The sequence below is a fragment of the Magnetospirillum fulvum MGU-K5 genome, from assembly GCF_000442515.1.
Taxonomy (GTDB): domain Bacteria; phylum Pseudomonadota; class Alphaproteobacteria; order Rhodospirillales; family Magnetospirillaceae; genus Phaeospirillum; species Phaeospirillum fulvum_B.
Genome location: NZ_AQPH01000001.1, coordinates 57672 through 110117 on the forward strand (window position 1 = coordinate 57672; position 52446 = coordinate 110117).

At 62.9% G+C, this 52446-nt stretch carries 71 protein-coding genes, 1 tRNA gene and 2 pseudogenes (2 of these 74 running past the window's edge); 30 read left to right on the forward strand and 44 right to left on the reverse strand.

All coding sequences use genetic code 11. The annotated features are described in order from the left end of the window. From K678_RS00205 to K678_RS19295, 17 genes are all read right to left on the reverse strand, one after another. On the reverse strand, window positions 1-162 hold the beginning of the coding sequence (locus K678_RS00205; protein WP_021130430.1) for a hypothetical protein. Its footprint begins 1932 nt before the window's first position; 162 of the gene's 2094 nt are visible here — the first part of the coding sequence; it begins with the start codon at window positions 160-162; its stop codon lies off the left edge, out of view. A gap of 3 nt (window positions 163-165) precedes the next feature. Continuing rightward, window positions 166-759, reverse strand: coding sequence for a virion core protein, T7 gp14 family (locus K678_RS00210; protein WP_021130431.1), 594 nt, complete (start codon window positions 757-759; stop codon window positions 166-168). 2 nt (window positions 760-761) lie between these two features. After that, window positions 762-1781, reverse strand: a complete 1020-nt coding sequence (locus tag K678_RS00215) for a hypothetical protein (RefSeq protein WP_021130432.1) — start codon at window positions 1779-1781, stop codon at window positions 762-764. After that, entirely contained in the window at window positions 1778-2107 is a 330-nt protein-coding gene (locus tag K678_RS00220) for a hypothetical protein (protein WP_021130433.1), read from the reverse strand. Before K678_RS00220 ends, K678_RS00215 begins: the two co-directional genes overlap by 4 nt. A gap of 131 nt (window positions 2108-2238) precedes the next feature. Beyond that, window positions 2239-4290, reverse strand: coding sequence for a phage tail protein (locus K678_RS00225; RefSeq protein ID WP_021130434.1), 2052 nt, complete (start codon window positions 4288-4290; stop codon window positions 2239-2241). A gap of 2 nt (window positions 4291-4292) precedes the next feature. Next, complete coding sequence (locus K678_RS00230) at window positions 4293-4919, reverse strand: phage connector family protein (RefSeq protein WP_021130435.1); 627 nt, start codon at window positions 4917-4919, stop codon at window positions 4293-4295. Window positions 4920-4923: 4 nt separating this feature from the next. After that, window positions 4924-5112: a hypothetical protein gene (locus K678_RS00235; RefSeq protein WP_021130436.1), complete on the reverse strand. Its 189-nt coding sequence runs from the start codon at window positions 5110-5112 to the stop codon at window positions 4924-4926. A gap of 2 nt (window positions 5113-5114) precedes the next feature. Further along, complete coding sequence (locus tag K678_RS00240) at window positions 5115-5534, reverse strand: hypothetical protein (protein ID WP_021130437.1); 420 nt, start codon at window positions 5532-5534, stop codon at window positions 5115-5117. 14 nt (window positions 5535-5548) lie between these two features. Then, a complete protein-coding gene (locus K678_RS00245; RefSeq protein WP_021130438.1) occupies window positions 5549-6490 on the reverse strand; it encodes a major capsid protein in 942 nt (313 codons plus the stop codon). A 27-nt stretch (window positions 6491-6517) separates the two neighbouring features. After that, window positions 6518-7252, reverse strand: coding sequence for an endoprotease (locus tag K678_RS17470; protein ID WP_021130439.1), 735 nt, complete (start codon window positions 7250-7252; stop codon window positions 6518-6520). 10 nt (window positions 7253-7262) lie between these two features. Continuing rightward, window positions 7263-7859 (reverse strand): DUF2829 domain-containing protein, encoded by a 597-nt coding sequence (locus tag K678_RS17475; RefSeq protein ID WP_021130440.1) that lies wholly within the window; start codon window positions 7857-7859, stop codon window positions 7263-7265. Between the two features lie 71 nt (window positions 7860-7930). Then, entirely contained in the window at window positions 7931-8245 is a 315-nt protein-coding gene (locus K678_RS00260) for a Bbp19 family protein (protein WP_021130441.1), read from the reverse strand. Continuing rightward, window positions 8242-8598: a hypothetical protein gene (locus K678_RS00265; protein ID WP_021130442.1), complete on the reverse strand. Its 357-nt coding sequence runs from the start codon at window positions 8596-8598 to the stop codon at window positions 8242-8244. Before K678_RS00265 ends, K678_RS00260 begins: the two co-directional genes overlap by 4 nt. Beyond that, the gene (locus K678_RS00270) at window positions 8595-10304 is read right to left on the reverse strand and encodes a portal protein (RefSeq protein WP_021130444.1); all 1710 of its coding nucleotides are present in this window, start codon (window positions 10302-10304) and stop codon (window positions 8595-8597) included. The genes K678_RS00265 and K678_RS00270 overlap by 4 nt, the downstream gene beginning before the upstream one ends. Window positions 10305-10307: 3 nt before the next feature. Continuing rightward, the gene (locus K678_RS00275; RefSeq protein ID WP_021130445.1) at window positions 10308-10526 is read right to left on the reverse strand and encodes a hypothetical protein; all 219 of its coding nucleotides are present in this window, start codon (window positions 10524-10526) and stop codon (window positions 10308-10310) included. Between the two features lie 14 nt (window positions 10527-10540). Further along, entirely contained in the window at window positions 10541-12040 is a 1500-nt protein-coding gene (locus tag K678_RS00280; RefSeq protein ID WP_021130446.1) for a phage terminase large subunit, read from the reverse strand. Further along, on the reverse strand, window positions 11964-12641 hold the full coding sequence (locus K678_RS19295; RefSeq protein ID WP_331270940.1) for an HGGxSTG domain-containing protein: 678 nt from the start codon (window positions 12639-12641) through the stop codon (window positions 11964-11966). Before K678_RS19295 ends, K678_RS00280 begins: the two co-directional genes overlap by 77 nt. Window positions 12642-12783: 142 nt before the next feature. Between K678_RS19295 and K678_RS00285 the strand changes: the two genes are divergently transcribed. Beyond that, the gene (locus K678_RS00285; RefSeq protein ID WP_021130448.1) at window positions 12784-13194 is read left to right on the forward strand and encodes a hypothetical protein; all 411 of its coding nucleotides are present in this window, start codon (window positions 12784-12786) and stop codon (window positions 13192-13194) included. Between the two features lie 241 nt (window positions 13195-13435). Continuing rightward, window positions 13436-13864: a MucR family transcriptional regulator gene (locus tag K678_RS18910; protein WP_021130450.1), complete on the forward strand. Its 429-nt coding sequence runs from the start codon at window positions 13436-13438 to the stop codon at window positions 13862-13864. Here the strand turns inward: K678_RS18910 and K678_RS00300 are convergent, their stop codons facing one another. The 10 genes and pseudogenes from K678_RS00300 to K678_RS00345 form a co-directional block, all read right to left on the reverse strand. Beyond that, window positions 13865-14407, reverse strand: coding sequence for a hypothetical protein (locus tag K678_RS00300; RefSeq protein WP_155804386.1), 543 nt, complete (start codon window positions 14405-14407; stop codon window positions 13865-13867). It lies immediately after the preceding gene. Between the two features lie 95 nt (window positions 14408-14502). Beyond that, a complete protein-coding gene (locus tag K678_RS00305; protein ID WP_021130452.1) occupies window positions 14503-15048 on the reverse strand; it encodes a hypothetical protein in 546 nt (181 codons plus the stop codon). Then, on the reverse strand, window positions 14999-15892 hold the full coding sequence (locus K678_RS17480; RefSeq protein ID WP_021130453.1) for a DUF1376 domain-containing protein: 894 nt from the start codon (window positions 15890-15892) through the stop codon (window positions 14999-15001). The genes K678_RS00305 and K678_RS17480 overlap by 50 nt, the downstream gene beginning before the upstream one ends. 56 nt (window positions 15893-15948) lie before the next feature. Beyond that, window positions 15949-16185: a hypothetical protein gene (locus K678_RS18915; RefSeq protein WP_021130454.1), complete on the reverse strand. Its 237-nt coding sequence runs from the start codon at window positions 16183-16185 to the stop codon at window positions 15949-15951. After that, complete coding sequence (locus tag K678_RS19300) at window positions 16182-17048, reverse strand: hypothetical protein (RefSeq protein WP_231376176.1); 867 nt, start codon at window positions 17046-17048, stop codon at window positions 16182-16184. Before K678_RS19300 ends, K678_RS18915 begins: the two co-directional genes overlap by 4 nt. Before the next feature lie 19 nt (window positions 17049-17067). Next, a pseudogene (locus K678_RS19890) lies at window positions 17068-17523 on the reverse strand (DNA cytosine methyltransferase); the annotation flags it as partial. A 186-nt stretch (window positions 17524-17709) separates the two neighbouring features. Continuing rightward, window positions 17710-18144 (reverse strand): RusA family crossover junction endodeoxyribonuclease, encoded by a 435-nt coding sequence (locus K678_RS00330; protein ID WP_021130456.1) that lies wholly within the window; start codon window positions 18142-18144, stop codon window positions 17710-17712. 5 nt (window positions 18145-18149) lie between these two features. After that, a complete protein-coding gene (locus K678_RS00335) occupies window positions 18150-18800 on the reverse strand; it encodes a hypothetical protein (RefSeq protein WP_021130457.1) in 651 nt (216 codons plus the stop codon). Window positions 18801-18913: 113 nt separating this feature from the next. Continuing rightward, window positions 18914-19120 carry a hypothetical protein gene (locus tag K678_RS00340; protein ID WP_021130458.1) on the reverse strand — a complete coding sequence of 69 codons (207 nt, stop codon included), beginning with the start codon at window positions 19118-19120 and terminating at the stop codon, window positions 18914-18916. Between the two features lie 9 nt (window positions 19121-19129). Further along, window positions 19130-19597: a hypothetical protein gene (locus tag K678_RS00345; RefSeq protein WP_021130459.1), complete on the reverse strand. Its 468-nt coding sequence runs from the start codon at window positions 19595-19597 to the stop codon at window positions 19130-19132. Window positions 19598-19644: 47 nt separating this feature from the next. Between K678_RS00345 and K678_RS18920 the strand changes: the two genes are divergently transcribed. After that, entirely contained in the window at window positions 19645-19791 is a 147-nt protein-coding gene (locus K678_RS18920) for a hypothetical protein (RefSeq protein WP_196802524.1), read from the forward strand. Window positions 19792-19793: 2 nt separating this feature from the next. Here the strand turns inward: K678_RS18920 and K678_RS00350 are convergent, their stop codons facing one another. Further along, window positions 19794-20072 carry a hypothetical protein gene (locus K678_RS00350; protein WP_021130460.1) on the reverse strand — a complete coding sequence of 93 codons (279 nt, stop codon included), beginning with the start codon at window positions 20070-20072 and terminating at the stop codon, window positions 19794-19796. Between the two features lie 101 nt (window positions 20073-20173). On the opposite strand from K678_RS00350, the gene K678_RS00360 reads away from it, so the two are divergent. Further along, window positions 20174-20785, forward strand: coding sequence for a helix-turn-helix domain-containing protein (locus tag K678_RS00360; protein WP_155804388.1), 612 nt, complete (start codon window positions 20174-20176; stop codon window positions 20783-20785). 319 nt (window positions 20786-21104) lie between these two features. Beyond that, window positions 21105-21647, forward strand: coding sequence for a phospholipase D family nuclease (locus K678_RS00365; RefSeq protein ID WP_039851747.1), 543 nt, complete (start codon window positions 21105-21107; stop codon window positions 21645-21647). Here K678_RS00365 and K678_RS00370 read toward each other — a convergent pair. Further along, complete coding sequence (locus K678_RS00370; protein ID WP_021130463.1) at window positions 21644-22564, reverse strand: LysR family transcriptional regulator; 921 nt, start codon at window positions 22562-22564, stop codon at window positions 21644-21646. The genes K678_RS00365 and K678_RS00370 overlap by 4 nt on opposite strands. A 135-nt stretch (window positions 22565-22699) precedes the next feature. Here K678_RS00370 and K678_RS00375 point away from each other — a divergent pair, with 135 nt between their 5' ends. Together K678_RS00375 and K678_RS00380 are read left to right on the forward strand one after the other, a co-directional pair. Further along, window positions 22700-23263, forward strand: a complete 564-nt coding sequence (locus tag K678_RS00375; RefSeq protein WP_021130464.1) for a GNAT family N-acetyltransferase — start codon at window positions 22700-22702, stop codon at window positions 23261-23263. After that, window positions 23260-23463, forward strand: coding sequence for a hypothetical protein (locus tag K678_RS00380; protein WP_021130465.1), 204 nt, complete (start codon window positions 23260-23262; stop codon window positions 23461-23463). Before K678_RS00375 ends, K678_RS00380 begins: the two co-directional genes overlap by 4 nt. Before the next feature lie 141 nt (window positions 23464-23604). On the opposite strand, the gene K678_RS00385 is transcribed toward K678_RS00380, so the two are convergent. The 3 genes from K678_RS00385 to K678_RS18445 form a co-directional block, all read right to left on the reverse strand. After that, the gene (locus K678_RS00385) at window positions 23605-23898 is read right to left on the reverse strand and encodes a hypothetical protein (RefSeq protein WP_021130466.1); all 294 of its coding nucleotides are present in this window, start codon (window positions 23896-23898) and stop codon (window positions 23605-23607) included. Between the two features lie 644 nt (window positions 23899-24542). Beyond that, the gene (locus K678_RS00395; protein ID WP_021130468.1) at window positions 24543-25004 is read right to left on the reverse strand and encodes a hypothetical protein; all 462 of its coding nucleotides are present in this window, start codon (window positions 25002-25004) and stop codon (window positions 24543-24545) included. A 101-nt stretch (window positions 25005-25105) separates the two neighbouring features. Further along, a complete protein-coding gene (locus tag K678_RS18445) occupies window positions 25106-25786 on the reverse strand; it encodes a hypothetical protein (protein WP_155804392.1) in 681 nt (226 codons plus the stop codon). Window positions 25787-26181: 395 nt separating this feature from the next. Between K678_RS18445 and K678_RS00400 the strand changes: the two genes are divergently transcribed. The 13 genes from K678_RS00400 (at window position 26182) to K678_RS00455 (ending at window position 33236) form a co-directional block, all read left to right on the forward strand. Further along, on the forward strand, window positions 26182-26607 hold the full coding sequence (locus K678_RS00400) for a hypothetical protein (protein WP_021130469.1): 426 nt from the start codon (window positions 26182-26184) through the stop codon (window positions 26605-26607). 2 nt (window positions 26608-26609) lie between these two features. Beyond that, complete coding sequence (locus K678_RS00405; protein WP_021130470.1) at window positions 26610-27005, forward strand: hypothetical protein; 396 nt, start codon at window positions 26610-26612, stop codon at window positions 27003-27005. A gap of 5 nt (window positions 27006-27010) precedes the next feature. Further along, window positions 27011-27232, forward strand: coding sequence for a hypothetical protein (locus K678_RS00410; protein ID WP_021130471.1), 222 nt, complete (start codon window positions 27011-27013; stop codon window positions 27230-27232). Further along, complete coding sequence (locus K678_RS00415) at window positions 27229-27462, forward strand: hypothetical protein (protein WP_021130472.1); 234 nt, start codon at window positions 27229-27231, stop codon at window positions 27460-27462. Before K678_RS00410 ends, K678_RS00415 begins: the two co-directional genes overlap by 4 nt. A 147-nt stretch (window positions 27463-27609) precedes the next feature. Further along, on the forward strand, window positions 27610-28776 hold the full coding sequence (locus K678_RS00420; protein ID WP_021130473.1) for a hypothetical protein: 1167 nt from the start codon (window positions 27610-27612) through the stop codon (window positions 28774-28776). A gap of 11 nt (window positions 28777-28787) precedes the next feature. Beyond that, window positions 28788-29492, forward strand: a complete 705-nt coding sequence (locus K678_RS00425; protein WP_021130474.1) for a lambda exonuclease family protein — start codon at window positions 28788-28790, stop codon at window positions 29490-29492. Beyond that, a complete protein-coding gene (locus K678_RS17485; RefSeq protein WP_021130475.1) occupies window positions 29489-30247 on the forward strand; it encodes a hypothetical protein in 759 nt (252 codons plus the stop codon). Before K678_RS00425 ends, K678_RS17485 begins: the two co-directional genes overlap by 4 nt. Next, window positions 30247-30546: a hypothetical protein gene (locus tag K678_RS18450; protein ID WP_021130476.1), complete on the forward strand. Its 300-nt coding sequence runs from the start codon at window positions 30247-30249 to the stop codon at window positions 30544-30546. The genes K678_RS17485 and K678_RS18450 overlap by 1 nt, the downstream gene beginning before the upstream one ends. Further along, window positions 30546-31280, forward strand: coding sequence for a hypothetical protein (locus K678_RS00435; RefSeq protein WP_021130477.1), 735 nt, complete (start codon window positions 30546-30548; stop codon window positions 31278-31280). The genes K678_RS18450 and K678_RS00435 overlap by 1 nt, the downstream gene beginning before the upstream one ends. After that, window positions 31280-31525, forward strand: a complete 246-nt coding sequence (locus K678_RS00440; RefSeq protein WP_021130478.1) for a hypothetical protein — start codon at window positions 31280-31282, stop codon at window positions 31523-31525. The genes K678_RS00435 and K678_RS00440 overlap by 1 nt, the downstream gene beginning before the upstream one ends. Then, window positions 31518-31706, forward strand: coding sequence for a hypothetical protein (locus K678_RS00445; protein WP_021130479.1), 189 nt, complete (start codon window positions 31518-31520; stop codon window positions 31704-31706). The genes K678_RS00440 and K678_RS00445 overlap by 8 nt, the downstream gene beginning before the upstream one ends. Next, the gene (locus tag K678_RS00450; protein ID WP_021130480.1) at window positions 31699-31929 is read left to right on the forward strand and encodes a hypothetical protein; all 231 of its coding nucleotides are present in this window, start codon (window positions 31699-31701) and stop codon (window positions 31927-31929) included. Before K678_RS00445 ends, K678_RS00450 begins: the two co-directional genes overlap by 8 nt. Before the next feature lie 176 nt (window positions 31930-32105). After that, the gene (locus K678_RS00455) at window positions 32106-33236 is read left to right on the forward strand and encodes a tyrosine-type recombinase/integrase (RefSeq protein ID WP_021130481.1); all 1131 of its coding nucleotides are present in this window, start codon (window positions 32106-32108) and stop codon (window positions 33234-33236) included. A gap of 146 nt (window positions 33237-33382) precedes the next feature. Here the strand turns inward: K678_RS00455 and K678_RS00460 are convergent. Then, a tRNA-Ser gene (locus tag K678_RS00460) sits at window positions 33383-33475 on the reverse strand. A gap of 492 nt (window positions 33476-33967) precedes the next feature. Between K678_RS00460 and K678_RS18455 the strand changes: the two genes are divergently transcribed. After that, entirely contained in the window at window positions 33968-34234 is a 267-nt protein-coding gene (locus K678_RS18455) for a hypothetical protein (protein WP_155804394.1), read from the forward strand. A gap of 69 nt (window positions 34235-34303) precedes the next feature. Continuing rightward, window positions 34304-34516 carry a hypothetical protein gene (locus K678_RS00465; RefSeq protein WP_021130482.1) on the forward strand — a complete coding sequence of 71 codons (213 nt, stop codon included), beginning with the start codon at window positions 34304-34306 and terminating at the stop codon, window positions 34514-34516. Window positions 34517-34561: 45 nt separating this feature from the next. Here the strand turns inward: K678_RS00465 and K678_RS00470 are convergent, their stop codons facing one another. From K678_RS00470 to frdA, 7 genes are all read right to left on the reverse strand, one after another. Then, window positions 34562-35071: a hypothetical protein gene (locus tag K678_RS00470; RefSeq protein WP_021130483.1), complete on the reverse strand. Its 510-nt coding sequence runs from the start codon at window positions 35069-35071 to the stop codon at window positions 34562-34564. Between the two features lie 91 nt (window positions 35072-35162). Continuing rightward, window positions 35163-36842: a methyl-accepting chemotaxis protein gene (locus tag K678_RS00475; protein ID WP_021130484.1), complete on the reverse strand. Its 1680-nt coding sequence runs from the start codon at window positions 36840-36842 to the stop codon at window positions 35163-35165. A gap of 96 nt (window positions 36843-36938) precedes the next feature. Beyond that, window positions 36939-37250 carry a hypothetical protein gene (locus tag K678_RS00480; RefSeq protein ID WP_021130485.1) on the reverse strand — a complete coding sequence of 104 codons (312 nt, stop codon included), beginning with the start codon at window positions 37248-37250 and terminating at the stop codon, window positions 36939-36941. Window positions 37251-37320: 70 nt separating this feature from the next. Further along, the gene (frdD, locus tag K678_RS00485) at window positions 37321-37659 is read right to left on the reverse strand and encodes a fumarate reductase subunit FrdD (RefSeq protein ID WP_021130486.1); all 339 of its coding nucleotides are present in this window, start codon (window positions 37657-37659) and stop codon (window positions 37321-37323) included. Between the two features lie 6 nt (window positions 37660-37665). Further along, complete coding sequence (locus K678_RS00490; protein ID WP_021130487.1) at window positions 37666-38055, reverse strand: fumarate reductase subunit C; 390 nt, start codon at window positions 38053-38055, stop codon at window positions 37666-37668. Beyond that, window positions 38052-38795 (reverse strand): succinate dehydrogenase/fumarate reductase iron-sulfur subunit, encoded by a 744-nt coding sequence (locus K678_RS00495; RefSeq protein ID WP_021130488.1) that lies wholly within the window; start codon window positions 38793-38795, stop codon window positions 38052-38054. Before K678_RS00495 ends, K678_RS00490 begins: the two co-directional genes overlap by 4 nt. Continuing rightward, window positions 38792-40540, reverse strand: a complete 1749-nt coding sequence (frdA, locus tag K678_RS00500) for a fumarate reductase (quinol) flavoprotein subunit (protein ID WP_021130489.1) — start codon at window positions 40538-40540, stop codon at window positions 38792-38794. Before frdA ends, K678_RS00495 begins: the two co-directional genes overlap by 4 nt. Window positions 40541-40721: 181 nt before the next feature. Between frdA and xseA the strand changes: the two genes are divergently transcribed. Continuing rightward, on the forward strand, window positions 40722-42254 hold the full coding sequence (gene xseA / locus K678_RS00505; RefSeq protein ID WP_039851754.1) for an exodeoxyribonuclease VII large subunit: 1533 nt from the start codon (window positions 40722-40724) through the stop codon (window positions 42252-42254). A gap of 157 nt (window positions 42255-42411) precedes the next feature. Here xseA and K678_RS00510 read toward each other — a convergent pair whose 3' ends face one another. Next, window positions 42412-43074: a GntR family transcriptional regulator gene (locus K678_RS00510; protein ID WP_231376178.1), complete on the reverse strand. Its 663-nt coding sequence runs from the start codon at window positions 43072-43074 to the stop codon at window positions 42412-42414. Window positions 43075-43184: 110 nt separating this feature from the next. Here K678_RS00510 and K678_RS00515 point away from each other — a divergent pair, with 110 nt between their 5' ends. The 3 genes from K678_RS00515 to K678_RS00525 are packed head-to-tail and all read left to right on the forward strand — an operon-like array spanning window position 43185 to window position 46297. Then, a complete protein-coding gene (locus K678_RS00515) occupies window positions 43185-44579 on the forward strand; it encodes an SLC13 family permease (RefSeq protein WP_021130492.1) in 1395 nt (464 codons plus the stop codon). A gap of 33 nt (window positions 44580-44612) precedes the next feature. Then, window positions 44613-44897, forward strand: a complete 285-nt coding sequence (locus K678_RS00520; protein WP_039851730.1) for an acylphosphatase — start codon at window positions 44613-44615, stop codon at window positions 44895-44897. 44 nt (window positions 44898-44941) lie between these two features. Then, on the forward strand, window positions 44942-46297 hold the full coding sequence (locus tag K678_RS00525; RefSeq protein WP_039851755.1) for a GH1 family beta-glucosidase: 1356 nt from the start codon (window positions 44942-44944) through the stop codon (window positions 46295-46297). A 68-nt stretch (window positions 46298-46365) separates the two neighbouring features. On the opposite strand, the gene K678_RS00530 is transcribed toward K678_RS00525, so the two are convergent. Further along, window positions 46366-47385 carry a polyprenyl synthetase family protein gene (locus K678_RS00530; RefSeq protein ID WP_021130495.1) on the reverse strand — a complete coding sequence of 340 codons (1020 nt, stop codon included), beginning with the start codon at window positions 47383-47385 and terminating at the stop codon, window positions 46366-46368. Window positions 47386-47500: 115 nt separating this feature from the next. Here K678_RS00530 and K678_RS00535 point away from each other — a divergent pair, with 115 nt between their 5' ends. From K678_RS00535 to smpB, 3 genes are all read left to right on the forward strand, one after another. Next, window positions 47501-48265: a tRNA1(Val) (adenine(37)-N6)-methyltransferase gene (locus K678_RS00535; protein ID WP_021130496.1), complete on the forward strand. Its 765-nt coding sequence runs from the start codon at window positions 47501-47503 to the stop codon at window positions 48263-48265. 89 nt (window positions 48266-48354) lie between these two features. After that, complete coding sequence (gene dapA, locus K678_RS00540) at window positions 48355-49227, forward strand: 4-hydroxy-tetrahydrodipicolinate synthase (RefSeq protein WP_021130497.1); 873 nt, start codon at window positions 48355-48357, stop codon at window positions 49225-49227. Window positions 49228-49235: 8 nt separating this feature from the next. Further along, window positions 49236-49703 (forward strand): SsrA-binding protein SmpB, encoded by a 468-nt coding sequence (gene smpB / locus K678_RS00545; protein ID WP_021130498.1) that lies wholly within the window; start codon window positions 49236-49238, stop codon window positions 49701-49703. Window positions 49704-49728: 25 nt separating this feature from the next. On the opposite strand, the gene K678_RS00550 is transcribed toward smpB, so the two are convergent. Together K678_RS00550 and K678_RS00555 are read right to left on the reverse strand one after the other, a co-directional pair. Beyond that, entirely contained in the window at window positions 49729-50358 is a 630-nt protein-coding gene (locus K678_RS00550; RefSeq protein WP_021130499.1) for a carbonic anhydrase, read from the reverse strand. 192 nt (window positions 50359-50550) lie between these two features. After that, a complete protein-coding gene (locus K678_RS00555) occupies window positions 50551-51084 on the reverse strand; it encodes a SixA phosphatase family protein (RefSeq protein WP_021130500.1) in 534 nt (177 codons plus the stop codon). A gap of 129 nt (window positions 51085-51213) precedes the next feature. Between K678_RS00555 and K678_RS00560 the strand changes: the two are divergent. Further along, window positions 51214-52446, forward strand: a pseudogene (locus K678_RS00560) (RNA degradosome polyphosphate kinase) (it continues 868 nt past the right edge of the window).

Here is a 52446-nt window from a genome sequence, read left to right on the forward strand (position 1 = left end):
AGCCGCCAACTGGTCGCCCATCGCCGCGAGCTTCTGTCCGCCATCGACCAAGGCGGAACCGCCGGTGTCGAACGTCCCGGCGGGGACGCTGGCCGAAAGTTGAGGCGCACCGAGCGGGCGAGTCTCGACGGTGGGTTGGGTGTAGGTAGGAACGCGAGCCATGATTTACCCCATCGCCGTCCAGAAGCCCTTGTTCGCCGATCCGGTCGGGAGCGTCTTGGAGCCCGAGTCGAAAGCCCCAGCGGCATTTAACTTCGCCCCTGTCATCGCTGCCGAGCCCAGCCCACCGATCAGCGTCGTTCCTGCGCCCCAGGCCGCATTGCTGGCGGCATTGTTTCCGGCCAGCGTCGACATTCCTGCCTGGGTGCGGGAACTATAAGCCTGGACGCGGTATTGATAGGCTTCGCGTTCGGCGTTCTGGCGGACGGTCAGGGCGTCCATTTCGCCCAGCATTGCGCTATCGGCCACCACATCGAGGGCCGATCCCGAATCGACCTGGACGCCGCCCGACGCCAAGGCCGATCGCTGAGTTCCGATCATCTGCGACGTTTTCAGCCGCTGTTGCTGCTCGGCTACCCGGCCCCGTTCTTCGGCGTCCTGGGCGGCCCGGTCGGAAATCTTGGCGTTCTGCTCTCCGACGGCGGCCTGATAGTCGGCCATCTTCTTCTGCTGTTCGCCCTGTTGCATCTGCCCATAGGCCGACATACCGGCTGAAATGACGCTGATGGCAACGGCGGCAACGGCGGCATAAACCCCCATCGCTATTCCTCCCCGATCCAGAGATTCCACATATGACCGTCAGGTTCAGCCCCGAGGCGGCGGAACAAAACGTCTTGCCGGTCACCGGCTCCGCGCACTCCAGAGCGCAGGGACAGGCGCTTGACGCCCTTTTCCTTCAACAGCCGGATCGATTCGCGGTGCAGGGCAAGACCCGTCCAACCGCGCCACGCGGGCTTCACGTAGAACGGGATTTGCGCCGCCTGCATTTCGGTCCGGGACTTCAGGCTGGGCGACAAGGTGAAGACCAGATAGCCGACTAGTTTTCCCCCGGCCCGTGCCGTGACGATCTGAAGCAGGCCGGTCTGCGCCATTACCTCGATGAGTGGGATATTCGGGTCGAACACCTCGTGTTCGTAGCTGCCGACCTCGCGGTAATGCTCCCAGATCAGCGGCAGCCCATCCGGCGCGAACGCGAACCAATCCTCTTCCTGGATGGTGACCGGCGACATCATCGCTGCGATATCGGCGGCGAAGGTGTTGACGCGGGGCAACGCCACCTCACAGGCGGCGATCCGGGCGGGCATGTCGATCTGGATGTTCTGATCGGCCAGCGTCTCCCACCATCCCCGGTCCCAGGGCAAACCGAGGCAATGCTCGAACACCGAGCGGCAGGCATCCTCGTCGCGCAGATCCTCGAACGATACCGTCAGGGTGCCGGGAAGCGCTGACACCGCGTCGAGGTGAACCGCCATCTGCTCCAGCAGACCGTCGGGATAGTGCAGGCCGACCGCCTCCATGCTGGTCCGCACGTCCTCAAGATCGCGGCGGACGACGACGAAGCGGACCTCGGGGAACAGCTTGCGGATCACCGGGGCAGCAAACGCCATCGCCGTTTCCGACAGGCCGGTGTTGGGGGCGGCCAAAAGCTTGACCAGACCCTCGATGTTCGACAGACCGAGCAGCGAATCATGACAGCAGACCCACGGCCCATAGGACAGGAACACCGACAGCCACTTGGTCCGCGAGCGCGGCAGGCCAAAGACGACGAACGGAGCGGTCAAGGCGCTCTCCTCTCAAAGCGGTGAAACGGCAAACCGTCCGTTCCCCACGGGGCCGCTGGCGCGATCTCGAACCCAAGCCACCGCAGCCAGCGGATCGACAGCCGGTTGCGGGCGTCAACGTGATTGGTCAGCAGCCGATAAGGGGCCTGCATCTGGTCGACCATTCCCCGGCAGCGCCGTAGGAATGCCATCTGATGGCGCTCCAGATCGTCGGAGGCCAGTAGCCAGGGCGAGCCGATCCGGCTCACCAGCGACAGCGGGACGACACCCCAGAGGCAGACCAGCACACCGTCGGCCAGACCGGCCCATGCGTCGCCACAGGACAAAAAGCACGGACGTCTCTAGAGCCTGGATCGGCGTGACGCGGTGCGAGGCCCAGACCTCGGCCCGATCGGCAGCGCGCAGCCGGTCGGCCAGATCGGCCGCATCTTCCAGTGTGGCGGGCCGGATCGTGACGTCAGCCACCGATTTCGATATCCGGCATGATCGCCAGCACGGTCAGCGGCACCGGGGCGTCCTGACGGATCAGCACCCGACCGTTGCTGTTCCAGGCCGGTTGCAGGATCAATTCTTTGTCGCCGCTGTAGAGGCCGACCGGAGCCGAATAGGCAGTGATGTTGATCTTGGTGGCGGTCAGCTTGTCCGCCGACGGGCCTGCCTTGAATTCGCGCGACTGCCACAGGCGCAGCGTGACGCGGGCAACCGTCTTCCGCCGGGCCTGCACTGTCCCGGTCTGGGTCATGCCGACATCGATGTCGAGCGTCTCCAGGTCGCACTGATACGGCAGGCCGACATGCACTTTCGAGTAGGGGCGGGGCAGGGTGACTTTTCCGCCGCTCACCACCTGGGGCGTCAGGGCGTCTCCGTCGGCCAGGATCGCGACCGTCTTTCCTTCAAGGTGATCAAGGCCCGATACCGTCGTCACTGGAGCGCCGGAATAGGTCAGGCCGCTATCGACGCAAAAGGCGTCCTCGATCGACTGCCAAGACCGCTCGTGCAGCCGCTCGATATAGCGCCGCGTCTGGCCGCCGATAGTCCGGCGCACCACCGCATACAGGATGTCCTCGGCCCCCTCTGACACGACGCACACCGATTCAAACGCGCCGTCGGTGTCGTGGCGGTGCCAGCCCCAGACCTCATGTTCACGCATGTAGGTCAGGCCGAGGAGAACGCCGTCATCGCGGACCGCCCAGACGATACTGTGCGGCACCTGGGCATAGGCCCAATCGACGATCTGGCGCCCCTCGAACAGGTGATTGCTCAGCACGGAGAGGTCCGAGCCGGTGAAGCCGTCCACCTCGAGCTTATAGGCCAGATCACGGACGATGCTGCCCTTGTCCTGCACATAGAGGATGGTGTTGCCGATGACGATCGGTCGGACGTGGGACGCACCACAATAGGATTGCGGCTTAACCTTGATCGACGACGGGGTGATCGGGTTGCCGCTGCCACCGCCGGACACTCGCCATTCTGCGTCACTGGTCAAGGCGATCATGTCGCCAAGCGGGATCAGGTGGCGGACCTCGTTGACCTGTCCGCCCTCAATCGTGAACGTCACCGCTTCGTCGTCGCGGGCCGGGCGGGAAACGTTGAGATTGGTGAAACTGCTGACCACGCTGCCCCAGACGGTCCGGGGGGCGGTGTCCGACGACGCCCAGTACAGGCGCTGTTCATAGAACTCGACGGTCGAGGGATAGGTGCCAGCGCCGGTAAATGGGTTGCGGCTGCCCGGTGGGGTCAGCGACACATCGGCAGTGACGTTCTTGTCGTTGAACGATGTGCTTTCGGTGACCCCGAGGAAGCCATAAATGCCGTTGTCGTTCTTGTAGACCTTGTACTGCGTGCAGCCGGTCACCGCAGTCCAGGAAATCGTGACCTTCCCGCCTGCTGGCCACCCGCTCGACGTCCAGCCATTGCAAGCCGCCACCGCCGACGGCAGACTTTCCTCGCCGGTTTCGTCGCTGATCGCGGTGACCTTGTACGAAAGCGGCTCCGATCCGCTGCCGGACGGTGTCGCGGTCACGCTGGCCGGGGCCGGTGTCGCGGGAACGAAGGCAATTGTAGACGGAGTCCACGCGGCATGGCCGGTGCGGGCCAATTTACGCGGCGCATGATTATGGTGGGCCAGAAACATCGTGTCGGCACGCCCGGCGAACGACAGGCGGGGCAGATCGGCCTCGGTATAGGGCATAGCGATCTCATAGGGGACGCCACCGCTCATCACGTGGCCGCCGTCCTTGATGACCCGCATATAGGAGGTGCCGAACTCCAGCACGTATTGCTGGTTGAGATTGAACCGGAACGGGATCAACCGAACTTTTTTGCTGCTGTCCTTGACCTCAGCCACGAACTGGAAGCCGGGCCGGGTCGATGCCCCGCCGTGGGCATGCAGGAAGAAATTGCGGCACGTCCGCAGGCCGACCGCATATTTGTTGATGTCGGTGCGGGCATAGAGGGAGGGAGCAACCTCACCTCCGGTGAAACTGGGCTGGTACGTCCGGACAGGCATGGTCAGGGCCTCCAGGGATACCGGGTGTCGCCGCCGCCGATGCCGCGCGCGACGATCCAATCCGCGTCGGCGGGGACGTCGAGCTGGCCTTCGTTGCCGTCGGCGCGCTGAGCCTGGGCGATGGCATTGAGATACATCGTCTGAGCCATCTGCATGATGTTGCGGTCCCGCGTGATCGGCATGCAGATCGAGGCCGCTAAACGCCAGGAAAGCGCCTCGACAAACATCGGGTCGAACAGCGCCGCCTCGGTCACGCGGGCGGTATAGACCAGGGTGGCGGATGCCTGATCCGTCAGCAGAATGCGTGCTGTGCCGCCGCTATTGCTCTCGACAGAGAACGGGATGCGGGTGGTCCCGGAGGTGTTGACGATCTCGCGGGCCAGCAGGCAGTCGGTCGGCAGGGCATAGAGATACGACCAGGGGGAAGGCGGTGCCTCGGACAGGGCCGCCAGCACCGCCCGCTTGGTCGCGAAGTTCCACGGGAAGTCGCGCAGTACCGCATCTCGGGCGATGTCGTAATGCAGATTGCAGGCGTTGGCCTCGGCCGATCCCTCAGTCAAGGCGTCGATGGCCCCCGCGCCCAGGTGTGACAGTGCGATGTTGCAAATCTTCACGGGCGAGGAGGCCATCGGATCAGCCCTTCTTCTTGGCCGGGTCGGTGGCGGGCTGGTCGACCTCGGCAGGGGCGTTCGGGTCCCACCCGATCGGGATTTGCCACGAGGGAGCGAAATCCTCGGGCCGGTCCAGATCGAAGGGCTTGTCCTTGGGACGGTTGACGCCGCCATAGAGGCCGTCGTCTTTGGGGCGCACGGTATAGGCCATGGTTACCTCGGCAGGTAGGAGGGGAGGATGTCGAGCTTGCCAGCCGCCGCCGCGTCGGTGGTGGTGATCACCGCCTTCAGGTCGGTCTTGACGGTACTGGGAAGCACGAAGCGGGCCAGTTCCACGCCCTTGGCGATGGACCCGGACCCGGCGGCGGCCGTCAGGCTGTAGATCGTCGCCAGATCGGCATAGGCGGCGGCACCGTCGCGGTGCTGGAGCTTTACGGTCAGAGCCTTGGTGTCGGCAATGGTGATCGCGGTATTGGCCCGCACGATCACCTCCAGCGCGCCCAGGATGCCGGAAGCCTGGATCGGTCCCTCGTTGCCGTCGGCGCTGGTGTTCTGGGGGAGGGTTTGCGCGTTGGCAAGCGACTCCCCGTAGACCCGCCCAATATGGGTCAGGCCATCGGCCTTCTTATACATGCTGGATTTCTCCCTTACGCCAGGGTGACGTTCGATTCGGTGGCGCGGTAGAGGTTGTAGGAGGTGACGAACGGAACGCCGCCCCAGCTCTCCAGGGTCCGATCGATGTTCTTGTCCGCCGGACGCATCTGAACGCGGCCATCCTTGAACGACCGGCACAGGGCGTTAACCACGTCGCGGTGGGCCAGCAGCATCGTGCGGCCCGAATCGGTGGCGCGAACGTCAGACAGCAGATCGTCGATCTGCGCGGCGGTCGGAAGCTTGTTGTTGGTGATGTCGATGTTGACGATCGCGCCGACATTGCGGTCGCCGGTAATCATGAAGCCGAGATCGGTCTTCATCCGGACGCCGTAGCCCAACTGCCCGGCCGCGTTGATCTTGTAGAGCGATCCGCCGTTGATCGCTTCGGTGTCGAACAGGACGCCGTTGCCGAAGCCGTTCGGATTGTGCAGGCCGGTGCAGACGCCTTCCTCGAACCGCACCGCGACGATCGAATAATTGGCGTTGGCCGACCCGCCCGCCGAGTAAGCGTTGCGGGGCGTGGTGGTGGCGAAGCGGTCCAGCACGTACTGACGCAAGTTATTGACGACGATGGTGCGCTCGGTGGACTGACCGGTGGCCTTCAGGACCGGGGCGGTGCGGTCGGCGAACCATTTTTCTTTGCCGCCATACTGCCGGGCTTTGTCCTCGGTCACCTCGATCAGGCCGCCCATCTTGGCCAGGTCGAACTTGATCAGGGCGGTGGTGCTGGTGACGGACGGCAGCGGCTCGTCCATCGCGACGAAGCCCATCGCGTCGGCACTGACCAGCTTTTCGGCGGCATGCCACAGATCGTGGGTGGCGGCCTGGAACGGGATCAGGTCGAGGATCGGGGCTTCTTCGGTCAGATGGTCGATCTGCTTCGGCTGTTTCTTCGACTTCTCGAGCGAAATCGCTCGCAGGGTATCAAGGGGCATGGGTGAATCTCCTTGGGGTGATGGCGGCTATTTCGCCTTGCTGAAAACGTCCCGATAGAAATCCTCGGTCGAGACAGCCGAATCGGCACCAGCGGGAGCGGTCGCCCCGACCGGCCCCGGCTCGGTGACGGTCAGACCCGCCCGATAGAAGGCGCGGACGATTTCGGGATGATTGCCCAGGCCGGTACCACCCGGGTTTTCTTCCGGGTGGTAGGGGTTGAGCAGGGCCCGCAACTCGGGGGTGCCGAACTGCGCCAGCCCCCGGCCGGCGATCGCGAGGCTCTTCGCGAAATTGGCCCCGCCGTATTCCTTGTCGGTCTTGGCGGTGTTGACCCATTCGGCGGCCATCGCCTCGCGGGCGGCGGTTTCCTGTTTGATCTGTTCAACTTGAAAGGAAACCAGCTTCTGCGCTGCTTCCTTCGACAGGCCGAGATCGGCAGCCAGAGACTTGAAAACGGTGGCCCGGGCCTGATCGACCGGAAGGCCGCCGGTGTCGAAATCGCCATAGCTCTCGGGGGTGATAGCGGGGACTTCGGTGCCGCCTTCGGTCTTTCCGTCTTTCGCCTTCGCCGGATCGCTCTCGGTCGGGGGCGGCGACGGATCGGCCGGTTTTTCGCCACCGGACGCCGGAGCAGCAGCGGCAGGCGCGGGATCGGCAGGGGTGGCGGAAGCAGCCGGTGCGACCGAGGCGGACGGGGTGGCAGGCTGGCCGCCCGAACCGCCATCTTCGGCGGCGCGGAGCAGGCGGGGAAATCGGAACATGCGCGCCTCCTCAGATCACGTAATCGGTGGGGGAGGTGGTGGCCTCGACGACCTGCCAGTCGGTGGCGAGCATGTCGGTCTGCGAGGCCAGCCAGCCCATCAGGATTTCACCGCCAGCCGTCTTCATGGTGATGGCCGGAAGGACGGTCGCCATTCCCCCATTCTTTCGAGCGAACTCGGCGTTGTGAGGAGACCAGAAATTCTCGGCGGGGACTTGACGAGACCCGTCGCAGGAGAGCGACAGCCACATCCCCTTGCCTTTCCAACCCTCGCGGACGACGCGCTGTCCGGCTTTCAGCGCCTCGATGGCAACGCCAAAATCGAACGTGCCGGTGGTGTTCCAGCGGGCGGGTTCTTGGCCGGGCAGGTGATAGCCCGCCTCGAACGCATGGGCGGGCGACAGAGCGCTGTATCCGTCCTCGTACTCGACGAGGTAATGACCCTCGACCGGCCCCTGCCAGCGGGCGAGGATGTTGGCTTTGACGTTGATCTCCTCGCCCTCGGTCGTGGTGACAAGCCGATAATCCTCGGTCTCGCCGTGGATTACCTCGGAGATGGTGGCAATTTGCGCAGCCTTGACGCGCTTGTGGCACTGATAGGTCAGCATCTTTCCTCCAGAATCAGAAAGGCCGCCCAATTGGGCGGCCCTGGTTGACGATCAAACGGCGCTGTTCTGCGCTATCTCTCCCTGCTGGCATGCATCGCCAGCAATGCCCCGGCGGCCAGTGGATCGGCGGCCATCATCTCGCGCAGCAGCCACAGGCCCGCCCAGCGGATACCTTGCTGATAGGCGGCGACACCGGCATCCGTGGGCACCGCTCCGGACGATAGAGGACCAGTCGCGTCGAGAAACCGCATCAGCACCCGATTCCCCTCGGGGCTCTCCATCAGCGTCCGCAGGTCGGCCAGATCGCGGGAGCGGATCGCCTCGGCTGTTTCCAGGCCATCGGCTACGGCGGCGGGGTCGCCCGCATCGAAGGGAGCGGCGGTCACGACGCGGCCTCGATCGGTTCGATTTCGGCCAACGCCAACTGGCGCATAGCCCACGCGGCTTGCTCCGCCGTCTCGATCTTGGTGCTTTCCCAGAACCTGACGTAGCCGCTTTCATAGACCTGGGTATCGACCAGGATTTGGTCGGGCTCCTCGCCCCGCAATTGGTTTGCACGGTCGTTTAGCCACCGGGCGTATTGTCGCAGATCGTCGGAAATACGCAGAAGCTCGTCCGCCGTCCAGGGGCGGTCGTGCCCCTCAAGGCGCATCGCATCGGAATCACCAACCAACGCAAAGGCCGGGTTCTCAGCTTCGCGCCTCCGTTGCTGCCGCATTTGGGCCAGATCGATAGTCATCCCACCGCCGCTCCCAGCATGGCGGTCAGCGCGTTCTGTCCGCCGGTGTCTGTTTCGCTCAACACCTTGGCCGCCTGCGCCCCAGTCTGAGCGGTCGTGGCGGCATTCTGCATCGCCTGCATCTGCTGCATCTTCGCCTGCATCGAGGCCCGGGCCTTGCGGATGTCGGTGACCTTGTCGTCCGATACCACCATCTTGACAGGAGCGCCGATGGCCTCGCGGTATTCGTCGACCGTTTGGTCGAAATCAACCTTGTCCAGCACTTCAGGCTTCACCGCGGCGAGGCTTCCGACGAACGACATCAGGCGCTCGATTGACCCGACCGCGACCGACTTCTGCGCTTCGGCCAGGATCGAGATGTACTCGACCCGGAGTGGCTGACCGGCCAGCGCCTCTGGTGGCGGCGGGAGCAGCGGGCCACGCACGCCCAGCGCCCAGAACGGGGCCGACTTCCTGACCATGATCCCGAAAACGCGGTCGATCAGCGGGTCGAGCAGTTCGTGGTGCAGGCGCTCGAGTACCGGCCCCAGCATCAACAGCTTTTCCTGGCGACGCGCATCGATCTCGGTGGCGGTGACGTTCGATCGCTCGATGTCGGTCACGATCATCCAGACGTCGGCATAGAACGCCTGCTGAATGCGCCGCCGGACAAAGTCCATCGCGTTCTGCATCTCGACCGTGCGCGGCTGCACCTCGTACATCGACCGGATGCCGCCGTTTCCACCCTGGCCGGTGTCGTCGACGAAATTCACCCCGCCGGGCAGGGCATTGATCGGCGCGCCGCGCAGGGTGGTCGGTGCGGTCAGCGGCGGGTTGACCATCTTGTCGATAGCCTGGGCCAGCCGCTTCTCCATCACCTGGAGCTGCATCACATCGCCCAGGGCATCCATCGCCGGGGCGCGGCCATAGATGTCGGACCCGGCCAGATGCCAGCGCGGGCACATCGCCGGAAATTCGTCGTAACCGCCCTCGCGGAGGAAGGCATCAACCCGTCCCCCTTTCTCGAACCAGACCTCGACGAACGGCTTTCCTCCCGCCTTCCGGCTCGGCTCGATGGCATGAACGACCTCGACCCATTCGTCGACACGGCCCTTCCGGTACTGATCGCGGACAGACTGGCTCACCGCGTCTTCACCGAACTCCTCGACCAACTGGCCGACGGTCATGCTGTATTCGCGGTAGAGGGTGTCGACCTGACCGGCGCTGTTCTGCGCCACCCAATATTCGCCTGCCGTCAGGGTCTGGCAGGTGATGATCGGGCCTTCCGGGTCCATGTTCTCGTAGACCAGCATCGCCGCCGTTCCGAACGCGGCCAATTCCTCGTAGACCGAGTAGAGCGCGTTGTAGAGGCTCGATCGGTTGAACACCTCGCGCATCAACCGCTCGACATCGGACAGCCACGTCTTGACCTCGTCGTCCTCGGCCAGTGCGGGATCGGGAGCGCCGAGGCGGAACCAGGGCCGGGCCGGGCTGGTGACGCCGGACATCAGACCGGACGCCAGGGTGCGATGCGCGATGGTCCCGGTGTTGTCGATGATGTCGCTGTTGCGCCGGTCGCCCTTATTGCGATCCGTGGTCAGAAAGCGGCCCCGACGCGGCAACAGGTAGGTGGAGATATCCTGCCAGTGGCTGACAAACGATGACCGCTCCGTCTTCAGTGCGTCAAGGCGGCGCAGATAGCGGGCACGGCGGTCGGTGTCGGCCATGGATCAGCCTCCCAGCAAGGTTTTCTTGGACGTCTCGGCCTGCCCGAGGACGCCCTGACCGCCGGTAAGCAGCGTTCCCCCCATCGTCGATCCGGCGGCGGCAAGCTGCTTCCGCGTGGTATCGCTGGCCTGCTGCACCTGGGTCGAGGCCAGCTTGACCGGCTCCTTCGGCGGCTCCTGCGTCGGAACCGAGGGGGTGCTTCCCCCGCCACCCATGCACATATCGAAAAACCCCTTCAGCTTTGCGCGAACGATTGGCGCGGGTCGTATTCGGAGCGGGCGAAGGTCGTTTCTTCGCGCCCCACCTTCATCGTGCGCCGGTTGGCATAGACCACCGCGTCACCCCGGTCGGGGCTGCGGCCGATCCGTTTAATCAGCTCATCCTTACCCTCGATTAGGATGCCGCTGCTGGTCAGCGTCCATCGCGGCGCAGCCATATCTGCCAGCAACTCGCGATCCGGCGGCAGGGCCAGTCCATCGCCGTGCACCGGGTCGAGTGCCTCGCGAAACTTCCACCACAATTCGGCCCGTAGGTTTGCAAACCCCAGACGTCCAGACTTGTCGCGGGCATGGGACTTCGCCGCACCATTCAGGCCGACCACCTGCACACCGGCTCCTTCCAGATGGTCGTAAACCGATGCTCCGACGCCGATCACGTCGAGTTGGATCGGCGCACCGTCCTTGACCGCGCCGACTGCCAGGCCAGCGACCAGCGGACCGTTCGGGGTGGCCGATCCGGGCCAAGCCTGCAACTCGGCGAACCACACCCCATGACGAGGAGACAGGATCGTCTTGTCCTGTCCACCCCGGGCGATGTCGAGGCCGAGCGCATCCATCGGCTTTCCCTGGCCACCGTCCGGACGCCACCGCGCTTGCGCCGCCTTGATCCAGTCGGTCGGGATCACCTGGAAGGCGTTGTCCTGCTGCATGGCGGCGAAATCTCCGTGGCGGAAGGCGCTTCTCAGGGGCTCGGGCAGCATGTCCAGCGTGGCCTCGTAATCGCTTCCAGCCAGGAAGGCGTTATCCTCGACCCGGGCGGGAACGAAGGTCCGGCTTTTCGGCCGCAGAACCTTGCCCTCGTGCTCGACCGGCTCCGGTCCCGGAACCTCGACGTCGCGTCTGTCGATCGAGACGAACCACCGCAGTTCTCCCGGCTTGGCCGGGTTCGGATGGTTCCGATCCAGCCAAGGGCCGAAATAGTCGATGATCCAAAAACCCTCGGTGTCCGTCGGCGGGTTGAACGCCAGGATCACCCGGCACCGCTGCCCCGGAACCGTGGTGCGGTTCCAGGTCATCAGCATCCGAACCTGGAGTTCCAGGAAGTTTGCCGCCTCATCGAAGCCGACCAGATCGAACGGACGCCCCTGGAATTTCTTCCAGTCACCCGGCCTGGGCACCGCACCGAACCGCACTGTCCGTGCTACCGACCTGATCTTCCGACCGCCAGGAACCCCTGCCAATCTACCCCGCAGCGTCCAGGTCCGGCGCTGGCGGGTGAACCGTCCGGCATCGCCGACAATCTCGCCCGATCGGTCTTCCAGGCCCTCAAGCTGCGGCCCTTCCCGGCGGTAAATCACCGCCCTGCGATGCATCGTCAGCGCCGCGCCCAGCAACAGGTCCGTTTTGCCGCCACCGGCAGCACCGCCATACCCCAGAACGTCAGCCGGGCTTAACAGGGCCTCGATCTGCGGCAGGCTGGCCGGTGTCCACAGCGGATGTGCCAGGAGGGTCGCCATCTCCCGGCGCTGCTCCGGCGTCGAGGATCGCAACCAATCGCGCAGTCCGCTCATCCTCGGTCACGGCCTCCGCGTCGTCGTCATCGCCTGCCACCTGATCGCCCGGCAGAGCCACGCCATCGGCGGCGGCCTGGGCGATCATCACCCGGGTGCGAGCCAGCGCCCCGGCTGTCCGGGCGTTGCGGTTGAAAGCGGCGTCGAGCGATCCGCCGCTGGTTTTGCCCTCATCATCGCCATCGTCGGGGCTGGCCTCCGGAACCGGTGCGGCCTTGTGCGCCCGAAAGGCCCGTAACTCGGCGGTGCCCTGAAGGATCGCCAGCCGCTCGCCCTGGGGCAGGGCGAGGAATTCCCGGTCCTCCTCGGTCAGGAGCCGCGACCAGACCCCGTGTTTGCGGGCGTTCTGGTTTCCCATCTGGTCGATTGGACCGGTGCTTTTCCCGCCATGCATCCGACACCTCCCGTTCCGCATGGCGGGTTGACGGCACGGTTCGCCGCTGCGGGTCTTCGCGCCGCAGAGGGGATGATCTGGAGGGACTGGCACATCACCGGGCCGGAAAAAGAAAACGCCCGGCAGGTTTCCCTCCGGGCGCTCGTGTTGCACTTCGAAAAGTCAAACATTCAGTCGGGAATTTGTCAAGGGCTGCATAATTTTAGTCTTGCGTCTCAGTCAAAAACGTCCTATTTTTAGGACATAACGGATGGGGACTGCCCCGCCGATTACCGGGCAAGGAGGCCCTGGGACAATGACCACTTATTTCCACGTAGCTCCGGAAATCGCCGCCAAAGAGATCATCGCTTACGGCCTCAAGTCGCTCCTCCAGCAGCATGGCGGAGATGCGGACGAAGCTATCGCCGCCCACATCGCCCGCTGGTCTGCCCGGACTGACCGTGACGCAGAAACTTTTGACTGCATCAGCCTCGACATTCAGAGCGTTTGCCTCTTCACCGATCTCGACATGGCGACCGCCTGGGCAGCCGAAGAAGAGGGTTTAGTCGTTCTCCGGATCGATGACGAAGACGATCTCATTGAGATCACCGACGATGCCTACGCGGCTGACGACGAGAGTGGGGCCGTCCGGGTCATCAGCTCGGCCAGCGCTGGTGACGGTTACAACATGATTAGCGCGAAATTTGTCAGCATCTCGCGCGTGTGAAAGGCTTTACCGATGTCCACTGACCCCGCCGCTCTCATCGCCGCCGTTGGTCAATCTCTTTTTGGGACCCATTGGCAAACCGATATGGCCGCCGCCCTCAGCGTCAGCGACCGTACTGTCCGCCGCTGGGCTGCTGGCACAGACGCGCCGCGGGCCGGGGTCTGGACTGACCTACATCGGCTTTGCCTGGAGCGAGCTCAGGCGCTTGACGATCTGGCCGAACAGCTCAAAGGGGCAACAGGTGCCTCATAAGGATCGCGCCGCCTATCTGGCCTATCTGGACGCCTACCGCGCCAAGCATCGTCCGTCGCCAGCCCCCGTCGAGCAAGGCGACGGGCTGCCGCCGATCGGCCAGATCGTCTACAGCGACGACGGAACCAAGGTGCAGTGTCACGTCTGTGGGCGGTGGCTTGGTGCCTTGAATACGCACATCAAGACGCACGGTCTTGATGGGGATAGCTACAAGGAGCGCTACGGCTTGGCGCGTGGGGCCTCGCTCCTGCCACCGGCGACGCAAGAGCGATACAGAGAGGTCGCTGCCGCCCGGAATCTCGGCGAGACCTCCGGCCAGTACCTGCCCCCACCCCGACCGCGTGCCAAGGGGATCGAGGTACGGCTATCGTCGCGAATCGAAGAGAGCGCTCAGCGCAAAGGTCGGCGTCGAGGGTAGTCATGCCCACGGCTCCGGATCAGCCCCGATCCCGTCCACTCTCCACCGGGTCAACGAGCGCCCATCCAGCACCAAGGCCAGCACTTCCAGCGCCAGATACCAGCGCCGATACTCGGCCCGGCACATCGCGACGTAGGCCGGGCTGGGGTGAAGTTCGACCGGGCATGCACGCACCTCGACGGTCTGCGGCCGCTTGTGTCGGTGTTGCACCTCGTCATGGCGGATCACCACGCCCAGGTCATGCCGGTAGACCCCGCTCGGGACGAAGTACGGCTCAGACCCCCAGGTCGGCGACGTACCGCGCCGGGCGTGCTCGACCACCAGCCACCGGCCCGGCCCGTCGTCCAGCATCTCGACCGCGCCGACCACCGCGATCGCGTCGGGGTGGACATCGGGGGATTGCTGCCAGCCGGTCGAGCGGATGATGCACCCAAGCTGGCCGTTCATGGCGATGGTCGCCGCGTTCGATCCGCCCCGGCTGAACGCCCCGCCGTCGTCGCCGTCCGCCCCGGCTTCAAGGCCATGCAGCCCTCGGCCGATCATCGCGTCCGCGCACTGTCGCCGGTATGCCCAGTCGAGCAGCCCGACCAGCGTGGTTGATTCGCGGCACAGCGCATGGGGTTGGTTTGGCAGGATCGTCATGCGGCCCCTCCGATGCTCTCAGCCACAATCGACGCAGCGCTCTCTCCCGCAGCCAGACGAGATCGGACCCGCGCCAGCGCGTCCTGATCCTCAGGACTGAGGTTTGAACGCCACCGTGCAATCCTTGCTCGTCTCGCGTCCTCATCAGCCCGTCCCTTGGCATCGAGGCGCGCTCGCAGTTGGGCCTGCTGGAGCCGGTGACGCCAATCGCTGAGACGGGTCATCTCCTCGCCGATCCAGCGCACCACGTCCGCGATCTTGGGCGGATCGGGCCAGCGGTGGGTGCGGGCGACCTGATCGAATGCGGCGGCCAACACGTCAGCCGGATAGGGCGACAGCAGACGCCGCCACTCGGCCAAGGTGGTCGGGTGAGGTTGGGGCACTCCAGCGTCCCACATCCGTTGCATCAGACCGGCGAGGACATGCGGCTCGACCGGAGCAAGGCGGGCCTCAACGTGGGCAAGCGCTACCGGAAGCAGTTCGGCGATACCGTCAGGGAGCGCCTCCGAAATCCCCTCCCACGAGGTCAGGGAACGCCTCAAGCGTGCGGCGTCGGCTTTCGTCAGGGTCATAGCCTGGGCGGCGCGAGTGACGAGGGCTGTGTTGGTCGGTGCCATGGGGGGTGACCTCCGGTTCAGGCAACGGCCTTAGCCGCGCCGCTTTTGCGTCGGAAATTGCTTTGTCGAAAAAGTTCAGCGATGAGGGCAGCCAAGCCGGGTTCGATCTGGACCGTCTGGCGCTATCCAGCACCCGGCGAATGGTCGGCAGGATGTCGTGATCCAGATCGGCCCCGATCTCGATCCAGGTCAAAACCCGTCCACCGTCGATCCGGCAGTTGGGATCGTCCCAAGCCCCGATCGCTTCGAGGGCTTCCCGAGACGGATCGCGCGTCGTGCGCGCTAACAACACGTCAGACTCTTCTGTCCTGTCCTGTCCAACGCGCGCGTGTATCGGCGTTTCCGCTGGAATTCCGGCGGAAGGTTCTTGTTTAAACAGATCGTTTCCGCTGGAATTGTCGGTGCTTTCCGCTGGAATTCCAGCGGAACTCCCCTTCCTTTTTCGCTCCCGATCCTTCGCCCGACGCTCGTTAAATCCCCTCTTTTCCTCCCATGCCTCGGCCACTTTCCGGCAGAGATAGGTGTGATAGAGGCGGCCATCCGAGCAAAGGACGAAGCCGTGGATGGCTGTGGACCTGATCTTTTTCCAGGTCTTGATATCCCGCCCCAGCCCGGACAGATGGCACAGGGTGGCGTCGTCGTCCGGGAGCGACCCGGCGGGGATTTGATGCCACGCCCGCAGCCACAGAGTGACTGCCGCTCTCCACGCGGTGTCATCCGGGGTGGCGTTGAAATCGCTGTTCAGAAGGGCGGCGGCATCCATCGGCATCCAGCGGTAATCCCGTAGATCGCAATCGGCTGGCACCGGCGGTTCAGGTAGGTCTGTCACTTCTTCCCCCTTCGCTTTTTCGGTGCCGCATAGACCTGGGTGGGCGCTTCGATTTCCCTGGCGACAACAGCCCTCCTGAACCGCCCATCGAGCCATTCCGCCGCACGGTCCCGGCATGCCTGGGCAACCCGCAGCCGTTCGGCGTCGGTCTCGCCATCGTGGCAAGCGCGGGTCTCGTGATATTCGGCGAGGCCGATCGAGATGGAGGCTTCGTGGGCGGGGTCGCGGGTCATTCAGCGGCCTCCGGGAACAGCAGGAACTGGCCGTCCGCCTCGATCGCCGGACGTGAGAGCAGCGCGGAGAGTTCGATACGCGAACGCTCCAGCCAGAGGTGATACCCCGTTTCCGCACAATCGCAGTCGGTCCACCCTATGGGCCATTGCATGAGCCATTCGACAAAGCGAGGGTTCAAGCGCCGGGTCGATTTCGAGGATGCGGGACCAGATGTCGGAGGATGGGCCTGGGGCGAAGAGGGGGAGCCATCCATGCCGTTGGGCGAAGGCCAGGCATGCGCCGCTTCCTGAAGGTCCGGCCCGCCCGCGTTCCGGCCGGCCCGCTGGCTGTTGGCCCCGCCCGACAGGGCCTTGGGCGTCGGCCACATCCTGCTGACCTGGGCCAGGCTGTCGTCCCGCTGCGTTCCCGCCGACATCTTGTCGCCGTCCCCGGCGCGGGGAGTCGGCCACGACTTGATGGTGTGGCAAAGCTGATTCTGCGTTTTCGCCGAACCGCGGGCCGATCTGCTCCCGCCTTTGGCATCCACCGTGTTCGGAGTTGGCCAGGTCGTTGCTTTGCTGGATAGGTCCCAGTCGTGCTCCGGGCGGCCATGGTTCACATGCCCTTGCCCTCGCGCCGTCGCCGCCGTCGGAGTCGGCCAACTCTGGCCACGCGCCGCTCCCACCAGGGTCTGGCCGCGTTTCCCGTCCGGCTCGTTCTGCCCCTGGATCGCCGCCGCCGCCGAGGGAGTGGGCCATTGCTGCGCCTTCCCCACCAGGGTGGGGCGCTCGGCTCCCTTCTTCCCCCGATCCCGCGTGTACTGGTGGCCGTGGCTGTCCGTCACCGACACGGTGGGCCAGGACGAAGAGGCGAAGGCGCTCATGGCTCGCGCCGACTTCCGCCGCCGCAAAGAGTCCCGCCGCAACCCTGTAACCCAGGTTTCCCAAGTCATCGACGACTTCACGGAATCCCAGACGAAGATGGTTGGGGACGTTTTCGAGAAAGACGGCGCCGGGCCGCACCTCCCCGACGATGCGGGCGACGTGGGGCCACAGGTGGCGGGGGTCTTCGACGCCGCGCCGCTTGCCGGCGGTGCTGAATGGCTGGCACGGATAGCCCGCAGTGAGGATATCCACGACGCCACGCCATGGGCCGCCGTCGAAGGTGGCAACGTCGTCCCAGATAGGTGCCTGATCCAGTTCCTGTGCTGCCATCCGCGCCACGAGAGAGGCCGCAGCGTGGGTTTCCCGTTCGACGTAACACACAGTTCGATAGGCTGGATCGGCGATGTGGACGGCAAGCTCAAGCCCGCCGGCACCGGCGCAGAGGGCAAGGCCGTTGAGGGGATATGAAGCCATGTCACTTCCACCCCCCGGCCCGGTAGCCGGGGCGCTTTGCAGCCTGGATCGGATCAAGCTCCGTCGGTTCTTGCGCTTCGGGCGTGTTTGCTTTCGGCGCTGTCGGCAGTTTCCGATCCAGCGGGGCCTGCGATGCCTCGGCGTACCGAAGCATCGAGGCCGGGATGCGTGGCTTTGACGGGGGCTTCATGGTGCCCTCGCGATTTCCCGCACCGTAACGACGGTGACGGGATTCACCCCGTACCGCTTATCAGCCGTCAGCCGCACAATCTGCTTATCGTCCGAATAGACGATGCTGTTGAGGCCGTCCCAGATCAGCTTTGCAATGTTGTCGAGATCTGGCTTTGTCGTCGGCCTTTCCTCCCCAGACAGAGCCGCCGCCTGCCGTTTTTTCGGCCAAGACTTCGGGATCGGAAGGACGGCGCTCAAAACCATTTCCACTGGACCCGAAAACGGATCGCGCGAACCCATCGCATCCATAGCCAGAGACGCCACGACACCCTCGCGGGTCTTGGTCGGCTTCGGAGTGAACGCGATAGCTTGACCTGATCTTGTCTTCCCAATGCGCGGCCGACCTTTCCCCATCGCCGCCCCAGGGATCGTGATCGTAACGGAGTCCATCGCCGTTACTCCGCCGCCAGATCGGACCGGTCAAATACCGGGCCGTCGTCCGGCTCGACACCCGCGCCATCGAAATCAAGCTCCGGCTGATTGCTGGACGGAGCATCCGGCTCGGGCTGGCTCCCCTCGAAGCAATCGCCCGCGTCGGCCACGACGATCAGGACATCAAGGCCCTGGGCGTCAAACAGAGCGTGGCGGTGTTCGCTGTCCTTGCGCATGGTCAAGGTGGCCTCGATCGCCTTGTCCTTGTTCGCGACGGTCTTGACCTCGGCCAGGATGACCTGACGGCCGCCCGCGGCGATCAGGCGCACAATGCCCCGCACAAGAGCGCCGCTCCGAATCGTCAGGTTGTCGATCAAGCACTGCTGCTCGACCCGGCTCATCTGCTGCCAGGGCTTGGGCGTGTTCTTGACGATGTCGAGCATATGCCCGGTGACATCAGCGGCCAGGGTGCTCATGTCGCCCAGGATCACCCGGACGTCTTCGGCATCCAGGCCAGCGTCGAGCAATCCGGCGTCGGCGGCGGTCAAGATCACCTCAGTCGCACCGGCATCCTTGGTGCGGGCGACAAGGCCGATCACGTCAGACGTAGGTTCTCCCCGCGCATTGGCGAGGGCGGCGTCCAGGTCGGTGTGGATGATGTCGTTTTCGCTCACTGGCGTTTCCTTTCGGGGGTGATTGGCGGCCCGCTCTGCCTTGCGGGCGTCTTTGATGCGTCTCCGTTCATCTGGCGGCAGCTTCCAGAGCGGGACGGGCTTCGGCATGGCCGCTACAGCGACCCCTCGACCAGCCAGCGGGCGAGGATCAGCCCACCAACGGCGAGAGCGATGACGGCCAGCAAGACCAGCGGCATACGCGGATCAGTCTCGACCGGCTCGAACAGCACCGGCCCTTCGGTGCGAGCGACATCCTCGATGGTCCACACCGAGCGGTTACGGTTGCGAAGGCGATCGGCAGGGCGGAAGGGAAGGGACATGGCGGCCTCCTAAAGGCGCGACATGATCTGCACCGCCCGCTGAAACACGGCGCGCTCTGCGGCGCTCAGGTCTCCGGGCTGGCGATGGCCGATCAGGTCGAGCAGGGTGTCGGTGATGGTGGGATAGACGCGGGCCATCCGGCAGAAGTCGTTCAGCCGGGGCAGGCCGTCACCTTCAGCGTGTCCTTTGAGCGTCCTTGGTGCGATGTCCACTCGCTGGGCAACGCCTTTGAGGCCGTTCGGGTCGGCCTTGATGACGTCACGGATTGCCCCAGACACCGCCTGCACGGTTTTCAGATACTCGTCTTCCGCAGCCGTATTTTTGCGGCGCGGCATCGGGCACCCTGTGACGGTCGAAATCCGGCCCTGCCCCAGTGCCGGGGCGGCAGAGAGATTGCGGAGGTGCCCGAAGAAGATGTTGAGTGCAGGCGAACTCAGCGGGTTGATGGTGGCGGCCGACTCGACGCCAGCCGCCACCGGCTCTATCGTGGTAGTTGCGACACCACCCACGATGGAGTTTTCCAATGGGCAAGAACGAGACGACAGGGAAGAAGGCCGCTTCGAATGCGTCAAAGGTTCTGCGCGATCCGAAGGCTTCTCCCGCCGCAAAGAGTGCAGCTGGTTCAGCCCTGACGCAGGTGAAGGACAAGCCGAAGAAAGGCGGGAAGTAGGTTTACGCATCGGACGTCTCCACCGTCTCGGTCTGCGACAGCATGACCGCCACATGGCGGTTCAGTGCATCGCCGACATAGGTTGGGGCGAGGGCCATGCTCACCGGCCCCTCGTGCGTCCACAGTGCCGTTCGGCATCCGCCGCGCCGATCCCAGACGATCAGCGCGTAACCGGCGATGTCGTCCCCATGCAGATCGCAGCAGGCGCCAACCTGGGTGTTCAGGTCGGACCGGCAAGCATCGGCATAGGCCGATCTGGGATCGACGGTGCGGAGGGTCATGCTGCCCTCTCGGTGTTGGGGGTGGGGATTGGTGGCTGCCAGTCGGGGGGGATGGCTGCTTCGAGCTTTCGCAACGTGTCGGCGGTGGGGGACCAGCAATCATGATCCATATCGCGCAGTGCGTTACGGTGCAGGCCGGCCAGGGCCGAATACCTGCTCTTGGACATGCCGGGGGATCTGGCGAACGCCCTTACCCGGCGGATGGATGCCTCGATAATCATGCGCCCACGATACCACAGAATTCTGTGCATACAAGGCGTATCACAGATTTCTGTGCTGATGCTGACCCTGGCGGATCGGGCATGATCCGGGGCATGTCGAAACGAGAACCGAAAATCGAGGAAGGGTCGTCAGACCAAGCAAAGAAGGTCCATGCCTTTTTGCTGTCGCGCGGGCTATCTATGCGCGGCTGGGCGATGAAAGCCGGGGTCTCCGCCAGCCTCCTGTCCGAACTGTTTTCCGGGAGGACCCGGAGTTTGACCTATTCTCGCCTTCTCAAGTTGGCGAAGGCTGCTGGGGTTCGCCCAGCGGATATAGTTGGGGCTGACTCCCTATCAACCCTCGAAGACGATAGGCAATTCACGGTTCGAGACGTGTATGACGCGGTAACGCTTTGGGCGTCTCTCGACAAGTTTGACGATCCGATGGCTGTCGCTACGGCAATCATCGAGATTATGTTGGAGACGCCTGAAGAGCCCTGCAATACCGCATAACAGCCTCTTCACGCTCCAATCCCGAGGCGTCTGCCGCATCTTGACATGCTCTCAAGATCTTCACCTGATTATCATCGAGATGGTATCCGAGCGTTGATGCTGTTTTGAGAAGACGCCGAAACCTAAATCCCTCCGCCCGCTTCATCCCGCCCTCCCTGCTCACCCTGTAATGAGAACACAGTGGCAACATTTCGTCAATAAGGGCCTCCCCTGTTGCGCGATGCGGGCGGTTGCGTTTGTCGCTATGAGAAATTCGCCACCCCACTCCACGGATCGGATGCTGCGATGCATGATTCCCCTTCATCATTCGGAGAATCAGATGCGCGCTGCCCTTGTTGCCCTTGCCCTGCTTATCCCAATCCCGGCGCTGGCCGGGCAGCCCGTCAGCCTTGAGGCGCTATGCTTTACGCCCGGCGGCGACTGTACCGGGGTGATCGTCGATCAGATCGGCAAGGCCCAGCGCCAGGTGCTTGTGCAGGCGTACAACTTCACGGACGCAGCCATCGTCAAGGCGCTGATCGATGCCAAGCGGCGAGGTGTGGATGTGCAGGTGGTGATCGACCGGGTCAACGTCTGCGCTGAGGACAAGCCGGTTTGCCGGGCATCGGGTGCGGTTGCTGCGGGTCTGATCACTCGGGCCGGTATCCCGCTGTCGATCGACCGTAAGGAGAAGATCGCCCACAACAAGGTGATGGTGATCGACGGGCACCGCGTCATCACCGGGTCGTTCAATTTCTCGCAGTCGGCCCAGAAGGCCAACGCCGAAAACCTGCTGGTGATCGAGGATGAAGCAACGGCCCGGCGCTATGCCGAGAACTGGCGGGCGCACCAGGGGCACAGCCAGGAATATCAAGATCGCTAAGGATGCATCCAGTCGGCAGACGAGAAAATCCGCCACAGCCCATCCATGCACCGCTTAACCAGCGGATCCTTTGCGGTGTCCTGCCCACACACCATCCAGAGTGATGCAATCATCGAGGGGGAGGTGATTTCCGTCACCCTCAACCCATCCGCATAAAGCGGGGAATAGGTCGGCAGGACACCTATTCCGGCGCCGCGCAATGTCAGATGACCAACAGAGCATGACCATGCTGTGGATATTGCTGGCATATCTCCTTCCGAGAGCAAGTTATGCCAGTTTTCCCACCCATCCCCGCGAAAGTGCGTGTATGCATCAAGAGTAACAAGTTTATGTCGATACAAATCGTCAAACTTGGACGGAAGCTTTTCAAGCCTCATGTAATCATCCGACAAAAACGGAACAAAATGAACATCCGCTAGTTTTCTCACGCGGTCATTTGGGCGTCCCGGCGGCAGCTTTCCTCCTGACTGCCATATAATGTCAATGTCTGAATTTATAGACGGATCAAACCCAACTATTTTAATTGGAGGAAGATCAACTCCGTGCAGCATTGCGGCTTTCCCAAGCGGCCCCAATGCCTGACCAGCCATAACGGGCGTTATCAGGTATGACGCCACACCCTCCGACATCCTGACGGCAACCATTCGATTGGGCCGCGATCGCATGCTGCGAAGCGCCCTTTCGAGGTCCAAGATATCGTCTTCGATCCGGAGAGCGCGGGAGATAATTTCCTCTCCTTGAGGGGTCAAGGCCGACCCGCCAGGAAGTCGCTGGAATAGCCGCACCCCAGCCATCGCCTCCAGAGTCGCGATACGACGGCTGACGGTAGCCTTGCTGACGCCAAGGGATACTGCCGCGCCGGTGAACGAGTTCGCCCGGCCGACCTCGATCATCACCCTAATGTCGTCCCAATCCACCCCCTCCTCCTGCGCTGTTTCACCCGTGAAACGACGGTTTCTTATGGTTTCTTCTACTAAATAAAAATTTTTGAAATTATAAGCGCGCCATTGTTCAACTTAGAAAAATGGCTCTCCTTAATAGTTGAGGTTGCCATGACAGAAGTTATAGAAAAGCTTAAAGGGAAATCCTCTCCCGAAGATATTAGCGTTGAAATCGTAACATCTCACGATCAGATGCAGATGATCGTTGCTGTGCGGGCACTTGTCTTTCTCGGGAAGCCGGGGTGGCCGTATGAACACACCTTCGACGAGAACGACCATTGCGCGACTCACATCCTTGCAAAGGTGGGAGGGGAGCCTGCCGGAACAGTTCGGATACGATGGTTTTGCGAATTCGCTCGGATCGAACGCATTGCGATCCGCGATGAATTTCGCTCGCTTGCGCTGCTCAACAAGATCGCAACGACGGCTTTGCGGCTGTGCCGCAGGAAGGGATACGACAAGGTTGGCGGGCTGGCCTATCCGGGCCTGATCCGCTTCTGGGGCAGGCATGGTGCAGAGCCGATCGGCGAGCAGGTCGATAGCATTTACGGCCCCGTCATCCCGATCCTGGGGGAGCCCCGTCACTGGGAAGACATCGTCCCAATGACCTTATCCGAGGCGGGTGACCCCAACTTCGAACGCACCGCCCTTGCTTGGGAAGGGGCGGGAGTATGACCACAAGCCAAAGCGACCTCAAAGAGGTCCGCATCAATATTTTTTCTGAGAGCTTGGCCAGCTTACAGCGCGAAGCGTGCCGTCTTGGCTATCACGAAGCGGCGCATCTCCTCGCCGTCGCCAGGGAGACAGTCGAGTTCCCCAGGGAGGGGGGATCTGCTCTGATTAAGCCAACCAGCGCCAAATCCCAAGAAGGTTGATCGCCGTAAAAACGTGAAGAAGGATCAGCGGCGGATCGCGAGTGATCGCGCCCGCCGCGGTCCGACAGATCGAAGAGCAGGCAGATCCAAAGCCGGGGAGCGGAGGCACTGAAAGAAAACCCCGCCGGAGCGGGGTTAGGGTCAGCGTTTGGATGCGGGCAGTTGAGATGGAGTGGGCACGGCTTGCTGCGGTACCTGGATCACGATCGGCTGCGGGGTCGAAGGCGGTGAATCCGGCTTTATCCAAGACAGGCCGCCGATGATGCCACCAATCACGATGCCCATCAAAGCAAGACCAAGTCCCAGCCCGGCCAGCGTATTGGTGGTGAGGTCGCGCTTTGTCGGAAGCTGGGCCAATGTCACGCGAATCTCAGACGTCACCTGACCTAGGTGATCGAGTTTCTTATCGACGTTGGCGCGCCATGTATCGTCCATACCCCCATTATGGCCATCACCACCGTCAGTTACAATGGCTCTTCCTCGTGCGGCTTGATCCTCAATCCACCGAAGAACAAGCCTTGTTTCTATCGAGCTATTCTCTTGGGGCATCAGTTCTACTCACCAGAGCTGTTGCACTCGCCGCGTATTTCAAGGCCTCCTGAGCCGATACGGAAGGATTTTCTGAATATCCATTCATCCCCTCGCATAGCTTTCCAATGGCAGCACTGAGCTTTAGGACGGCCTCTTCCAGGACGGCTATGCGCCGGTCACGTTCGTCGGGGCTGGTCATAATTTTCTCCCTAATCCCTCTCCGGTTCCCGCCTCAACCGCCCGATCTCCGTCGTCAGCTTCGGCACCGCACTCGCCAGGATCGACACCGTCCGGTCTCGTTCACGACCCGGGCCCGATTGGGTCCTCAGCATGACACCCACAACTTGGGCTGAGTTGCCCATCGCAACAGACCACGCGGTCGCCTTGGCAACTGCACTGCCCTCCATGCCAGGAACAGCACCCCCGGCCTGCGACCTGGGGCGAGCAGTTCTCTTGAGCGATGCGGTCAGAACAGGCTGACAGGCCAGCCAGCAAGATCAGCGCGGCGGCGAGAGGACGAGCTATCATGCGGCACCTCTGAGTAAGGGTTACAAACCGTCAATTGCCTCGGCGATCTCGGCGTCATTCCGACCGAACCAGCAATCCCCGCGCCCCTTGATCCGGTGCACCTCGGCCCCTGTCTTGGTGTCGATGATCGAGATTTCATACCGCAGGGCATTGGCCCCGATCAGGCAGGGGTTCCAGGTGTGCTGCTCCACCAGGAAGGTGTATCGCGGGCTGCGCTCATTCCCGATCTTGACATCAATGTCGGGCGCGATTTTCCCCGAAACCTTCTGATCCCCCGTCGAGACGACGAGCGTCCAGCCATTGCGGGCGAGCGCCGCCTTCATCTCCCCGATGACGCCAAATGATCCGGGCGGAACGAGCGCAACCTTGTCCGACCGATCAATGGCGCTGAGGGGATGAACCTCGTGGAACGCACATCCGGAAACGATTAGGGCGCAGGTGATGGCAAGGTGAAGGATGGCTTGGCGCTGCGCTTCGCTCATCGGAGCCTCTGTCAGGGTTGGTCTGGCGGCTATCCGGCAGCTTGGTTCGTTCTCAATGGTGGTTATTAGGAGTGTAAGGACTAGATTCGACGCCGGAATTTTTATTTTGGAACCTCAATATTTCGATTCTTCATGTAAGAGAAAACTTCATACAAGACGCTTCCGCGAGCCTTTTCGTGCATATACCTAAATATTTCAATATATCTTTTTGATAGAACGGCATCGTTTTCATCGTCATAAAATGAAGATGCTAAACACATAACAGTATTATATGGAAAACCTTCGCGTGAATTTTCAAACATATCTTCTGCTGAAGAAAGTGTCGTTCCAATCCTACAATCAACAATTCCCTCTATTTCGGCTGAACTAGCTCCGTCCCCCACGAATGACTTTATTAAAAGAATTCTATGTCTCATTTTTACCAGAAGTAAAAATAATTCGTTATACGGGTATGGTGCCTCTAAAATAGAGGCGTAAATAAAAGACATTGAAACATCAATTGAAGAATCGTATTTCTCTGATTTTGTTATTTTTCCGTAAGTCTCTTTACAATAAAAACCTTTTCTCTCATTGTATTCGAAAAAGTCTTTTGCCAAATCTACAGAAACCATAAGAATATTAGATATGTAACTATCAAATATTCCGCTATTTTTTTCTCTGTCATTAATTTTTTTGTTAAAAATTCGCAGGATAGACAAGGTCATCTCACCACCCCCGTGATCCCCGATTATTCGATCCGTATCCGCCCTGGCTGTTCCCACTTTGCAGGGGGCTGCTGCCATAGCCTGAACCAGATGAGCCGTAGCCGGGGGTGATCGTCCCGGACGGCGACGGATCGCCCATGGGGTGGGAGTATCCGTCCAGTGGGGCCTGATATCCGTTGTTGCGATAGGTGTTGTAGTTCTCGGCCGAATGCCGGGCGCGCGCGTCGTTTGTCGTTTCGAGCGGGTTATAGAGCTGCGCCTCTGCCGTCCCAGCCGACGCCGCAAGAATTGCCGCCGCGATCAATGCGAGTCTCATCCCTCACCTCCGTTCGGTCACCTTTAGTATCAATTCACAACGCATGGTCGCACAGAGGTCTGTGCCCCGTTAGAACAGAATTCTGTGCATTTTCTTGTTGCGAAATGCACAGAATTCTGTGAACATCCTCCCGTCAACACCCCGATGGGAGGGAAAGATGGCCGATCCGAACACCGCCGCCGACCTTGTCATTTACCCCTTGGAAGACTTGGGCGGCCTCATTCGCACCGCCTTTCACTCGGGCGACCCCGCGCGGCCCGGACTGGAGGTCTGCGAGATCGCCCATCACCTGCCGACCGACGAGCGCCGCCGTCTGAGCGCGCTGTTCGCCACCGCGCCCGATCTGTCCGCCGAGAACGAACGCATCCGCGCCCTGTACCTGGAGGCCGAGCGTGCCCTGACCGACGCCCTTACCGAGAACGGGCGTCTGCGCGACCTGAAGGCCGATTTGGTTGAGGCGCTGGGAGGGCTGGCAGCGCTGATCCGCGAAACCGCCAGCAACGGCGGCCATATGGCGTCGGACTGGCACGTGTATCTCCAGACGGCTGACAACGCCCTCGACCTCGCTCGCGAGGAGGTCTGACCATGCTGACCAGCACCTACAATTTCACCTTTCCCCACAAGGTCATCGAGGCCGGTCTGATCCTGTTCGAGGACGCCGAGATCGAGGGCATTGCGACCTTCACCTATTCGCCCGGCCGCGCCGACAGCTTCAACACTGCCGCTGGCTGCTGGTATCCCGGCGATGAAGCCGAGATCGAGATCACCGAGATCGAGGTCTACGGGCACCGCGATACCCAGCAGGCGACCAAAGGCGAATACCGCCGCCTGCCGACCTCGTCGCCGCTGTGGCAGCCCATCGCCGATTGGCTGATGGAGCGCCAGGACGAACTGATCGACGACGCCACCACCCCTTCTGCCCGGTCTGAGCCTGCGTCGTTCGAACGCGACGACTGGCCCGACGCCGTCGCAGCGGAGTAGGGGCCATGACCGACACCATCCACATCGCTGTCACGCTGCGCCACACGACCATGCTGGGCCAGACCATCACCCGCGATGCAGCCCGCCGCCGCCTTGGCGAGATCGCCGCCCAGATCGAGGCCGTGTCCCGAGCCGAGATGCTGGCCTACGCGGTCGATGTCGAAATCGTCGATCCCGAGGTCGAGCGCAAGGCCCTCGCGGCCGACCAGGAAAGGGAAGCGTCATGATCGCTATCGACACCCCCGTCATTGTCGCCACGCCCGACTATTCCGGCCCGGCGGTCGTGCGCGGCAAAACCACCGCCGCCAACGGTCGCACGGCCCTGTCCTATGGGGTCGAGCGCCCCGACGGCGAGCGGATGCAGGTCTATCCGCCTGAGATCGTCACCAGCCCGAGCGTCGTCGCCCTGCGCCGGCCGGTGGCCTACCAGCCCGAGGATTTGCCGCCATGCGCCTGATCGCTCTCGCCGCTGTCGAGTGGACAGCGCTGCTCGCGCTGATCGGGTGGACGCCATGATCCCCACCTTTATCCGCCGCTTCCTGCCCTGGGGCCGCAAGTCGCGCCGCGCCTGGGTGATTCGAAACCTCCGCAGATGGAGCAAGTCATGAACGAGATCACCACCATCGACCAGACCGGCACCGAGTCCTCGACCGGCACCGCCCTTGTCATTTTCGACCAGCCCATGACGCCCGCCGCCCTGTTTGCGCCCGGTGCAACCGACCCCCTGATCGCCCGAATCAAGGCTGAAGTCGCCAAGGAAGTTGTCGACCCCACCACCGAGAAGGGGCGTAAGGCGATCATCAGCCTCGCGATGAAGGTGACTAAGACCAAGACGGCGATCGATGCTGCCCGCAAGGATCTGGTTTCCGACGAGAAGAAGCGCCTTGCCGCGATCGATGCTGAAGGACGGCGCATCTGGGATGAGCTGGAGACGCTGGCGAAGGATGTCCGTCGCCCCGTCACGGAATATGAGGAGCGCGAAAAGAACCGCATCGCCGCGCACGAAGCGGCTGTGGCGGCGATCCGCGCCCTGGCCGATCTGCCGCCGGACCCGACCATAGGCCAGATCGCCGAGCGCCTTGCCGATGCCGAAGCCGTCAGCACCGAGGGCCGGGAAGAATTCACCGCACTTGCCGCCCAGGCCAAGGCCAGCGTCGTCGAGACGCTGACTGCCAAGCTCAAGGCCACCAAAAAGGCCGACGAGGACCGGGCCGAACTGGAGCGCCTGCGCCGTGAAGCCGCCGAACGTGAGCGGCGGGAACGGGAAGAGGCGGCTGCCCGCAAGGCCAAGGAAGAGGCCGAAGCCGAAGCGGCTCGTCTCGCTGCTGAAGCCGCTCGTGCTGCCGAAGCAGAGCGTCAGCGTATCCAGCGCGAGGCCGAGGAACGTGAAGCCGCGATCAAGGCCGAAGCTGAGCGCAAGGAGCGAGAGGCTGCTGAAGCTTTGGCCCGGGCCGAGCGGGAAAAGGCTGAAGCCAAAGCCGCCGCCGAAGCTGCGGCGCGGAAGGCGGAGGAAGACCGCATCCGGGCAGAAGAGGATGCCAAGCGCCGCGAGCAGGAAGCCGCCGACCGCGAACGCCAGCGGATCGCCGCCGAGAAGGCCGCCGAAGAGGAAGCCACCCGCAAGCGTGAGGCCGACAAGGTGCATCGGGCGCGGATCAACAACGAGGCGCCGGCCGGTTTGGTTGCGACTGGCCTGGACGAGGACACGGCCAAGAAGGCGATCAAGGCGATTGCGCTTGGTCAGGTCCCCCACGTCACCATCAGCTACTGAGGTCCACGGATATGGGAATCACCTATCACCGCGAACTCTACCAGGGCAGTGAGGAATGGCACGCTGCCCGGTGCGGCATCCTCACCGCCAGCGAGATGAAGCTGATCGTCACGCCGACGATGAAGGTCGCGTCGAACGAGAAAGAGCGCGCCCACCTCTATGAACTGCTCGCCCAGCGCATCACCAAGTACGTCGAGCCGCGCTATATCGGCGACGACATGATGCGCGGCCATGAAGACGAGGTTTACGCCCGCGCCGCCTATGCCGACAAATTCGGGGTCGAGGTCGAAGAGGTTGGCCTCATCACGAATGACCGATGGGGCTTCACGCTTGGATATTCCCCGGATGGCCTTGTTGGCAATGACGGCCTGATCGAGATCAAGAGCCGTCGCCAGAAATTCCAGGTCGAGACGATCATCGAGAACGTCGGCGCGGATCAGAGCGAGACAATCCCCGCCGATTTCGTGATCCAGGTTCAGACCGGGCTGTTGGTGAGCGAGCGGAAATGGCTCGATTTCATCAGCTATAGCGGCGGTCTGCCGATGGCGACGATCCGCGTTCACCCCGATCCGAAAATCCAGGACGCCATTCTTGCGGCCGCGACCGCGTTCGAATCGCGCCTTGCCGTCAAGCTGGCGGCCTATCACGACGCCGTCAGATCGAACCCGCGCCTCGTTCCGACCGAGCGCCGCATTGAACTGGAAATTGCAGCATGAGCGCCGACCTGAGCCGGGCAATCGTCCCGAAGAGCGACCAGTTGAACGCCGACGACCTGATCGCCGGACCTCGCACCATCACCGTGTCGAAGGTGACCGTGCAAGCTGGTACTGAACAGCCGGTCGCCATCCATTTCGAGGGCGACAACGGCAAGCCCTGGAAGCCGTGCAAGTCAATGTGCCGCGTCCTGGTGAATGCCTGGGGCGCGGACGGTGCGAATTACGTCGGCCGCTCGATCACACTTCGTCGCGATCCCAATGTGAAGTGGGGCGGAATGGCTGTCGGGGGCATTAGGATTTCGCACCTCAGCCACATTGCCCAGCAGATGGTGATGGCCCTGACCGAGACGAAAGGGAGTCGCAAGCCGTTCACGGTCAACCCGCTCCAGCAGGTTGCGCCGGTTGAAGACGATCTGCTCCAGCGGATCGCTGGCGCGCAGACAATCGAAGACCTTGAGCGTCTGCGCCCAGAGATGCGGGGGAATACCGCCGCTCTCACTGCCGCCAGAGCGAGGGGTGAAGCGATCCGCGCCGCCGCTGCCAAACAGCAGGCCCGGGACGAAGACCCCTTTGGATTGCCTCCCATTCAGACCCTCTCCCCCGAAGCCGCCGCCGGTCTGGCCCAGATGCAGGCCGCGACCACCGAGGCCGAGGTCGAAGCGGTGTGGGAGGCGCTCGACCTTGAGGTTTGCCGCGAACTCGGCTCCGGCGCGCTGGACGAGCAGCGGGCGCGGGTGAATGGGGAGGGTGCGTGATGCTGACCGAAGACGAAGCCAAGACGATGTGGTGCCCGCAGGCGCGGATTTATGATGATCCTCTTGACCCTAACGATAAGGCATATCGTCCGCCTTCCGTTTCATTCAATCGCACCACGTCGGACGGAGCCGATATGCCGTCTGCCGTCTGCATCGCTTCCGAGTGCATGGCGTGGCGGTGGGCTGACACGATTTGGGCCAAGCCGGACGGCAGCCCTGAACACCGTTCGCGCCAGGATGAGACGTATAGCGTCCGCATCGATCGCGGCTACTGCGGCCTCGCTGGGAGGGTCGAGTGATGTCTGACCTGGACACCGCCGCTGCCCTGGCCGAGATCACCGAGGTTGGCCCTCTTGCCGTCCCCACCGAAACGCCCGACGCGCCATGGGTCGAACCTGCAAAAGATCTTTGCAGGTTGCCCCAGGCCGAAACCCCCGAGCAGCGGCGGGAGCGTCTGGCGGAAGCTATCCTGCTGAAATGGCACAGCCCACAGGTTGGATCGGGCGAAATCGCCGACGCAGTCATCGCCTCCGACCGCGCCGCCGGGGACGATCCGGAGGCGCTGCGGGCACTGATCGATCTGGAGCAGCGGGAAAAGCGGGCGCTCCAGCGTGAGCGCGACGAGGCGCGGGCCGAGGTTGAGCGGCTGAAGGCTGGCATCCGTCAACTTGGTCCGATCATTGACGCAGCAGACACCGTCCTCTCTGACAGTGACCACCTTCGCGCCGCCCTCACCGCCTCCGTCGCCCGCGAGGCGGTGTTGCGGGAGACTCTGCGCAAGATCAAGCGGATGTCTTCAGACGACGCTTCCGAGCTCGAAGCCGCGAAAGACTGGGCCGTTGACCACGCCCTCGCCACCCCGTCCCCCGCCGCCGAGGCGATGGTGCGGGTAGTCGAAGCCGCTGACCATTGGGATCGGGTTAGGGGGAGCGACCCCGTAACTCGCGCCGATGTCGGTGATGCACTGATTGATGCCGTGCGCGCTCATCGCATCACCACCGGACGCGACGCCCTGACCGGGGAGGTGAAGTGATGGACAGATCAAATACCGTCAACGACATCCTGAACGCGGTTGTCGTCCGCCGCGAAGCCCTGGCTTCCCGGGGCATGATCGCTGCCGATCTCTCATGCGTCGAACAGATCATTCGGGATGACGCCCTCGGACTCACCGGACGAGACGGCACCCCTGGCCCCGAAGCCCGGAACGTCCTGCTCAATATCGCCGCCGTGGTCATTGACGCCCTGATACGCCTGACCGGGGAGGCCGACCATGGCTGACATCGACATGAGCACGATCACCCGGCATCGCATCCTGCTCATCGTCGAAGAGCGGGGCAGCATTACCGCAGCCGATTTTTGCGCCGAGATGATCCGGCGCGGTTGGGCCTATCCCGACCTGACGCCGGACGATCTCAATCTCGATCCCACCGATATCATCCAGAGGTGCCGCCATGCCTGACCTCATCGCCACCATCGGCCCACGATCCCTGATCCTCGACGAGGATGGCCTTGTTTCTCTGATCGAGGGCGGGAGCGTTTGCATGGGGCCGATCTCGATCACCGACGCGATCGACAGCGCTACCGTGGTGGCGTCTGGCCGGTCGGATCACCACAGCGTCACGGCGCTGGTCAACATGCTCGCGCTGGCCGTGCTTGCGCTGGCGTCGGATGCGGAGGGGTAGGGGATGGCTGAACGTGTCCGTGCTGCCAGGATCGCCGAGATCACCGGTTTGTCACTTCGCGGGATTCAGTCCATGGCCCAGAAGGGCATCATTCCATCAGCTGCGAAAATAGGGTCAATATGGACGTTCGACGAGGCCAGCGTGCGGCTGTGGGTTCAGGAAAAGGAAGCCACGCCATGCGTGACGACAACCGGGGTCAACCCCCGGACAACATTTACTGGCGAAACGGGGTTGCCTATGGCCGGGTGGAAATTGCCGGCCGCGAGCACCGCCGCAGCCTACGAACGACTGATCCTCAAGAAGCGGCCAGAAGGGTCGCGGACTGGATCGAGGAACTGAAGGCGGACGCCGGACTGATCGAACGGCCTATGACGTGGATGGACGCGGTTGTGCGGTACATCGAGGAAGTTGCCCCTGGGGCGGTCAAACCTGACGTCCTGACGCGCTATCAATGCAGCCTGAAACAGGTGCATCCGTGGCTGGGGCATATGGAAGTCCGCAAGATCACGCGCCGGACCATTGCCGATATGGTTGGCGGTAGAAAGCGGGCAGGGGTGACGAACGCCACCATCAATCGCGATCTGACTGCCGTGTCTCGGGTTCTGGCCGCATGCGTGGCCTGGGGCTGGTGCGATGACAATCTGGCAAAGACGTTCGACCGGGGGGCTATGACCCGTGAGCGTCGTGATCCTATCGTGCTGCCTCCAGAGGAGCACATCCAGGCATTAATCGATGCCGCAGTGCCGATGTTCGGGCTGATGATTCAGATCTATCGCTTTACCGGCATGCGCGAGAAAGAGGTGGCTGGCCTGGAATGGACGCAGATCGAGATGACCGGCCATCGGATGGCGGTTAACCTGACCCGCACCAAGACCGACCGGCCCCGGTCGATCCCTCTCGATGATATAGAGACAACGATGGCCACCAAGGTGTTGCGCACGGTGCCTCGATATCTGAGGACCAGAGTTGAGCGTGAGGCCGGGGGAAACCCCGTCTTCTGGCATGGGGAAGGGGAGCCGTATCTGACTGTATCGTCACTTTTCGGGGCGCTGCGCCGCAGGGTCAACGCGGAGCGGGCTAGGGCCGGACGGGACCAGATCACATTCCGCCTTCATGATCTGCGGCACCTGTTCGCGGTGACGTATCTACGGAAGGGAGGGAACGTCTACAAGCTCCAGAAAATCCTGGGCCATTCCAGCATCAAGACGACGGAACTGTATCTGGCTTATCTGACGCCAGACGAACAGATGATCGCTCAACATGGGAAGGGGACCGTAACCGCCCTCTCCGGTCGGTCGGCACAGTGAGTCGGCACAGGCTTTCCCGGCATATTTGCTAGGGTTGAGCCTGGGTCAGAAAGTAAGGGTCGGCACACGATCCGGCACACACTACGACGGTTCGGCCCCGGTTGCAGCGGGGCCGAACGTCGAAATGACGAAGGAAAAGAAGAAGTTGGCGGAGGGGGCGGGATTCGAACCCGCGCTAGGGTTTGACACCCTAGGACGGTTTAGCAAACCGTTGGTTTCAGCCACTCACCCACCCCTCCGCAGAAGGTGGTTGCTAACCACCGTGGCTGGAGAAGTGTTTCTAGCGGAAACCCCTTCGGCCCGTCAATGCCTCGTTTCAAGAATTTTGCTGCGCCATCGTCGAAACAGAAAATGTCGGTGGAAAAGTGAAGGGAGGGCGAACCGAAAGCCAGCCGGACGATCCGTTTTCCTCCGTTCCGGCTTGCGCTGCGTGTGACCGTTCCCTGGTTCATCTTATTTCCAGACAACGCCAAGGGACGACGACACATGACTTCTCCTGGAGGCAATCCGCTCGGGCTGCGGCGGGTTCTTCTCTCTACCTCAAGCCGCGCACCTATAAGATGAATTTAATGGGGGTGTAATAGCCCACTTTTGATGCATCTCTATGCTTTTGGTGATAATCTCCCCCAGTTTGGCTAGGTGGCTAATCCCTAAGGCGGGGAGGGAGCGTGCAGTGCGTGTTGTCACGATGGCATCGTCGCCGATCTCGCGAACGCATCGAGTTGACGAGGATGATTGATCCGACCATGGCGATGAAGACCGGGGAACTGGTGGCGAGTCTTCAGGTCGCGGTTGGAACCCTGGCCAACCAACTCATCGCTCCGCGTCCTCCCGTTCCTTCGGAAAAGTCGCCTTCTTCCGATCGCCGTCTGGTGTCTGCGGTGCAGGTCTATGTTCTGGCGATACGATCGAAACCGACTTCGCTTCAGGCAGTCCCATCCGCCGGGGCGATGGCTTGGTGCCGAGATCGGGGCGGCCGCAGGCGGGGGAGTGGCTGAAACAGAGGGTCGGGTGCGCCTAATTATTTGAAGTAAAAAGAAAATCTGGTAGCAAAACGAGGTGGGGTTATGCTGACAGTGAGGCTGGGGGATGTCTATGAGAGCGGCAATCGTTCCCGTGTAGTATGGTCGGTCGATGGGGTCATTACCGTTCCTGGGCAGGGCCAGATTGTCCGACTGGTTCAGGTCGATGGGTTGGGCAAGCTGATGCTCAGTGCCGACGATCTGATGTGTCAAAACGGCTTTCGCAAGGTCAAAGAGGTTTCTCTTCCTCTGACCTGACGGCATTTTCTGCCGCGTGACGATGTGGATGGGCGGCAGAAATGTTCAGTCTTTGCCGTATTGCCCCATCAGTTGCGCGGTCAGAAACGAGGCGGCATTCGCCCAATTACCCATCTGCCCGTCGCGTTTCATCGCGTTGAAATCGATCGAGACCGTCTGGGCAGGTCGATTTTGCCATTGCGTCTGGGTCATCGCGGAGGGGGACAGCACCACCGTTCCCCCCAGGGCCTTGGCGATCTGATCAGCCCGTCTTTGCGCCAGTTGCGGCCCGCCGATCGCATCGGTTTCCAGGTTTAATCCGGCAAGATTTTCCGAGGTTTCCGCATAACCTTCGTTGGTCAGGGTCGCCACTTTCTTTCCATTGACCTCAACCTGGGCGTACTCGCCGTACCCGCCGGTCTGGGTAGGGACGGTGTATTGCTGCTCGATGATTTCCTTGGTCTGCCGGTAAAAATCAATAAGGTCCTGCCCCTCGAGTTTGACCGCTTTGACCGTGGACATGTCGATGGGACGCAGGGTGGAAACGGGAATGCCGCTTTGGACAGGGGAGGTCATGATCAATCCTTTCCGAAAGTCCCCAGAGCGAGGGGCCTTCGGATAGATGCAAAACCCACACCATTGTTCGTGGGGGGCTTTCCGCCCGGGATCAAGACACCAGACGGGCGCGGAAATCGCTGATCTTATGGTCCAGCAAAGAGGCCTGCCGGGCCAAAGTTTCCGCGGTGCCAGAGATTGCGCTTGCCGAACCTCCGACCTGATTGGTCGCCTCGCTGACCGAGCGGGTGATGCTCAGGACGGATTCGGTGTCGTGGGCGGCGTGATGAACGCTGGCGGCGATTTCGCGGGTGGCGGCCCCTTGTTGCTCGACCGCTGCGGCAATCGCTGCCGATATCCCGTTGATTTCGCTGATCCGAGCGGAGATGGTGCGAATCGCTTCGACCGCTCCTGAGGTTGCCGACTGAACCGACTGCACCTGAGAGATGATCGATTCGGTTGCCTTGGCGGTCTGGTTGGCCAGGGTCTTGACCTCGCCCGCGACGACGGCGAATCCTTTTCCGGCCTCGCCAGCCCGGGCCGCCTCGATCGTCGCGTTCAACGCCAAAAGATTGGTTTGCGAGGCGATATCGGTGATGAGATTGATCACCTGGGAAATCTGATCGACCGAATTAGCCAACGAGCGGATTTGTTCGCCGGTCTTGCCCGCTTCTTCGACAGCGGAACTGGCGACGCGGGTCGAGGTTGCGGCCTGCGAGCCGATCTCCTGGATCGACGCGGCCAATTCTTCGGCGGCCGAGGCGACGGTCTGGACGCTGGTGGTGGCGCGGTCGGAAGCCTGGGAAATCTCGGCGGTCTGTTGCGACGTGGACTGGGACAGGGTCACCAGACCGTTGGCGGCCTCGCGCATTTCCTCGGCCGAACTGGCGACCGCCTGAGCAACGCTCTTGATCTCGTCTTCGATCTGGATCGCCAGCCGGTTCAAGATCTCGCGCTGAGCGGCTTCGGTCTTTTGCTGCTCGGCGGCGGCGCTGGCCTCGAGAGCCTTCATCTGCTGGAGGTTTTCACTAAAGCGGAGTACCGCCGTGGTCAGTACTCCGACCTCGTCGCGGCGGTCGCTGGCGGCCAGCGTCACCTCGGTATCGCCAGCGAGCAGGCGGTTGATCGCTTGGGTAACCGCATTCAATGGGGTCACCATATGGCGGCGGAACAGGACCGCCGCGATGATGATCACGACGAGGCCGATGCCCCCGATCAGGATCAGCAAACCGGCATAATCCTGAAACCGGGCATCGACGTCATCCATATAGACCCCGGACAGAACGATCATCTTCCAGGGTTCGAACGCCTTGACATAGCTCAGCTTCTCGACGGGAGCCTCATGGCCGGGCTTGGGCCAGTAATAACTGACATAGCCGCTTTTCCCGGCTTTCTCGAAAAACTCGCGATAGAAATACCGCCCGGTTTTATCCTGGAGATTGGTAAGGTCCTTGCCTTCCAATTCCTTCTTGATCGGATGCATCAGCATGATGCCGCTGAGATCGCTGACGAAGAAATATTCGCCCTCGCCATAGCGGAGGGTGCGGATGGTGTCGAGGGCGGTGCGGACGGCCTCCTCGTGCGACAGCGTTCCCTCTTTCTCCAGGCGGGCGTAGTGGGCGAGGACGGAATGAGCGATGTCGACCGAGCTTTGCACGGCGAACTGGCGTTCTTTGATGACGGCTTTGTTGAGAATCCCGAGGCTTAGGCCCAGCAGTAAGAAGACGGTCAATCCGGACAGGCTGATGATGATGAACAGCTTGGACTGAAAAGATTGATCGCCGACCCGCATGGGAACGCCTCCGTCCGAAATCGCTAGAGAATATACACGCTATATTAGAGTCGTTACCCTTAAGTTAAATTTTTGGGGAAAGTTCTGTTCTCGTCCTCATGTTGAAGACGCCAACTTGTTAAGACGCGTCTCGGCAAGGGCGGGCGGACGAGACAATTCGTGAATCACAAAGGCGACATGTTCGTCGGCACCGGGATGGGGGCGGAATCGACGGAATTCTCCGGTGGCGGCCCATTGCCCATCCAGCAGATCGCGGTGGAGTTCTGGCGAGACCTGGGTGATCTCGCTTTCGATGTCGGAAACCGCGATCACCGCTTTGGTTTCGATATCGACGACGTCCCAGGAATAGCAGGGGGACTTGCCGCCGCGTATGCCGTTGTCCTGGATGGTAAACAGCCTGAACCTCACGCCGGACGTCCTCCGATGGAAAAGCCACGGTTCGGAGGGACGGCTGTTGCCGCCCCACCAGGGGGCGGCGTCAGATCCGCAACAGCGCGATCAGGGCCACGGCGGCAACAAAGGTGGCGGTACCGTAGCACACCCGTTTCAATCCTAACCCACCGCCCCAGCCGAGGTCGTGGGCGGTGGCCTGAATGCGGTGAGCGGCGTGCCAGGCGGGCAGGGCCACCAGGGTCAGAATGATCAGCTTGCCGATCCAGCCCTCGGCTAGGGCGCGGACGTGATCGTAGGAGAGGTCGAGCAGCCCGAGCGGCAGCAACACCCCGGTGGCCAGGATCAGTGCCGGGGTGACCAGGGCGGCAACCATGCCACCGGCCCCGAATGGCATCCAGACGAAGGGTTCGTTCGATTTGGTCATGGCCTGTTAGCCTCCCAGCACGAGCAGAACGGCCAGCGACAGCACCGCCCACAAGATGAAATGGCCCCGGATGATGGTGCGGGCCGGGATCGGCTCGCCCTTGACCAGCAGCGGCGGCATCGCCTTCGGCGTCACCCCGAACCAGGTGACGGCGTGGAAGATTGTGAAGGCGAGGCAGATCACCTGAACCGTGACGCCAAGCGGGCTGGACAGCGCGGCAAGATAGCTCTCCCACGCCGCGCGGCCTTGCGCCAGCCGGATCAGCCCATCCATCAGGATCGCCGAATACAGCCCGACAAAGACGCTGGTTCCTTCGCGGAGGATGTAGAGGAACTGGCGACGGTCGCGCAGCCACCAATGGGGATGGAGCGGACGAACATAGGGGCGACGGGTCATGACGTGCCTCCCGGCAGCAAACGCTCTTTCAGCCAGCGGAACGAGGCGGAAATCTTGGTCCGCTGGATCGCCGCGGCGGGATCGACATTTTTCGGGCAGACTTCGGAGCAAGCTCCGACGAAGGTGCAGTCCCAGACGCCGTGATGGCTGTCGGTGACCTCCGAGCGCAGCTCTTCGCCCGAATCCCGCGAATCCTTATTATAGCGGTGGGCGATGGCCAGTGCCGCCGGACCGACGAACGCTTCGTTGATCGCCACCTGCGGGCAGGCGGCATAGCACAGCAGGCAGTTGATGCATTGGGTGAAGGGCCGAAACGCCGCCAACTCGGCGGGAGATTGAAGATTCGGCCCTTCGCTCAAGGGCTTGTCGTGCTCGGTGACCAGATAAGGGTAAAGGCTGGTCAGCTTCTCGATGAAGTCGTCCTGATCGACGATCAGGTCACGCTCGATCGGGAAATGATCAAGCGGTTCAACGGTTACCAGCTGTCCGCGGTAATCGCGGATGAAGCTGTGACAGGCCAGTTTGGGCTGGCGGTTGATCATCATCCCGCACGAGCCGCACACCGCCATGTGGCACGAGCCGCGATAGGCAAGGCTGGGGTCCAACGCTTCCTTGATATAGGCCAGGGCGTCGAGCACGACCCATTCGTCCCGATAGGGAACGATGAAATCCTCGAAGCGCGGCTCGGCATCCTTGTCCGGGTCATAGCGCAGAACCCGGATCGTGATCGTCTCGCTCATGACCCGCCTCCGCCATAGATGCGCTCGCCGGGCCGCGAGCGGGTGATTACCACAGCGCGGGACCCGATCGCCGGGCGGTCCGCTGCGGAAAAGCTGGCGATGCTGTGGGACAGAAACGCCTCGTCATTGCGCTTGGGATAATCGAGTCGCTGGTGCGAGCCGCGCGATTCGGTGCGGGTCAGTGCCGCCTCGGCCATCGTCTGGGCAACGTCGAGCATCGCGCCCAGTTCCAGCACCTGAACCAGATCGGTGTTGAAGACGTTGCTGCGGTCTTCGAGCCGGACCTGGGCGAAGCGGTTGCGCAGATCGGCCAGGACGGCACAGCTTTGCTTCAGCGACTCCTCGGTGCGGAAGATGCCGACGCCGCTTTCCATCGTCTCGTTCATCGTCCGGCGAAGCGCCGGGGCGGATTCGCTGCCGTCATTGAGGAACAGGGCGCGGATTTTGGCCTGGGCTGCTTCGGCCTTGGCCTGGGCACCACGCTCCGACCCGTGCGGGTTGGCCTTGGCGAAAGCGACGGCCCCGCGACCGGCGCGGGCGCCGAACACCAGGATTTCGGCCAGAGAGTTCGACCCCAGCCGGTTGGCCCCGTTGATCGAGACGCAGGCGCATTCGCCAGCGGCAAACAGGCCGGGCAGGGGAGTCGCCGCATTGATGTCGGTGTCGATCCCGCCCATCGTGTAATGGACCACCGGCCGCACCGGGATCGGCGCGTGGACCGGGTCGATCCCGACATAGCTGATCGCCAGTTCGCGCACCATCGGCAGGCGTTCGTCGATTTTCTTCTCGCCGAGATGGCGGATGTCGAGATTGACCGCATCGCCGAATGGCGTTTCGACGGTGCGGCCCTTCTGCTGCTCGTGCCAGAACGCCTGGCTGAGACGGTCGCGCGGGCCCAGTTCCATCGCCTTGTTGCGCGGCCAGGGATCGGGCGGCCCCAGCCCGTAATCCTGGAGATAGCGATAGCCGTCGCGGTTGGTCAGCAAGCCGCCTTCGCCGCGCGCGCCCTCGGTGATCAGGATGCCGGTGCCGGGCAAGCCGGTCGGATGGTACTGAACGAATTCCATGTCCTTCAGCGGCACCCCGGCGCGATAGGCCATCGCCATTCCGTCGCCGGTCTTGATCGCGCCGTTAGTGGTGAAGGGGAAGACCCGCCCGGCTCCGCCGGTGGCGAGAATCACCGCCTTGGCTCGGAACGCGACCAGCTTGCCGCTGCGCAATTCGATGGCGACCAGTCCGGTACAGCGCTTCTCCTCGACCAGCAATTCGGTCGAGTAGAACTCGTCATAGCGGGTGATCGAAGGATATTTCAGCGAGGTCTGAAACAGGGTGTGCAGCATGTGAAAGCCGCTTTTGTCAGCGGCGTACCATGTCCGCTCGGTCTTCATGCCGCCGAACGCGCGCACCGCGACCCGGCCGTCGGCATCGCGGCTCCACGGACAGCCCCAATGCTCCATCCGGGTCAGTTCCTCGGGCGCGGCCCGGACGAACAGATCGACCGCATCCTGGTCGCACAGCCAATCGCCACCACTGACGGTGTCGTCGAAATGAAGATCAAAACTGTCGTTGGGCTTCACCACGCCAGCGGCCCCACCCTCGGCGGCGACGGTGTGGCTGCGCATCGGGAAGACCTTGGAGATCAGCGCGATTTTCAACGACGGGTCTTGTTCCGCCACTTCGATCGCGGCTCTGAGGCCCGCGCCTCCGGCGCCGACGATGGCGATGTCGGTGACGATCACGTCCATGGACTGGTTCCCCCACAAGGCTTTAGCCGGTCCGCGTCGGACCTTTGCGACTTTGGCATGCCTGTTTCCCAACCGCAACTTTCATCCGGTTGGGGACACCATCCCCTTTGGGGTAGCCGATGAAACCTTCGGCGTAGCCGATGGATTTGCACGCGGGCGGCGCTTCGGTCAAACTGCGGCCATGACCGAGACAGCTTCCCCCACCGAGCCCCGTTCCGCCGGAAACGTGCCGGAATACACCGTCAGCGAGATTGCCGGCACCCTGCGCCGCACCGTCGAGGAGACCTTCTCCTTCGTCCGGGTGCGCGGCGAGATTTCCGGCTTCAAGCGCCATTCCTCCGGCCATCTCTACTTCGCTCTGAAGGATGCCGAGGCGGTGCTGGACGCGGTGTGCTGGCGCGGGCAGGCGGCTCGGTTGGGGCTGGCGCCCGAGGACGGGATGGAGGTGATCGCCACCGGACGGCTGACCACCTATCCCGGCCGCTCGAAATACCAGATGGTGGTCGAGCGGATGGAGCTGGCCGGGCAGGGGGCCTTGCTGAAGCTGCTGGAGGACCGCCGCAAGCGTCTTGCCGCCGAAGGTCTGTTCGACCGCGAACGCAAGCGCCCGATCCCGTTCCTGCCCCGGGTCATCGGGGTGGTGACCTCGCCGACCGGGGCGGTGATCCGCGACATCCTCCACCGTCTCGCCGACCGCTTCCCCAGCCGGGTGCTGCTGTGGCCGGTGGCGGTGCAGGGCGAGGGGGCGGCAGCCCAGATCGCCGCCGCGATCCGTGGCTTCAATGCCCTGCCCGAAAACGGGCCGGTGCCACGCCCCGACGTGCTGATCGTCGCCCGGGGCGGCGGCTCGCTCGAGGATCTGATGGCGTTTAACGAGGAGGAGGTGGTGCGCGCCGCCGCCGCCTCGCTGATCCCGTTGATTTCGGCGGTCGGGCACGAGACCGATACCACCCTGATCGACTTTGCCGCCAGCCTGCGCGCCCCCACCCCCACCGCCGCCGCCGAGAAGGCGGTGCCGGTCCGGGCCGAACTGGTGGCTACGGTTGCCGAACTGAATGGCCGGATGGTCGGCGCAACCCAGCGCAGGCTGGAGGACGCCCGCCAGCGTCTGGCCCACATTTTCCGGGCGCTGCCCCATCCCCGCCGTCTGATCGAGGACGGGACGCTTCGTCTCGACGACCGCGCCGAACGGCTGCGCAACGCCTTGCCCAACCTGCTCGCCCGCCGTACCGCCGATCTCGATCGCTTGGCCTCCCGGCTGCGCCACCCGCGCGAGCGACTGGCCGAGGAAAGCCATCGCCTCACCGTGTTGGCGACCCGGCTTGACCATGCCTGGAAAAGCGTCCGCGCCGCCGAACTGGCCGGGCTGGAAAAAGGCGGCCTGCGTCTGGAACAGAGTGGCCGCCGCCTGGGCGAGGCGATCAATCGCCTGTTGGCCGACCGGGCGCTGAAGGTCGAGACCTCGGGCAAGCTGCTCGACAGCTATTCCTATCGCAAGGTGCTGGAACGCGGTTATGCGATGGTGCGCGATGCGGCGGGGCAGCCGGTTCTGTCCGCTGCTCTCGTCGCGCCGGGAGCCGCTTTGTCGGTCGAGTTTGCCGATGGCAGCATTGCCGTCACCGCCGGGGGCGAACCGCCGCCAGCCTCCCCGCCACCGTCTCCCCGCCCGCGCCGCAAGGGAGACGGGGACAAACGTCAGACGACTTTGTTCTAACCGGCTTATTTTTAAAGAAAGAGGTGGGCTCCGCCCACGCCCGCCAAGGGCATAGCCCTTGGACCTGCTCCGAGGCGGGGGCAATCTCCTCTTTCTTTGAAAAAAGGGTGAGGTAATGGATATTTTATTTAAAAATCAGTATTTTAGAGGATAGTCCTTATTCAAGGTCTGTGGCACGCATCGAGTCCGCCAGACGGCGGATATGGCCCCGCGTGATCGCTTCGGCGGCGTCGCCGTCGCGCCGTTCCAACGCTTCGACCATCGCAACATGCTCGTCGGTGCGTTCGTCGAAATCGCCCCCCTTGCGGTTGCGGCGCAGGCACATCGCGGTGATCCGGGTCCACAATTGCGCCACCAATCCGGTCAGGGTGGCGTTGCCGCCTAATTCGGTCAGGCGGGTGTGGAACAGGTTAGCCTCGTTGGTGTAAAGCTCGATTGCTCCGGCCTGGATAAAGGCACGCTGGCGTTCGATCGACAGGCGCAGTTCGACGATTTCCTCTGCCGTTGCCCGTTCCGCCGCCAGCCGGGCCGCCGCGCCCTCCAGCACCTCGCGCACCACGAAGATTTCCCGCAGCCGGTCGATGTCGAAGCCGACGAAGAACACCCCCTGACGCGGCCGCACCTCGACCATTCCCTCGGCCTCCAGCCGGGCAATCGCCGCCCAGACCGGGGAGCGGCTGACTCCCAACTGACGCGAGAGATCCTCGACGCTGATCTTGTCGCCGGGCAAAAAACGGTCGCCCGTCAACAACTCGTCGCGGATCGCCTGATAGGCCTGTTCGGCTAGATTGGTGCGTTTTATCGTCGCGGTCTTCATCATGCTCGTATCCGTCTGGCGCGGGAAAGCGCGTTCCGATCCTGCCCGAGCTTGCCGCCCGGCGCAAACAGGTTTACCGTAATACGTAACATGAAACATTAAGGATGAGGACGATGTCCCCCTCTCTCTCCTTGCCCCGCCTGACTCCGTCGCAGATCGTCGCCTGGGTGGCATTGGCGGCCGGGTTGGTGATCCTGGTCGTTCGCCCGTTGCCCGGTGGTGAAAGCGCCGCCCTGGCGCTGGCGGTGGCCTGTATCGGCCTCTGGGCGACCGGAGCGGTGCCGGAACCGGTGACGGCGGTGATCTTCTTTACCGCCGCGATGCTGTTGAAGGTCGCCCCGCCCCAGGTGGTGTTCGGCGGGTTTGAATCCGCCGCGTTGTGGCTGGTGTTCGGCGGTCTGGTGATGGGGGTTGCCGTCCGTACCACCGGGTTGGGCGAGCGGATCGCCACCCGGCTCAGTGTCGCTTTCGGCTCGACCTATTGGGGGGTGATTGCCGGAACCACCCTGATCGGGGTGGCGTTGGGCTTTTTGCTGCCCTCCTCGATGGGGCGCGCGATCCTGCTGATGCCGATTGCCCTCGGGCTGGCGTCGCGGGCCGGGTTCACCCCGGGATCGAACGGCCATATCGGGGTGGTGCTCGCCGCCGCGTTCGGCTGCCACGTCCCGACTTTTTCGGTACTGCCCGCCAATCTGCCCAATCTGGTTCTGGTCGGGTCGGCCGAGACGCTGGGCTATGCCAGCCCCAGTTATGGCGAATATCTGCTGCTCCATTTCCCCGTTCTCGGCCTGCTGAAGACGGCGATCATGGTGGTGCTGATCGTCCGGCTGTGGCCCGACACGCCCCGGCCGCAGAGTGCGGCGGCGGAAGGCGTATCCCGGCCGATGAGCAAAGCCGAGATTCGTCTGTCGGCGCTGCTGGCGCTGGCGCTGGCGCTGTGGGCGACCGACTTCTTCCACCATATTAGCCCGGCCTGGGTCAGCATGGCGGCGGCGGTCCTGCTGCTGTTGCCGGGGATCGGGCTGGTTGACCGCAAGGATTTCAGCGAGAAGGTCAATTACGGCTCGATGTTCTATGTCGCCGGGATCATGGGGCTGGGCGCGCTGGTCGGCTCGTCGGGGCTGGGGGTGCGGCTGGCCGAGGCGATTTTGACCCTGCTGCCGCTCTCTCCCGGCAACGATGTCGGCAATTTCGCCGGTCTGGCCGCGCTATCGACCCTGCTGGGGCTGGCGACGACGTTGCCCGGCGTCCCGGCGGTGCTGACCCCGATGACCGCCCATCTCGCCGAGGCGTCGGGATGGCCGGTCGAGGCGGTGCTGATGAGTCAGGTCCTCGGTTTCTCGAACCCGATCCTGCCCTATGAATCCGCGCCCCTGGTTGTGGCGATGCATCTGGGCGGCGAGCGGTTGAAGCCCGCCCGCGATCTGTGCCTGTTGTTGGCTCTGATCAGCGTGGTGGTCCTGCTGCCGCTCGATTTTCTCTGGTGGAAGCTGCTGGGCTGGCTGTAGTCACCCGGGCGCGGCCATGCTTTAATCGGTGTCATGACGGAGACGAAAAGCGTTCGGGTGCTGATCGAAGGCCGGGTCCAGGGTGTTTGGTTCCGGGGCTGGACGGTGGAACGGGCCACGGCTTGCGCCCTGTCCGGCTGGGTGCGCAATCGATCTGACGGATCGGTCGAAGCCCTGTTCTCCGGTCAGCCTGAAACGGTTCAGGCAATGATCGAGGCCTGCCGGATCGGCCCTCCCGCCGCCCGTGTTTCGCGTCTTTCGGTCGAGCCCGCCGACGCTCCGGCTGGACCCGGCTTTCACCAGCGCCCCACGGTGTGACCATGAAACCGAACCGCCGCCAGTTTCTAGCCGGGTTTGCCGCGATGAGCGTTGCGAGGCCGATCCAAGCCGCGCCTGCTCGCCAGTTCCCCAAGGATTTTTTTTGGGGTGCCTCCAGTTCGGCCTATCAGATCGAGGGGGCGACCGAGACCGATGGTCGCGGCCCGTCGATCTGGGACACCTTCACCGCCCAAGGCCACATCATCGACGGCAGTTCGGCCCGGATCGCCTGTGACCATTATCATCGCTATGCCGAAGATATCGCCCTGATGAAGCAGGCGGGATTTTCCGCCTATCGCTTCTCGCTGGCCTGGCCACGCATCGTTCCGGCCGGAACCGGCGCGATCAATCCCAAGGGGTTGGAATTCTATGACCGGCTGGTCGATAAGATTCTTGCCGCCGGGATTCGTCCGATGGCGTGCCTGCATCATTGGGACTTGCCGCAGCCGCTTCAGGATGTCGGCGGCTGGGAAAGCCGCGAGATCGTCGGCCCCTTTGCCGATTATGCCCGGATCGCGATTGCCCGCCTCGGCGACCGGGTCAAGGATTGGTACACCTTAAACGAGCCCAACGTGGTGGCGATCAGCGGCTATGGCACCGCCGATCTCGCTCCCGGCCTGCGGGTGGGCGATCTGGGTATCCTCAAGGTGCTCCATCACCAGAATCTGGCGCAAGGGACGGCGTTTCGGGCGATGCGGGCCGAACGCTCCGACGTGCGCGTCGGTACCGTCTGCAATCTCCAACCGGCTCGGCCCGAAAACGACGATCCGCTGAACCGCGCCGCCGCGATCCGCTGGGATGCGGTGTGGAACCGGGTGGCGCTGGACGGGGTGCTGCGCGGTGCCATTCCCGACGTGCTTGCCGAAAAGATGGCGCCGATCGTCAAGCCCGGCGATCTGGAGACGATCCGTTTCCCGATCGATTCGTTCGGGATCAATTATTATTCGCGGATGACGATGCGCCACGAACCCGGACGTCCGTTCGATGTCGGCTGGGGCGATGCCCATTGCAACCGCTGGACCGGGATGGGGTGGCCGGTGCAGCCCGACGGGCTGTACGACCTGCTGTTGGAACTGAAGACTCTGTATGGCAATCCGGCGGTGTTCATTGCCGAGAACGGGGCTGCCTATGACGATGTCGTCTCGCCCGATGGGCAGATCCACGATCCCGAGCGGGTTGCCTTCCTGAAGGACCATGTCGCCGAGGTTGCCCGTGCCCTGAAGGATGGCTGTAACGTCAAAGGCTATCTGGTGTGGTCGCTGCTCGATAGTTTCGATTGGGCCGCCGGTCTGTCAAAGCGGTTCGGAATCGTCCGGGTCGATTACGACACGTTGAAGCGGACTCCGAAGGACAGCTATCGCTGGTTCGCCGAGGTGATCCGGACCGGCCGGGTCGGCTGACAAAAAAAGAGAGCGGACTCAACGGAGTCCGCTCTTTTTCTAACCTGCTGTGTTCGACGCGCGAGGCTTTAGTAAGCGCGCTCGATACAGAAATCGATCACATCAAGCATCGCCTGACGGGCCGCACAGTCGGGGAAGATCGACAGGGCGGCGCGGGCGTCTTCGCCATATTGGCGGGCGTGCGAGATGGTGACCTCGACGCTGCCATGCTTGGCCAGCAGGGCGTTGGCGTGTTCCAGATCGCCGTCTTCCTGTTCCAGCTTTTCCAGGCAGCGCCGCCAGAACGCCTTTTCCTCGTCGTCGCCGGCATGGAAGGCGTGGATGACCGGCAGGGTGATCTTGCCCTCGCGGAAATCGTCGCCAACGGTCTTGCCCAGCTCGGCCTCGCGCGCGGAATAATCGAGCGCGTCGTCGATCAGCTGGAAAGCGATGCCGAGGCTGAGGCCATAGGCGGCCAGCGCGTCCTCTTCCGCCTTGGGGCGGTCGGCCACCACCGCGCCGATGCGGCAGGCGGCGGCGAACAACGCGGCGGTCTTCGAACAGATCACCTGAAGATAGGACTCAACGGTGGTCTCGGTGTCGTTGGCGGTGATCAGCTGAAGCACCTCGCCCTCGGCGATGACCGCCGAAGCGCGGGACAGGATCGCCAGCACCGACAGCGAACCGTCCTCGACCATCAGTTCGAACGAGCGCGAGAACAGGAAGTCGCCAACCAGCACGCTGGGCTGATTACCAAACAGGGCATTGGCCGAAGCCCGGCCGCGCCGCAGCTCGGACTCGTCAACCACGTCGTCATGCAGCAGAGTCGCGGTGTGCAGCAGTTCGATCACTGCCGCCAGCTTGACGTGACGGTCGCCCTCATAGCCGACCAGCTTGGCCGAGGCCAGGGTCAGCACCGGGCGCAATCGTTTGCCGCCAGCCGCGATGATGTGACCGGCCAGCTGAGGAATCAGGGCGATCGGGCTGTGCATATGATCGACGATGGTCTTGTTGACCTGTTCCAGGTCGTCCTTGACCAAAGTTATCAGTCCGTCCAGGCTTTTGGCCACGCGGTCGCCATTTACGTCGAGAGAACCCTCAATCGCCACGGTACCCAAACTCCTCCCACACCGATCCCTGCCGGATCGCGGGACGAACATAGTGTTGCGGCGGAAAGGCGGTCAAGCTTACATCGCAGGGCGCTAAGGGTTTTTTGGAGGGGGAATGCCGGGCGACGATGTCGAAGCCGTAACCGAAGACGGTTTGATCGACGGAAGGGTGAGGCTTTGCCAGCCCGCGAAAGGCTATCGCGCCGCGATCGATCCGGTCTTTCTCGCTGCCGCCGTCACGGCGGCACCGGGCGAGACCGTGCTGGATCTCGGCTGCGGCGTGGGGGCGGCGGGGCTATGCCTGCTGGCCCGCTTGCCATTGGTCCGGGTCACCGGCCTGGAACTGCAAGCCGGGATGGCCGCGTTGGCCCGGCGCAATGTCCTTGCCAACGGTCATGCAGCCGATCAATTCCGCATCGTCGAGGGATCGGCGCTGACGCCACCGCCCGAGATCGCGGGCGGGGGCTTTGCCCATGTGATGACCAATCCGCCGTTTCAGCCACCCGGACGCGGCACCGCTCCGCCCGTAGGCTCGAAGGCGCTGGCTCATGTCGAATCCGCAGGCGATTTGTCGGCCTGGATCAAGGCGGCAGCGCGGCTGCTGGCGCCCAGGGGGCGGCTGTGGGTGATCCACCGCGCCGACCGGCTGGGCGATCTGCTGGGGGCCTTTGCCGGGCGCGGATTGGGGGAGGTGAGGGTGCTGCCGCTCTGGCCCAAAGCAGGCCGTCCGGCGAGCCGGGTGATCGTCTCGGCGCGCAAGGGCTCGCGTACCCCCTTTTCCCTGTTGCCGGGGCTGGTTCTGCACCGGGACGAGGGTGGATATAGCCCGGCGGCCGAGGCGGTGCTGCGCGAGGCCGCCGCGATCTCTTGGGATGGATAGGAGGAAGCGAGTCTTGCCCCGTTGCTCCGGCGACGGGTTGGGGCTAATGTCCTCCTCCTCGGTTTTCAATCGCCATCTGGATGTCTGCCATGTTCAAAGGATCTCTCACCGCCCTCATCACTCCATTCCGCCAGGGGCGGGTGGATGAGAAGGCGTTTCAGGATCTGGTCGCCTGGCAGATCGCGGAGGGCACCCATGCCCTGGTTCCGTGCGGCACCACCGGTGAATCGCCTACTCTGTCGCATGTTGAGCATCATCGCGTGGTCGAGCTGTGCATCGAGGTTGCCCGCGGCCGGGTGCCGGTGATCGCCGGAACTGGCTCGAACTCGACCGAAGAGGCGATCGACCTTACCCGCCATGCCCGCGCCGCCGGGGCCGATGCCGCTCTGGTGGTCGCCCCCTATTACAACAAGCCCAGCCAGGAAGGGCTGTTCCGCCATTTCGAGGCGATTGCCCAGGCGGTTGATATTCCGATCATCGTCTACAACATCCCCGGTCGGTCGGTGATCAACATCTCGGTTGAGACCTTTGTCCGGCTGGCGGAAATCCCCAATATCGTCGGCATCAAGGATGCCACCGCCGATCTGGCCCGGCCGCTGCAAATCCGCGCCGCGCTGGGTGACCGGCTGTGCCAATTGTCGGGCGAGGACGCCACCGCCACCGCCTTCAATGCTCAGGGCGGTGTCGGCTGTATCTCGGTGACCTCGAACATCGTCCCCGGCCTGTGCGCCCAGATGCAGAACGCGTGGGCGGCGGGCGATCTCGCCACCTGCTTTGCGATTCGCGACCGGCTGATGCCGCTGCATGACGCGATGTTCTGCGAAGGGAACCCGGTGCCGGTGAAGTACGCCTTCAGCCTGCTCGGACGGGGTGAACCCGATGTCCGTCTGCCGCTGGTGCCGGCGTCTCCCGCCGCCCGGGCCAAGGTCGAGGCGGCGATGCGCTCCCTCGATCTGATCTGAGTCTGGCGATGTCGCTTCCCGGTCATATCGCCGCCCAGAACCGCCGCGCCCGGCACGATTATTTCATCGTGTCGGAGATCGAGGCCGGGATCATGCTGGTCGGCACGGAAATCAAGTCGCTGCGGGTTGGTAAGGGCAACGTCAACGAAGCCTATGCCGGGCCGATGCACGACGAGCTCTATCTGTTCAACGCCTATATCCCCGAATACCAGTCAAAGATGCCGTTCCCGCATGAAACGCGGCGGCCGCGCAAGCTGCTGCTGCACAAGCGGGAGATGGCCAAGCTGATGGGGGCGATCACCAAGGATGGGATGACCCTGGTGCCGCTCGATATCCATTTCGGACCGCGTGGGCTGGCCAAGGTTCAGTTGGGGCTGGCCAAGGGCAAGAAGCTGCACGACAAGCGCGAAGCGATCAAGGAACGCGACTGGAATCGCGACAAGGCCCGGCTGATGCGTGAGAAGGGCAAGGAATAGGGGGGGCAAAGCCCCCCTTATCCGTTCAGGCGATTTGCTGGAACGTGTTGGTCTGGGATTCCAACCGCCACAGAGCTCCCTTTTCCACGTCGAACCACCAGCCATGCAGGGTCAGCTTGCCCTGTTCGACCCGTTCGCGAATCCACGGAAAAGTCATCAGATTAGCCAGCGAAATCGCCACTGTTTCCTTTTCGCACATCTGGCGGGCATAGTCGGTGGTCTTGCCCGCGCTGAGGGCCAGGGCAAGACAGCGGTCGCGGGCGGCCCGCGCGATATCCATCCAGGGCCGGACGAAATTGGTGCCGTCGGCGGCTTCTTCCTCGATCAGGGCGCGGACGCCGCCGCACCCGGCATGGCCCAACACCACGGTATGCTCGACTTCAAGTTTGCGGATGGCAAATTCGATCGCGGCCGAGGTGCCGTGATAGGTGCCGGTGGTCTCGAACGGCGGGACCAGATTGGCGACGTTGCGGATCACAAACATCTCGCCCGGTTGGGTTCCGAACAGCAGGCCAGGATCGACCCGGGAGTCCGAACAGCCAATCATCAGCACTTTCGGCTTTTGTCCGCTCTGGGCCAAAGTTTCGAACAGCGCCCTGTTCTCTTCGAAATAGGTGGCGCGGAAATGCTGGAATCCCTCGACCAAACGCTCCATTGCGACATCCCTGCTTCAAATCGGGTCGAATGACTTAGCACATCGCGTGGCCCGCGAACATCCCCGGCAGCTTAGGTGCAGTGCGATGACATGACAATGGGGGCGCATGTCTGCCAAGCGGCACGCAATAAGGGAGGATGGTGGTTTTTCTGTTCAGAGCCAGCTAAGACGCGTCCGATCTGGGGATGCGCCTCAATCGTCGTCGTCAACGCCGTCAAGATCGACCGGGCGGGTAAAGCGGGTGATCCGGCCGCAGCCGCATTCCAGTCCCTCCCATCCGGCGATATCAAGGGTGAGTTCGGCCAGCGATCCGGTTGGGTATTTCCGCGCGATCCGGTCCAGCGCTTCGGGCTCGCCCTGGCCGCCGCCCAGGAAATCGGCCAGCCGTTCCAGACCGGGATTGTGACCGACCAGGATCACCGTATCCGTCTCGGCATCGAGCTGGCGGAGCCGCCGGAACAGATCGGTTTGACCGGCGGCGTAGAGGCTGGGTTCGAAGCTGGCGGGAATCGTCGGCATCACCTGGGCCAGCGCTTCCCAGGTTTCGCGGGTCCGTCGTGCCGTCGAAACCAGCGCCAGATCGGGGACAAGGTCATAGCGTTTGACGAACCCGGCGACGCGGGCAGCCGCTTCGCGGCCTCTCCGGCTTAATGGCCGGTCGAAATCGGTCAGAACCGGATCGTCCCAACTCGATTTGGCGTGTCGCAGCAGAAAGAGTTTTCGCATGGTTCTCTCAGCCTCGGCCATGACATGATTGGCGAGAGCATATATAACAGATCGCGGGGACACCATCCCCACTCGATCGGAGATATAGTGGTGACAATTCCGCAGCCAGTCGATCTTCCCCCAATCGGCATGGACTCGAAGGACCGCTTCATAAACCGGGAACTTTCCTGGCTGGCTTTTAACGCCAGGGTTATTGATGAAGCCCTAAATCGTCGCCATCCCCTGTTGGAACGCTTGCGTTTCCTGTCGATTTCGGCAGGAAATCTGGACGAATTCTATATGGTGCGCGTCGCCGGGCTGAAAGGTCAGGTCGAGGCCGGGATTATCAACCCCAGCCAGGACGGTTTAAGTCCGGCGCAGCAATTGGCCGCGATCAATCTTGAAGCGGTCAAGCTGCTGGAGGCGCAGAAAGACGGTTGGCACGCGTTAAAAGGCCGAACTGCGCGACGCCGGGTTGGCGGTGATTACCCGCTCCGAACTGTCGGACAGCGACATCGACTGGCTGGAACGCCGGTTCATGGACCACATTTTTCCGGTGCTGACGCCGCTGGCGATTGATCCAGCCCATCCGTTTCCATTTCTGCCCAACGGCGGGTTCGCCTTGGTGCTGCATCTGTGCAAGCTCGATGATGGCGAGGTTCTGCGCGCTCTGTTGCCGCTGCCCAGCCAGATCGAACGCTTTACCCGCTTGCCCGGCGACACGATCCGCTTTTTGCCGATCGAAGATTTCGTCCTGCTGTTCCTCGATCACATCTTTCCCGGCTTCAGTATGGAATCGCGGGGCCTGTTCCGGGTTATCCGCGATTCCGAGATGGAGATCGACGAAGAGGCCGAGGATCTGGTCCGGGTGTTCGAATCCGCGCTGAAGCGTCGCCGTCGCGGCAACGTGATCCGTCTGTCCTTTAATGCCGGAATTCCCGACGATCTGCGCCGTCTTGTCATCGCCGAAATGAATGTCGACGAAGCCGACGTGTTCGAAATCGACGGATTGCTGGGGCTGGTCGATACCAGCAAGCTGATCGTCGACGAACGGCCCGATCTTCTGTTCCCGCCCTATAACGCCCGCTTCCCCGAACGGGTGCGTGATTTCGGCGGCGATTGCTTTGCCGCAATCCGCAAGAAGGACATCGTCGTCCATCATCCGTTTGAAAGCTTTGACGTGGTGGTCCAGTTCATCCGTCAGGCGGCGCGCGATCCCCAGGTGGTTGCGATCAAGCAGACGCTGTACCGCACCAGCGCCGACAGCCCGATCGTCAAGGCGCTGGTCGAGGCGGCCGAGGCGGGTAAGTCGGTCACCTGCATGGTCGAGTTGAAGGCCCGCTTCGACGAAGAGGCTAATATCCGCTGGGCTCGCGATCTCGA

Excerpts from the sequence above, each read along its gene's own strand:
- K678_RS17485 (WP_021130475.1), top strand. The coding sequence starts at position 29,489 with ATGAGCGCCGACCTGAGCCGGGCAATCGTCCCGAAGAGCGACCAGTTG.
- frdD (WP_021130486.1), bottom strand. The coding sequence starts at position 37,659 with ATGACCAAATCGAACGAACCCTTCGTCTGGATGCCATTCGGGGCCGGT.
- K678_RS00300 (WP_155804386.1), bottom strand. The coding sequence starts at position 14,407 with ATGATCGGCCGAGGGCTGCATGGCCTTGAAGCCGGGGCGGACGGCGAC.
- smpB (WP_021130498.1), top strand. The coding sequence starts at position 49,236 with ATGTCGCTTCCCGGTCATATCGCCGCCCAGAACCGCCGCGCCCGGCAC.
- K678_RS00455 (WP_021130481.1), top strand. The coding sequence starts at position 32,106 with ATGCGTGACGACAACCGGGGTCAACCCCCGGACAACATTTACTGGCGA.
- dapA (WP_021130497.1), top strand. The coding sequence starts at position 48,355 with ATGTTCAAAGGATCTCTCACCGCCCTCATCACTCCATTCCGCCAGGGG.
- K678_RS00515 (WP_021130492.1), top strand. The coding sequence starts at position 43,185 with ATGTCCCCCTCTCTCTCCTTGCCCCGCCTGACTCCGTCGCAGATCGTC.
- frdA (WP_021130489.1), bottom strand. The coding sequence starts at position 40,540 with ATGGACGTGATCGTCACCGACATCGCCATCGTCGGCGCCGGAGGCGCG.
- K678_RS00435 (WP_021130477.1), top strand. The coding sequence starts at position 30,546 with ATGTCTGACCTGGACACCGCCGCTGCCCTGGCCGAGATCACCGAGGTT.
- K678_RS00360 (WP_155804388.1), top strand. The coding sequence starts at position 20,174 with ATGATCCATATCGCGCAGTGCGTTACGGTGCAGGCCGGCCAGGGCCGA.
- K678_RS00340 (WP_021130458.1), bottom strand. The coding sequence starts at position 19,120 with ATGTCCCTTCCCTTCCGCCCTGCCGATCGCCTTCGCAACCGTAACCGC.
- K678_RS00450 (WP_021130480.1), top strand. The coding sequence starts at position 31,699 with ATGCCTGACCTCATCGCCACCATCGGCCCACGATCCCTGATCCTCGAC.
- K678_RS00395 (WP_021130468.1), bottom strand. The coding sequence starts at position 25,004 with ATGAGCGAAGCGCAGCGCCAAGCCATCCTTCACCTTGCCATCACCTGC.
- K678_RS00365 (WP_039851747.1), top strand. The coding sequence starts at position 21,105 with ATGCGCGCTGCCCTTGTTGCCCTTGCCCTGCTTATCCCAATCCCGGCG.
- K678_RS00330 (WP_021130456.1), bottom strand. The coding sequence starts at position 18,144 with ATGGACTCCGTTACGATCACGATCCCTGGGGCGGCGATGGGGAAAGGT.
- K678_RS19300 (WP_231376176.1), bottom strand. The coding sequence starts at position 17,048 with ATGAGCGCCTTCGCCTCTTCGTCCTGGCCCACCGTGTCGGTGACGGAC.
- K678_RS00445 (WP_021130479.1), top strand. The coding sequence starts at position 31,518 with ATGGCTGACATCGACATGAGCACGATCACCCGGCATCGCATCCTGCTC.
- K678_RS00225 (WP_021130434.1), bottom strand. The coding sequence starts at position 4,290 with ATGCCTGTCCGGACGTACCAGCCCAGTTTCACCGGAGGTGAGGTTGCT.
- K678_RS00275 (WP_021130445.1), bottom strand. The coding sequence starts at position 10,526 with ATGTGCATGGGTGGCGGGGGAAGCACCCCCTCGGTTCCGACGCAGGAG.
- K678_RS18455 (WP_155804394.1), top strand. The coding sequence starts at position 33,968 with ATGATTGATCCGACCATGGCGATGAAGACCGGGGAACTGGTGGCGAGT.
- K678_RS17475 (WP_021130440.1), bottom strand. The coding sequence starts at position 7,859 with ATGCTGACCTATCAGTGCCACAAGCGCGTCAAGGCTGCGCAAATTGCC.
- K678_RS00420 (WP_021130473.1), top strand. The coding sequence starts at position 27,610 with ATGAACGAGATCACCACCATCGACCAGACCGGCACCGAGTCCTCGACC.
- K678_RS00475 (WP_021130484.1), bottom strand. The coding sequence starts at position 36,842 with ATGCGGGTCGGCGATCAATCTTTTCAGTCCAAGCTGTTCATCATCATC.
- K678_RS00465 (WP_021130482.1), top strand. The coding sequence starts at position 34,304 with ATGCTGACAGTGAGGCTGGGGGATGTCTATGAGAGCGGCAATCGTTCC.
- K678_RS00385 (WP_021130466.1), bottom strand. The coding sequence starts at position 23,898 with ATGGACGATACATGGCGCGCCAACGTCGATAAGAAACTCGATCACCTA.
- K678_RS00490 (WP_021130487.1), bottom strand. The coding sequence starts at position 38,055 with ATGACCCGTCGCCCCTATGTTCGTCCGCTCCATCCCCATTGGTGGCTG.
- K678_RS00375 (WP_021130464.1), top strand. The coding sequence starts at position 22,700 with ATGACAGAAGTTATAGAAAAGCTTAAAGGGAAATCCTCTCCCGAAGAT.
- K678_RS17470 (WP_021130439.1), bottom strand. The coding sequence starts at position 7,252 with ATGTTCCGATTTCCCCGCCTGCTCCGCGCCGCCGAAGATGGCGGTTCG.
- K678_RS00405 (WP_021130470.1), top strand. The coding sequence starts at position 26,610 with ATGCTGACCAGCACCTACAATTTCACCTTTCCCCACAAGGTCATCGAG.
- K678_RS18450 (WP_021130476.1), top strand. The coding sequence starts at position 30,247 with ATGCTGACCGAAGACGAAGCCAAGACGATGTGGTGCCCGCAGGCGCGG.
- K678_RS00245 (WP_021130438.1), bottom strand. The coding sequence starts at position 6,490 with ATGCCCCTTGATACCCTGCGAGCGATTTCGCTCGAGAAGTCGAAGAAA.
- K678_RS00510 (WP_231376178.1), bottom strand. The coding sequence starts at position 43,074 with ATGATGAAGACCGCGACGATAAAACGCACCAATCTAGCCGAACAGGCC.
- K678_RS17480 (WP_021130453.1), bottom strand. The coding sequence starts at position 15,892 with ATGCCGATGGATGCCGCCGCCCTTCTGAACAGCGATTTCAACGCCACC.
- K678_RS00400 (WP_021130469.1), top strand. The coding sequence starts at position 26,182 with ATGGCCGATCCGAACACCGCCGCCGACCTTGTCATTTACCCCTTGGAA.
- K678_RS00285 (WP_021130448.1), top strand. The coding sequence starts at position 12,784 with ATGACCACTTATTTCCACGTAGCTCCGGAAATCGCCGCCAAAGAGATC.
- K678_RS00235 (WP_021130436.1), bottom strand. The coding sequence starts at position 5,112 with ATGGCCTATACCGTGCGCCCCAAAGACGACGGCCTCTATGGCGGCGTC.
- K678_RS00535 (WP_021130496.1), top strand. The coding sequence starts at position 47,501 with ATGCCGGGCGACGATGTCGAAGCCGTAACCGAAGACGGTTTGATCGAC.
- K678_RS18445 (WP_155804392.1), bottom strand. The coding sequence starts at position 25,786 with ATGGCAGCAGCCCCCTGCAAAGTGGGAACAGCCAGGGCGGATACGGAT.
- K678_RS00470 (WP_021130483.1), bottom strand. The coding sequence starts at position 35,071 with ATGACCTCCCCTGTCCAAAGCGGCATTCCCGTTTCCACCCTGCGTCCC.
- xseA (WP_039851754.1), top strand. The coding sequence starts at position 40,722 with ATGACCGAGACAGCTTCCCCCACCGAGCCCCGTTCCGCCGGAAACGTG.
- K678_RS00265 (WP_021130442.1), bottom strand. The coding sequence starts at position 8,598 with ATGACTATCGATCTGGCCCAAATGCGGCAGCAACGGAGGCGCGAAGCT.
- K678_RS00415 (WP_021130472.1), top strand. The coding sequence starts at position 27,229 with ATGATCGCTATCGACACCCCCGTCATTGTCGCCACGCCCGACTATTCC.
- K678_RS00210 (WP_021130431.1), bottom strand. The coding sequence starts at position 759 with ATGGGGGTTTATGCCGCCGTTGCCGCCGTTGCCATCAGCGTCATTTCA.
- K678_RS00350 (WP_021130460.1), bottom strand. The coding sequence starts at position 20,072 with ATGACCCTCCGCACCGTCGATCCCAGATCGGCCTATGCCGATGCTTGC.
- K678_RS18915 (WP_021130454.1), bottom strand. The coding sequence starts at position 16,185 with ATGACCCGCGACCCCGCCCACGAAGCCTCCATCTCGATCGGCCTCGCC.
- K678_RS00425 (WP_021130474.1), top strand. The coding sequence starts at position 28,788 with ATGGGAATCACCTATCACCGCGAACTCTACCAGGGCAGTGAGGAATGG.
- K678_RS00230 (WP_021130435.1), bottom strand. The coding sequence starts at position 4,919 with ATGGCCTCCTCGCCCGTGAAGATTTGCAACATCGCACTGTCACACCTG.
- K678_RS00520 (WP_039851730.1), top strand. The coding sequence starts at position 44,613 with ATGACGGAGACGAAAAGCGTTCGGGTGCTGATCGAAGGCCGGGTCCAG.
- K678_RS18920 (WP_196802524.1), top strand. The coding sequence starts at position 19,645 with ATGGGCAAGAACGAGACGACAGGGAAGAAGGCCGCTTCGAATGCGTCA.
- K678_RS00270 (WP_021130444.1), bottom strand. The coding sequence starts at position 10,304 with ATGGCCGACACCGACCGCCGTGCCCGCTATCTGCGCCGCCTTGACGCA.
- K678_RS00410 (WP_021130471.1), top strand. The coding sequence starts at position 27,011 with ATGACCGACACCATCCACATCGCTGTCACGCTGCGCCACACGACCATG.
- K678_RS00550 (WP_021130499.1), bottom strand. The coding sequence starts at position 50,358 with ATGGAGCGTTTGGTCGAGGGATTCCAGCATTTCCGCGCCACCTATTTC.
- K678_RS00525 (WP_039851755.1), top strand. The coding sequence starts at position 44,942 with ATGAGCGTTGCGAGGCCGATCCAAGCCGCGCCTGCTCGCCAGTTCCCC.
- K678_RS00380 (WP_021130465.1), top strand. The coding sequence starts at position 23,260 with ATGACCACAAGCCAAAGCGACCTCAAAGAGGTCCGCATCAATATTTTT.
- K678_RS00280 (WP_021130446.1), bottom strand. The coding sequence starts at position 12,040 with ATGGCGACCCTCCTGGCACATCCGCTGTGGACACCGGCCAGCCTGCCG.
- K678_RS00240 (WP_021130437.1), bottom strand. The coding sequence starts at position 5,534 with ATGTATAAGAAGGCCGATGGCCTGACCCATATTGGGCGGGTCTACGGG.
- K678_RS00440 (WP_021130478.1), top strand. The coding sequence starts at position 31,280 with ATGGACAGATCAAATACCGTCAACGACATCCTGAACGCGGTTGTCGTC.
- K678_RS00555 (WP_021130500.1), bottom strand. The coding sequence starts at position 51,084 with ATGCGAAAACTCTTTCTGCTGCGACACGCCAAATCGAGTTGGGACGAT.
- K678_RS00495 (WP_021130488.1), bottom strand. The coding sequence starts at position 38,795 with ATGAGCGAGACGATCACGATCCGGGTTCTGCGCTATGACCCGGACAAG.